Origin of the sequence: Paenibacillus sp. FSL K6-1096, from assembly GCF_037977055.1 — a bacterium.
In the GTDB taxonomy this organism is placed as follows: domain Bacteria; phylum Bacillota; class Bacilli; order Paenibacillales; family Paenibacillaceae; genus Paenibacillus_AQ.
The window spans coordinates 3171931-3229601 of the sequence record NZ_CP150274.1; the positions used below are offsets into that span (position 1 = coordinate 3171931).

General features: G+C 55.3%; 51 protein-coding genes (2 of these 51 only partly in view). 13 read left to right on the top strand and 38 right to left on the bottom strand.

The genetic code is table 11. The annotated features are described in order from the left end of the window. Window positions 1-867, top strand: the 3' end of a protein-coding gene (locus MHI24_RS14090) for an efflux RND transporter permease subunit (RefSeq protein WP_340026215.1). It extends 2343 nt beyond the left edge of the window; 867 of the gene's 3210 nt are visible here — the last part of the coding sequence; the start codon falls outside the window, past its left edge; it ends in the stop codon at window positions 865-867. A 255-nt stretch (window positions 868-1122) separates the two neighbouring features. Here MHI24_RS14090 and MHI24_RS14095 read toward each other — a convergent pair whose 3' ends face one another. After that, a complete protein-coding gene (locus MHI24_RS14095) occupies window positions 1123-2226 on the bottom strand; it encodes an IS4 family transposase (protein WP_340020563.1) in 1104 nt (367 codons plus the stop codon). 459 nt (window positions 2227-2685) lie between these two features. Between MHI24_RS14095 and MHI24_RS14100 the strand changes: the two genes are divergently transcribed. Continuing rightward, on the top strand, window positions 2686-2865 hold the full coding sequence (locus tag MHI24_RS14100) for a hypothetical protein (protein WP_340026216.1): 180 nt from the start codon (window positions 2686-2688) through the stop codon (window positions 2863-2865). 84 nt (window positions 2866-2949) lie between these two features. On the opposite strand, the gene MHI24_RS14105 is transcribed toward MHI24_RS14100, so the two are convergent. The 3 genes from MHI24_RS14105 to MHI24_RS14115 form a co-directional block, all read right to left on the bottom strand. Beyond that, a complete protein-coding gene (locus MHI24_RS14105; protein ID WP_340026217.1) occupies window positions 2950-3225 on the bottom strand; it encodes a hypothetical protein in 276 nt (91 codons plus the stop codon). Then, entirely contained in the window at window positions 3222-3494 is a 273-nt protein-coding gene (locus tag MHI24_RS14110) for a hypothetical protein (protein ID WP_340026218.1), read from the bottom strand. Before MHI24_RS14110 ends, MHI24_RS14105 begins: the two co-directional genes overlap by 4 nt. A 141-nt stretch (window positions 3495-3635) precedes the next feature. Then, window positions 3636-4331, bottom strand: coding sequence for a molecular chaperone TorD family protein (locus MHI24_RS14115; protein WP_340026219.1), 696 nt, complete (start codon window positions 4329-4331; stop codon window positions 3636-3638). A 344-nt stretch (window positions 4332-4675) separates the two neighbouring features. Here MHI24_RS14115 and moaA point away from each other — a divergent pair, with 344 nt between their 5' ends. Continuing rightward, the gene (moaA, locus tag MHI24_RS14120; protein ID WP_340026220.1) at window positions 4676-5677 is read left to right on the top strand and encodes a GTP 3',8-cyclase MoaA; all 1002 of its coding nucleotides are present in this window, start codon (window positions 4676-4678) and stop codon (window positions 5675-5677) included. Between the two features lie 66 nt (window positions 5678-5743). Here moaA and MHI24_RS14125 read toward each other — a convergent pair whose 3' ends face one another. The 6 genes from MHI24_RS14125 to MHI24_RS14150 form a co-directional block, all read right to left on the bottom strand. Continuing rightward, complete coding sequence (locus MHI24_RS14125; protein WP_340026221.1) at window positions 5744-6670, bottom strand: copper amine oxidase N-terminal domain-containing protein; 927 nt, start codon at window positions 6668-6670, stop codon at window positions 5744-5746. Window positions 6671-6839: 169 nt separating this feature from the next. Then, window positions 6840-8147 carry a helix-turn-helix transcriptional regulator gene (locus MHI24_RS14130; protein ID WP_340026222.1) on the bottom strand — a complete coding sequence of 436 codons (1308 nt, stop codon included), beginning with the start codon at window positions 8145-8147 and terminating at the stop codon, window positions 6840-6842. A gap of 66 nt (window positions 8148-8213) precedes the next feature. Next, a complete protein-coding gene (locus MHI24_RS14135) occupies window positions 8214-9536 on the bottom strand; it encodes a transcriptional regulator (RefSeq protein WP_340026223.1) in 1323 nt (440 codons plus the stop codon). Between the two features lie 64 nt (window positions 9537-9600). Then, complete coding sequence (locus MHI24_RS14140) at window positions 9601-9780, bottom strand: aspartyl-phosphate phosphatase Spo0E family protein (protein WP_340026224.1); 180 nt, start codon at window positions 9778-9780, stop codon at window positions 9601-9603. Window positions 9781-10065: 285 nt separating this feature from the next. Beyond that, window positions 10066-11457, bottom strand: a complete 1392-nt coding sequence (locus tag MHI24_RS14145) for a helix-turn-helix transcriptional regulator (RefSeq protein WP_340026225.1) — start codon at window positions 11455-11457, stop codon at window positions 10066-10068. Window positions 11458-11625: 168 nt separating this feature from the next. Continuing rightward, window positions 11626-12243 (bottom strand): LysE/ArgO family amino acid transporter, encoded by a 618-nt coding sequence (locus tag MHI24_RS14150; RefSeq protein ID WP_340026691.1) that lies wholly within the window; start codon window positions 12241-12243, stop codon window positions 11626-11628. 203 nt (window positions 12244-12446) lie between these two features. Between MHI24_RS14150 and MHI24_RS14155 the strand changes: the two genes are divergently transcribed. After that, on the top strand, window positions 12447-13991 hold the full coding sequence (locus MHI24_RS14155) for a PLP-dependent aminotransferase family protein (RefSeq protein WP_340026226.1): 1545 nt from the start codon (window positions 12447-12449) through the stop codon (window positions 13989-13991). 30 nt (window positions 13992-14021) lie between these two features. On the opposite strand, the gene MHI24_RS14160 is transcribed toward MHI24_RS14155, so the two are convergent. The 3 genes from MHI24_RS14160 to MHI24_RS14170 are packed head-to-tail and all read right to left on the bottom strand — an operon-like array spanning window position 14022 to window position 17573. Further along, on the bottom strand, window positions 14022-15101 hold the full coding sequence (locus tag MHI24_RS14160; protein ID WP_340026227.1) for a HAMP domain-containing sensor histidine kinase: 1080 nt from the start codon (window positions 15099-15101) through the stop codon (window positions 14022-14024). A gap of 5 nt (window positions 15102-15106) precedes the next feature. Continuing rightward, window positions 15107-15778: a response regulator transcription factor gene (locus tag MHI24_RS14165; protein ID WP_340026228.1), complete on the bottom strand. Its 672-nt coding sequence runs from the start codon at window positions 15776-15778 to the stop codon at window positions 15107-15109. Beyond that, window positions 15708-17573, bottom strand: coding sequence for an ABC transporter ATP-binding protein (locus MHI24_RS14170; RefSeq protein WP_340026229.1), 1866 nt, complete (start codon window positions 17571-17573; stop codon window positions 15708-15710). The genes MHI24_RS14165 and MHI24_RS14170 overlap by 71 nt, the downstream gene beginning before the upstream one ends. Before the next feature lie 254 nt (window positions 17574-17827). On the opposite strand from MHI24_RS14170, the gene MHI24_RS14175 reads away from it, so the two are divergent. Beyond that, complete coding sequence (locus MHI24_RS14175; protein ID WP_340026230.1) at window positions 17828-19054, top strand: MFS transporter; 1227 nt, start codon at window positions 17828-17830, stop codon at window positions 19052-19054. An 89-nt stretch (window positions 19055-19143) separates the two neighbouring features. Here MHI24_RS14175 and MHI24_RS14180 read toward each other — a convergent pair whose 3' ends face one another. Continuing rightward, window positions 19144-20847: a glutamine--tRNA ligase/YqeY domain fusion protein gene (locus tag MHI24_RS14180; RefSeq protein WP_340026231.1), complete on the bottom strand. Its 1704-nt coding sequence runs from the start codon at window positions 20845-20847 to the stop codon at window positions 19144-19146. Window positions 20848-21028: 181 nt separating this feature from the next. On the opposite strand from MHI24_RS14180, the gene MHI24_RS14185 reads away from it, so the two are divergent. Further along, window positions 21029-21277: a DUF2164 domain-containing protein gene (locus MHI24_RS14185; RefSeq protein ID WP_340026232.1), complete on the top strand. Its 249-nt coding sequence runs from the start codon at window positions 21029-21031 to the stop codon at window positions 21275-21277. A 44-nt stretch (window positions 21278-21321) separates the two neighbouring features. Next, on the top strand, window positions 21322-21870 hold the full coding sequence (locus MHI24_RS14190) for a GNAT family protein (RefSeq protein WP_340026233.1): 549 nt from the start codon (window positions 21322-21324) through the stop codon (window positions 21868-21870). Window positions 21871-22311: 441 nt separating this feature from the next. On the opposite strand, the gene MHI24_RS14195 is transcribed toward MHI24_RS14190, so the two are convergent. The 5 genes from MHI24_RS14195 to MHI24_RS14215 all read right to left on the bottom strand — a co-directional run bounded on the left by MHI24_RS14195 (window position 22312) and on the right by MHI24_RS14215 (window position 27741). After that, window positions 22312-22983 carry an MOSC domain-containing protein gene (locus tag MHI24_RS14195; protein ID WP_340026234.1) on the bottom strand — a complete coding sequence of 224 codons (672 nt, stop codon included), beginning with the start codon at window positions 22981-22983 and terminating at the stop codon, window positions 22312-22314. After that, on the bottom strand, window positions 22973-23497 hold the full coding sequence (locus MHI24_RS14200; protein WP_340026692.1) for a GNAT family N-acetyltransferase: 525 nt from the start codon (window positions 23495-23497) through the stop codon (window positions 22973-22975). The genes MHI24_RS14195 and MHI24_RS14200 overlap by 11 nt, the downstream gene beginning before the upstream one ends. 66 nt (window positions 23498-23563) lie before the next feature. Continuing rightward, window positions 23564-24778, bottom strand: coding sequence for an MFS transporter (locus MHI24_RS14205; protein WP_340026235.1), 1215 nt, complete (start codon window positions 24776-24778; stop codon window positions 23564-23566). Between the two features lie 433 nt (window positions 24779-25211). Further along, window positions 25212-26039: a formate/nitrite transporter family protein gene (locus MHI24_RS14210; protein ID WP_340026236.1), complete on the bottom strand. Its 828-nt coding sequence runs from the start codon at window positions 26037-26039 to the stop codon at window positions 25212-25214. A 337-nt stretch (window positions 26040-26376) separates the two neighbouring features. Further along, the gene (locus tag MHI24_RS14215; RefSeq protein WP_340026237.1) at window positions 26377-27741 is read right to left on the bottom strand and encodes an FAD-dependent oxidoreductase; all 1365 of its coding nucleotides are present in this window, start codon (window positions 27739-27741) and stop codon (window positions 26377-26379) included. Between the two features lie 495 nt (window positions 27742-28236). Between MHI24_RS14215 and MHI24_RS14220 the strand changes: the two genes are divergently transcribed. Continuing rightward, window positions 28237-29085: an Rpn family recombination-promoting nuclease/putative transposase gene (locus MHI24_RS14220; protein ID WP_340026238.1), complete on the top strand. Its 849-nt coding sequence runs from the start codon at window positions 28237-28239 to the stop codon at window positions 29083-29085. A 162-nt stretch (window positions 29086-29247) separates the two neighbouring features. Here the strand turns inward: MHI24_RS14220 and MHI24_RS14225 are convergent, their stop codons facing one another. The 10 genes from MHI24_RS14225 to MHI24_RS14270 all read right to left on the bottom strand — a co-directional run bounded on the left by MHI24_RS14225 (window position 29248) and on the right by MHI24_RS14270 (window position 39719). Further along, a complete protein-coding gene (locus MHI24_RS14225) occupies window positions 29248-30882 on the bottom strand; it encodes a formate--tetrahydrofolate ligase (RefSeq protein ID WP_340026239.1) in 1635 nt (544 codons plus the stop codon). A 227-nt stretch (window positions 30883-31109) separates the two neighbouring features. Then, window positions 31110-31595, bottom strand: coding sequence for a glutathione peroxidase (locus MHI24_RS14230; RefSeq protein ID WP_340026240.1), 486 nt, complete (start codon window positions 31593-31595; stop codon window positions 31110-31112). 216 nt (window positions 31596-31811) lie between these two features. Continuing rightward, window positions 31812-32150: a DUF3243 domain-containing protein gene (locus MHI24_RS14235; protein WP_340026241.1), complete on the bottom strand. Its 339-nt coding sequence runs from the start codon at window positions 32148-32150 to the stop codon at window positions 31812-31814. A 150-nt stretch (window positions 32151-32300) separates the two neighbouring features. Next, the gene (locus tag MHI24_RS14240; protein ID WP_340026242.1) at window positions 32301-33146 is read right to left on the bottom strand and encodes a M15 family metallopeptidase; all 846 of its coding nucleotides are present in this window, start codon (window positions 33144-33146) and stop codon (window positions 32301-32303) included. Window positions 33147-33448: 302 nt separating this feature from the next. Beyond that, window positions 33449-35140 (bottom strand): DEAD/DEAH box helicase, encoded by a 1692-nt coding sequence (locus tag MHI24_RS14245; protein WP_340026243.1) that lies wholly within the window; start codon window positions 35138-35140, stop codon window positions 33449-33451. Between the two features lie 378 nt (window positions 35141-35518). Further along, the gene (locus MHI24_RS14250; RefSeq protein WP_340026244.1) at window positions 35519-37189 is read right to left on the bottom strand and encodes an AarF/ABC1/UbiB kinase family protein; all 1671 of its coding nucleotides are present in this window, start codon (window positions 37187-37189) and stop codon (window positions 35519-35521) included. Then, window positions 37190-37537, bottom strand: a complete 348-nt coding sequence (locus tag MHI24_RS14255; protein ID WP_340026245.1) for a phasin family protein — start codon at window positions 37535-37537, stop codon at window positions 37190-37192. A gap of 105 nt (window positions 37538-37642) precedes the next feature. Further along, window positions 37643-38275 (bottom strand): ThuA domain-containing protein, encoded by a 633-nt coding sequence (locus MHI24_RS14260; protein ID WP_340026246.1) that lies wholly within the window; start codon window positions 38273-38275, stop codon window positions 37643-37645. Window positions 38276-38317: 42 nt separating this feature from the next. Further along, window positions 38318-39133, bottom strand: a complete 816-nt coding sequence (locus MHI24_RS14265) for a uroporphyrinogen-III synthase (protein WP_340026247.1) — start codon at window positions 39131-39133, stop codon at window positions 38318-38320. Window positions 39134-39317: 184 nt separating this feature from the next. Beyond that, window positions 39318-39719: a transcriptional repressor gene (locus MHI24_RS14270; protein WP_340026248.1), complete on the bottom strand. Its 402-nt coding sequence runs from the start codon at window positions 39717-39719 to the stop codon at window positions 39318-39320. 229 nt (window positions 39720-39948) lie between these two features. On the opposite strand from MHI24_RS14270, the gene MHI24_RS14275 reads away from it, so the two are divergent. From MHI24_RS14275 to MHI24_RS14285, 3 genes are all read left to right on the top strand, one after another. After that, window positions 39949-41508 (top strand): FAD-dependent oxidoreductase, encoded by a 1560-nt coding sequence (locus tag MHI24_RS14275; RefSeq protein ID WP_340026249.1) that lies wholly within the window; start codon window positions 39949-39951, stop codon window positions 41506-41508. 130 nt (window positions 41509-41638) lie between these two features. Continuing rightward, window positions 41639-42358 (top strand): 3-ketoacyl-ACP reductase, encoded by a 720-nt coding sequence (locus MHI24_RS14280; RefSeq protein WP_340026250.1) that lies wholly within the window; start codon window positions 41639-41641, stop codon window positions 42356-42358. A 49-nt stretch (window positions 42359-42407) separates the two neighbouring features. Next, the gene (locus MHI24_RS14285) at window positions 42408-42725 is read left to right on the top strand and encodes an antibiotic biosynthesis monooxygenase (protein WP_340026251.1); all 318 of its coding nucleotides are present in this window, start codon (window positions 42408-42410) and stop codon (window positions 42723-42725) included. 58 nt (window positions 42726-42783) lie between these two features. On the opposite strand, the gene MHI24_RS14290 is transcribed toward MHI24_RS14285, so the two are convergent. The 7 genes from MHI24_RS14290 to MHI24_RS14320 form a co-directional block, all read right to left on the bottom strand. Then, entirely contained in the window at window positions 42784-44997 is a 2214-nt protein-coding gene (locus MHI24_RS14290; RefSeq protein WP_340026252.1) for an MMPL family transporter, read from the bottom strand. A gap of 858 nt (window positions 44998-45855) precedes the next feature. After that, entirely contained in the window at window positions 45856-47748 is a 1893-nt protein-coding gene (locus MHI24_RS14295) for an ABC transporter ATP-binding protein (RefSeq protein WP_340026253.1), read from the bottom strand. Beyond that, window positions 47745-49481, bottom strand: a complete 1737-nt coding sequence (locus MHI24_RS14300; protein WP_340026254.1) for an ABC transporter ATP-binding protein — start codon at window positions 49479-49481, stop codon at window positions 47745-47747. The genes MHI24_RS14295 and MHI24_RS14300 overlap by 4 nt, the downstream gene beginning before the upstream one ends. Further along, a complete protein-coding gene (locus MHI24_RS14305; protein ID WP_340026255.1) occupies window positions 49474-49860 on the bottom strand; it encodes a MarR family transcriptional regulator in 387 nt (128 codons plus the stop codon). Before MHI24_RS14305 ends, MHI24_RS14300 begins: the two co-directional genes overlap by 8 nt. Before the next feature lie 497 nt (window positions 49861-50357). Further along, the gene (locus MHI24_RS14310; RefSeq protein ID WP_340026256.1) at window positions 50358-51764 is read right to left on the bottom strand and encodes a DNA-binding protein; all 1407 of its coding nucleotides are present in this window, start codon (window positions 51762-51764) and stop codon (window positions 50358-50360) included. A 146-nt stretch (window positions 51765-51910) separates the two neighbouring features. Continuing rightward, on the bottom strand, window positions 51911-52186 hold the full coding sequence (locus MHI24_RS14315; protein ID WP_340026257.1) for an aspartyl-phosphate phosphatase Spo0E family protein: 276 nt from the start codon (window positions 52184-52186) through the stop codon (window positions 51911-51913). Window positions 52187-52310: 124 nt separating this feature from the next. Beyond that, window positions 52311-53195: a LysR family transcriptional regulator gene (locus MHI24_RS14320; RefSeq protein ID WP_340026258.1), complete on the bottom strand. Its 885-nt coding sequence runs from the start codon at window positions 53193-53195 to the stop codon at window positions 52311-52313. A gap of 111 nt (window positions 53196-53306) precedes the next feature. On the opposite strand from MHI24_RS14320, the gene MHI24_RS14325 reads away from it, so the two are divergent. Further along, window positions 53307-53678 (top strand): CidA/LrgA family holin-like protein, encoded by a 372-nt coding sequence (locus MHI24_RS14325; RefSeq protein WP_340026259.1) that lies wholly within the window; start codon window positions 53307-53309, stop codon window positions 53676-53678. Beyond that, window positions 53675-54358, top strand: coding sequence for a CidB/LrgB family autolysis modulator (locus tag MHI24_RS14330; protein ID WP_340026260.1), 684 nt, complete (start codon window positions 53675-53677; stop codon window positions 54356-54358). Before MHI24_RS14325 ends, MHI24_RS14330 begins: the two co-directional genes overlap by 4 nt. A gap of 27 nt (window positions 54359-54385) precedes the next feature. Here the strand turns inward: MHI24_RS14330 and MHI24_RS14335 are convergent, their stop codons facing one another. Both MHI24_RS14335 and MHI24_RS14340 read right to left on the bottom strand, forming a co-directional pair. Next, on the bottom strand, window positions 54386-55354 hold the full coding sequence (locus MHI24_RS14335) for a Gfo/Idh/MocA family oxidoreductase (protein ID WP_340026261.1): 969 nt from the start codon (window positions 55352-55354) through the stop codon (window positions 54386-54388). Between the two features lie 62 nt (window positions 55355-55416). Next, window positions 55417-57671, bottom strand: the 3' portion of a protein-coding gene (locus MHI24_RS14340) for an ATP-dependent DNA helicase (protein ID WP_340026262.1). It continues 58 nt past the right edge of the window; the window shows 2255 of its 2313 coding nt (coding positions 59-2313); the start codon falls outside the window, past its right edge — the gene reads right to left on this strand; it ends in the stop codon at window positions 55417-55419.

A 57671-nucleotide genomic window follows, 5' to 3' on the forward strand; every position in this document is an offset into this window, starting at 1 on the left:
GCCGGAACCCGGCCTGTGCTCACCGAGGTTAAGCTGGACGGCAAGAATTACAATGTCTATATCGAGGCTGACAAGGAGTCCTACAGCAGCATTGGGGAGATGGAGGCTGCTACGCTAACCTCCCCGCTGGGTATTACCGTCCCAATCGGTGAGGTTGCGAAGATTGAGCAGGGCCAGTCGCCCGACTCGATCACCCGCGAGAACGGCAAAATGAAGGTGGAAGTGACCGCCGATATCCTCTCCAGCGACATCAGCAGTGCTTCTAGCGCGGTACAGAAGAAAATTGACGCCATGGATCTCCCGGATGGCGTGACCGTTACCTTCGGCGGCGTCACCGAGCAGATCAACGAAACATTCGGGCAGCTCGGCATTGCCATGCTGGCCGCGATCGCCATCGTATACTTCGTGCTGGTCGTTACCTTCGGCGGCGGCCTGGCTCCGTTCGCCATCCTGTTCTCCCTGCCGTTCACAGTCATCGGCGCGCTCGTTGCCCTGCTCCTGGCCGGTGAGACCCTCAACGTCTCCGCGCTAATGGGCGCGCTCATGCTGATCGGGATTGTTGTCACCAACGCGATTGTTCTCATTGACCGCGTCATTCATAAGGAACGGGAGGGCCTGTCCACCCGCCAGGCGCTTCTGGAGGCCGGGGCTACCCGCCTGCGTCCGATTCTCATGACCGCGCTCGCCACCATCGGCGCTCTGCTGCCGCTGGTTACAGGCCTGGAGAACAGCGCCGGCATCATCTCCAAGGGTCTCGGCGTAACCGTCATCGGCGGCCTCGTCAGCTCTACACTCCTGACCCTGGTTGTTGTGCCGGTAGTCTACGAGTTCCTGATGAAGTTCCGCAGTAAGAAGGTATATGAGTAAAGGGTGACGTAAGGCTAACACGTCGCAACAAGGCAGAAATAAGGCGCCCTTCCGATGATGGAAGGGCGCCTTATTTGTTGACGGGACTTAGCCATCTGCTATGACCAGAGTATCTATGAATCACCCTAGTACAGCATCAGATTTAAACATGGGAAAATTACTTTTAACTTATTGCTTGCTGAGGGTTGCCGTGCCCGATTAAGGTGCAAGGGTTAGGCTTAATTGCAGTCTGTACACGCCTGTTGATTAGCTAAATTATGGGAATGTAAGATTATTAGTCAAAAAAGTAATCCATTCTACGGGTAATCGTTGCAGCGTAAATAAGCGGTCAAAATCGGCAAACGTTAGTTTGGCGCTCCAATGAACCACTGCATTTCCTTTGTCAAAGAGGAATTTCAATAACACATAAACCAGTAAAGCGGTATACAACTGTCCGTACACAGCATTGGGTGTGGTCCCAAATAAGGTTGGAATGTTTAAATGCTGCTTAATCCAGCGAAAAAACACTTCGATCTGCCACCGCTTCTTGTAAATTTCTGCAATCCGCTCAGCGGAGTGCCAGTGCAGATTCGTAGCAAGAATCACCGGGTTGCCTTGTGGGTCTCTTAGAATTACTACGCGAAAACGGTTCTTGGAAAGCCGTTGTCCTTTTCCTAATTGGCAGGTGAAATCTTGTTCGAGAGTTCCTGTGAAGGGTTCGCTTCGTATCCGGGCAACCGGGGACTGAAAGAGCGTGTTGTCCCGAAGCCGAATGACAAAGCATTGGTGCTGCTCCAGATACTCATCGAATCGTTTGTGACTGCCATACGCCCGATCGGCTACGATAATAAACCGTTTGTCGATCAGCTCGGGACAGCTTTTAAAATCATGGGAATTCCCTGTGGTCTCGGTCACCTTAAAGAGCCGGCCTTCATCGGCCACCACCGACACGTGTAATTTGATTCCTGCGCGTTCGCCTTTCAGCGGAGCCCAAGGAAGCCGTTCTTTCCCGACGGTAATTTTGGTGGAATCGACGAGAAGTAAGGCTTTGGGAATCCCTAAATGTCTTCGGGTCGAGCGATTACACAGATCAATCATGAGGTTCAGCAATTGCTTAAAAAGCTCGAAGGGAACATCTTTCGCTTTTTTGGAAAGCGTTGAATGGTCTACGGGTCTAAGGCCGCTGGAATCCATGCGTACTTCACCATCCCGATATCCCTCCCACTGCTGGAACGAAGCCTCCGCCAAGAATAAAAAGAGGTCATAGACGGTAAACTTTCTTGCTGTATCGACATATTCAAGTTCTTGAAGAAACGGTGAGAGTTTCTCTTCAGGAATCACTAATTGCAGAATGTTCGAGATTGAAGTAGACTTTTTCATGAGGTCGCCTCGTTTCGGATGTTTGTAGGGGTACAAACACTTTACCGAATGAGCGGCCTTTTTGCTACCTTTTTTTGGCTAATCAACAGGCCTGCAGTCTGTACAACTAAATCGCCGGATGTGCCGCCGAATCTCTGTTTAACTGTATTCCGTGCAATTAAAAATGCCTCTATACCTGGATTTTGGCCCATCCGGGCAAATGTAGTTGTGCAGAATACAATTAGAAGAGCAAAGCCTTCGGTTTCACTGTTTTTAGTTGCACAGAATACACTTATCATGGAATTAAAACAGTGCAGTGGAGATGAGGATATAGAGTTAAAGGATGTGAAAACATAATAGTTTAGGTGAATATACTAAAAGCATTAAGCTTTGGTTGAATTTCAACCCTATAATTGTACAATTGTTATAAGCAATTGAGTGTGTCGCTAAGAAAGAGCACTTATGAATAGGATGGTTAAAATGGAGCGAAAAGTGAGCAAATTCGGTAATAGTCTAGGCATAAACTTGACGGACGCTTTAAAGCGAATGGGATCAACAAAAACTTCATTGGCTGTTGGAATTAGCCCAGACTTTATGATCGCTCTGACTGATGCCATTGAGGAATACGATCAAACACTTCAAGGACTCAAAGATAGATAACGCCAACTCGTTATTTAACTGTCCAAATTACAAGTACAATTCCAAAGTTCCCCTGGCCCAAATAGGATTTCTTCATGGCAAAAGCTAGCAGTCTTCATATTGACGTAAAACAAAACTGCCTGACAGAGTAGTTTCTATTGCAAAGTTTTCCCTTCGTCCGATTAACTCCCTTATTTGCTTTACAGCTTCCCTTCCAGCGGACAGGCCTGCACTTCTGGGATCTATGGGGTTTATGCTTTTGGCAATCTGGTCAGGATCAATAATAGTTCCAACATACTCCCTCATTTGAAAACTGATTGTGCTTTTCCCAGCTCCATTAGTACCAGCAAAAACCGTCATTACAGCTTCCTTATTAGTCATGAATAACAAAACTCAGTGCGATTTCCAGCTAAGTCATAACTAATCTCGAATTTTTGGCCGGTGGCATCTTCACGTATTCTTTTACCGTCTTTCATATAGTATATGGAGGCGCCTGCTTTTTTGGCCTCGGTGATTACATGTTGATTGGCCTTCTTCAATAACCTTTGCAATTCTTCTCTTTGGGGCAGCACTAGGACAGCACCTCCTCGCATACCGTCAGCGCATTGTATTGTAATCGGTTTTTCAAGCTTATCATTCGGATGATTCAAAAACTACGTCCTCAAATCCCGCACCTTATCCACAATATACAACAACCTTAGTCTCCTATCCAACATTGAAAAAAGACACCAATAAAGGTGTCTTTTAATTTTCTCTATACGGAGCCATGCTTCCTTAAAATGAATGATTCGCTATGCCATAGCAGCCGCGCCGCTCTCCAGCGAAGCCTTCCAGGCACGCAGCATCTTCAGATCCATCGGCAGGAATTCCTCCAGCATATGGCTCAGTCCCAGATATAACGGGCTGTCTGTAGCTGCGTTCAGGCGCTGGCAGAACTGCGGGGTCCACTTCAGCAGATGCTCTTCCAGGAACCGCTCCTGGATCTCCAGCAGCTCCATGGCGCTGCGGATGGAGAAGCTGTTGTACAGCATCCGTTCGTGCATCACCGCCATGAATTCCAGTTCAATCGCGATGTGGTCGTCCGCTTCGCCGCTGCACTTCTTGAAAACAATACCCGCCGATGCGTACACATCAGAGAGGACATTGCAGAACTCCTCTTCCCGGCCGAGCTGAGCCGCTTCACGGGCCAACACGGAGCTGACCGCACGCTCGTTCATCAGCCGCTTATACTCAAGCTTCTCTTTCTCGCAGATGGCCGGGAGCGTAGACGGCTCCTGACTGCACAGATAACGCTTCAGCTCACGGCCGCCCTCGGTCATCTCCGCAGCAATACTCATCTCACGGTTACGGCTCCACTGGGCGACCAGTGAGAGCGACGGCTTTCTTCCGAAGAAGTCCACCAGCAGCTGATATATTAATCCCCGACTCTCCAGCCAGCGGCTGCAAGCCTCCGGCACGACAAGCGATGGAACAGTTGATATCGTCATTTTGCAAATCCTCCCTACTTAGTTTGCCGGAAGCCGGGGAATTTGAAATTACCGCCTGCGCCTTCCGGTATCATAGCTGTGCTCTTCGCAAAAGTGAAAGTATCTAAAGTTTGAATCTTCCGCAATTAAATTATATCGAAAATGTTAAACGCTTTCGGTGAGCATTCTATGACCATTCCCAGGAATTGTCGCACTTTTGTCATAATTAGGCTGCGCCGTTCCGCTACTGTCCCCCTATGATTTAAATTGTCTGCCTGACTGCTTCTGCTCAATCTTCTACATTGACGCAAGAGAATGCTTTCTTTAAAATTTAAACTAACATCAACAGGTGAAGGAGCAACGATATGGAGCCGCTGACTGACCCTTTTGGACGCATACATGACTACATTCGTATATCGGTGACCGACCGCTGCAACCTGCGCTGTATTTATTGTATGCCTGCGGAAGGAATGGAATTCCAGCCGCAGGACGAGATTATGAGCTATGAAGAGATTGCTGCTGTGGTCGCCTCCCTTGCCCCGCTGGGCCTGCGGAAGGTGCGCCTGACCGGGGGCGAGCCGCTGGTCCGCAAGGACCTGGAGAAGCTGGTTGCCATGATCTCCGCCATCCCCGGCATTGAAGATATATCATTAACAACCAACGGACTGATGCTCCCGAATAAGGCTGCTGTCCTGAAGCAGGCCGGGCTGTCGCGGGTGAACATCAGCCTGGACTCACTACGGCCTGAACGCTTCTCCATGATTACCCGTGGCGGCGATGTGGCTAAGGTGCTAAAGGGGATTGAAGCGGCTGAGGCCGCCGGATTGTCTCCGATTAAGCTGAACGTGGTGCTGATGAAGGGCATTAACGATGACGAGATTCAGGACTTCATCGCCTTGACGCTGAACAGCCCGCTGAATGTGCGCTTCATTGAGTATATGCCGATCGGCAGTGCCAGCGACGCCTGGCGCCAGACCTATCTCCCGCTGGAGACGGTAGTTGAGGCTTGCAGGGAAGCCGGCTGGACGACCGAAGAAGCAGACCTGCCTGCCGGGAACGGTCCCTCCCAGAACCGGCGCGTCACCGGTGCGAAGGGAACCTTCGGGCTGATCCATCCGGTCAGTGAGCATTTCTGTGACAACTGCAACCGGCTGCGCCTCACCGCCGACGGCCACATCAAAGCCTGCCTGTACTGGCAGGATGAATACAATGTGCGCCCGCTGACCGGCGACCCTGCGGCGGTGCAGGCCTTATTCCGTGAGGCGCTCGGCAACAAGCCGCATAATCATGAGATGGCGCTGGCCCTGGAGCGTAAAGCGCAGAGCCACACGCCCACCGCCCGCCGGATGTCGCAGATCGGGGGATAAGCTGTTCCGCCAGCCAAATATAACAGGCCCATGAACATGTTCATGGGCCTGTTACTATTCCGGATGTTAACCTTCCTCAGGAATGTCCACGATAATATAGTTATCCTTCAGCTTGGCCCCCGGTACTTCAGCGTCTTGCAGCACAACCTCATTCCAATTCCCCTTGTTAATCAGGCCATAACCGGTGGAGGTAATATGAGGCATCCAGCGGAAGCTGGCGAATGTCGTATCTTTGAAATTGGGTAAATTCCCATTCTCTTTGGCGAAGGAGCGGTTTATGAAATATAGCTTATCCTGCGCAGCGGCGATTCCACCTATGACAGCCTGCCACTTCAGATAAGCGGTGCTATTGGTTAATTGATAGTAACGGACTACATTATTGTTAACCTCGATGAACCGGTCCTTGGCCTTTTCAGGAAAATAATATTGCAGGCTGGCTGTTTCTACAACAGGCTCGAAATTCTCCGTGAGCTGTGAGACTCTGGGAAGATTAATCGCAGCATTTCTGGCTGTGCTTAATGAAGTGCTGTTAGCATCCGCCAGCAGCTTGCTGCTTGGTTTAGATACAAATGCGGTCTGAATCTTTGGATTCCATACCACAGAACCGTCCAAGGCTTCGGCTACAAAACGCAAAGGAATCATTGTTTTTCCCTTATGAATAAAGGGAGCGTTGCTTAAAGTAACGGATGCTCCATTTTTGCGGGCAACCTTGGTACCTATGGTCAACTGCAGGCTGGTGTCGTTCCCCTTCACGGTCACTTGCTTGGCCGCATTATTCCAGGCAAACGTCAGGTCACCCAGACTGCTTAGTGAAGTTAAGCTCAGAAATACCTGATTGTTCCGGTTAAGGATATCCCCCCTCTCTAATGAGTTGTTATTCACCACAACCTGAGTCCCTGCTGGAGTCTGACCTGCCGCAGCCGCCTCATGCACCGGCATTACCCAGAGCGAAGAGAACAACAGTGTCAGAGAAAATAAGATGCTTTTTTTCATCAGTGAAACCTCCTAATTTTTTCAAACCCTATTATATAGACGCCCAAAAAGACGTAAGGTTACACTGAAGACAACACACCGGCCAAGCAATCTATCTTACAAACAGCAAAAAGACCGGAGCGTGAGCGGCTCCAGGCCTTTTAAAATTGTGCGGACATATGAACTTGCTTCAATCCGGCTTCGGCATATCCGAAATCGCAATCTCGAAATCAACCGATATCGTCCCCCGGATCACATTATCCGTGCAGTCTATTTTGGCAGACAGGTCTACGCTTTGCATGGACACCTCATCGCCCTTGTACTGGTTGCGGGATAGATAGTAGGTTGCGAGTTCGCTGCAGAACTGCCCATACTGGTCGCTCATCATTAACTTGTTGCGTTCACCAAAAATACTTGAATACTTACGGTAAGGAATATAGTCAGAGAATCTCTGCAAAATATGGTCCACGTTCCATTTGTATCGATTCGCCGCTTGGACAATCCTGAACAACGCTATAAAAATTTCATTCTCACGGGACGAAATATATTCTACGTACTCCGCAAGTACCTCCATCTGCCCGTCCATTAAGCGGTTGAGATAGATATTCGCCCGCCCCCACTCCTGGTACTGGGCAATAATTCGCTTTGCTTCCTCAGTATCTTCCCTGATCCAGCTTCCATCCATATATGCAGGTATACTCTCCAGTGCTGCCTTATAGTCTCCGCGTTCCTCCTGCACATAAGCACGAAGAAGCCGGGCATACAGAACGTAGGCGTATAAGGGTCTTTTGTAGGGCTGCCCATGATTGGACCGCCGAAGTTCATACAGATGAGAGGCAATCTTGAGCATCTTCTCCGCCAGTTCACCTAACTGCTCCCACTTATGTAAAGAGGCATAGGTATGAGCCAATTGCTTAAGCGCGTCCAGCTGATTAATTTCATCCAGCTTATCCACATAATTCTCTAGAATAGTAGCCCCAATTAAATTCTTCTGCGGATCATCCCCCAGGTTAATCAGGAACAGCCGGTATTGGCAGAGGGCCAGACGTTCGGAATGCTGATATTTCTCGCTGGCCGCCACATTCTCGTAGATTAATGCTGCCGCAGGCCAATTCTTCTGCTCGAATAACTCCTCGGCCACCTCGAACAGCAGCGGTGCATACAGCAGATTATCCAATAAAGTCTGCACCACCCGCTCCATACAGTCCAAACGTGCTAACGCCGCGCATTGCAGCAGGAACGGACGTAGCCGCCGCCAAGTCGGTGCAGAATCAAATAGACATTCATCCACATACTTACTGTAGAAATAGTCCTCCGCCAGCCCCATCCCCCGGGTAACGCGGGTCAGATGATTCATCGCCAGGGCCTGCTGTCCCTTCATCACCCGGCTGAGTGTACCTGAATGAATGCCGCAGGCCACCGCAAACTGATGAACAGACAGCTTATGCTTTGTAAGATAGGCCGCGATTTCGTCCCGAATTTTGACCATATGCTCCATAGTTTTTACCACCTTTTCAGCATCGCTGTTAAGGATTATCTATGTGTGTTATGCCGTGATGTACTCTCACCCCGACTTCGGAATATCCGAAATCGCAATCTCGAAATCAACAGATATCGTCCCTCGAATCACATTGTTCTCACTGTCTATTTTGGCGGATAAGTCTACACTCTGCATGGAAACATCATCGCCTTTGTACCGGTTACGGGACAGGTAGTAGGTCGCCAGCTCGCTGCAGAATTGGGTATAGTTTTTTTTGAGAATAAGCCGGTCATATTCACCAAAGACGCTGTAAAGGGTCCGGTAAGGAATGTAGTCGGCAAACCGCTCTATTACATGATCCACATCCCAATTGTATCGGTTGGCCATTTGAACAATTTTGAATAAGGCTGTGAAAATTTCATTCTCCCGTGTAGAAATATATTCAACATACTCGTCGAGCACATCGAACTGACCATCCATTAAGCGGTAAAGATAGGTGTTCGCGGTACCCCATTCCTGAAATTGGTCGATGGCCCGCCGTGCCTCCTCGTCATCTTCTACGATCCAACTGGCATCCATATATAAAGGAACGATCTCCAGCGCAGCCTTATAGTCTCCACACTGCTCACACACAAGGGCACGGAGAAGCTGGGCATACAGAATATAGACATAAAGAGGCTTAGTTAGTAACGCTCCCCCTCTCTTCACATGATCTGATCCTTTATGGAGCTCATATTGCATGGAGGCCAGCCGGAGCAGTTCCTCCGCCAGCTCACCGACCTTGTCCCATCTCTGAAGAGAGCTGTAGGTATTCGCCAACTCCTTCAATGCATCTAACTGATTAATTTCATCCAATTTATCGATATAGCTCTCGAACAATGTGGCTGCGATTAGATTCTTCTGGAGATCATCTCCCCGGTTAATCAGGAACAGCCTGTATTGGCAGAGAGCCAGACGTTCGGAGTGCTGATACTTCTCACTGGCTCCCACATTCTCGTAGATTAATGCTGCGGCCGGCCACATCTTCTGCTCAAATAACTCCTCAGCTACCTCGAACAGCAGCGGCGCATACAGCAGATTATCCAATAAGTTCTGTACGATACGTGCAATACAATCCAGACGCGACAGTGCAGCACATTGCAGTAAGAACGGCCGTATACGCCGCCAGGTTGGCGCCGAATCGTATAGACATTCATCCACATACTTGCTATAAAAATAATCCTCCGGCAGCCCCATCCCACTGGTAACACGGGTCAGATGATTCATCGCCAGGGCCTGCTGACCCTTCATTACCCGGCTGAGTGTGCCGGAATGGATGCCGCTGTTGATGGCAAACTGATTAATGGACAGATTATGCTGTATGAGATAGGCCGCAATTTCATCACGTATTTTGACTGTATGCTCCAAAGTCTTTACCACCTTTACACACGCTCACTATCCGGTAACTAAGTACACTTCTATGAGAATGCTGCTATGCAGGCGGCCTCTTCTTCATCCGGTAGGCGCTGTCGTACGCATTGAGCAACTCATCCAGCACTACGGATTGCCGCAGCACCTCGGGATGATTCAAACCGCCATATTGAATATGTAATTTATGAAGCATACTTCTTGCCTGCTCAATACGAATTCTGACGCTTGCTGGACTTGACATGGAAATCCCGCCTCCTTATGCAACATTATAGATTTTTATGTAAAACTATAAAATATTGGGCCGATTGCATTATCTGTTAAAGTGAATATATTGAACTAACTATGTCAGAATAAAGTTGGTCGAAAAAAGACGCCCTCTGCTTTAGCAGAAGACGCCTAAGGTGATGCTATGTAACTCCGGCCGCTTATTCAAGCGCCTGTGCCATGCCCCATTGGTTCAATCGCTTGCTGTTGTATAGGTTTACTCACTATATCTGTTATAGGCATAGTAGTAACTACAACAAAACTAATTGAGGCCAGCAACAATAGGAGTTTTCTTTTCATTTGCATCCCGTACCTCTCTTATTAAGATTTTGTACTGCAACTGCTCATCTTCCCCGGCAATATGCCTGTTCTGCTCGAATAGATCAACACATTTGAAGATCATGCTCTCATTCTTAAGTTTAGACGATGATTCCAAACCTTCTAATATATATCGAATTCCTTCACTGCGTGTATTCCGCAGATAATAGACTCCCATTTCTATAAGAAATCTGGCATGTTGATCTGCTTTAATCTGCTGACTGTACACGCCGAACTCATTGAGATGTATCCTATAGGGCATATAATCGGAGAAACGTTCTAGGATAGAATCTACATCCCAGCTGTACATGTTGGCAGATTTAACGATATAAAATAAAGCTGTGAAAATTTCTCCTTGCTGCGTTGAAATATAATTAACATAATCAGGCAGCACCTCTACTTGTCCATCCAGTAAACGATACAAATAAGTATTAGCCTTGCCCCACTCCTTAAATTGCGCTACAGTCCTCTTTACTTCCTCGTTATCCTCATGTATCCAATCTACTTCCGAATATAACGGTACAAGTTCAAGAGCCTTTTTGTAGTCCCCATATTCCTCGTAGACATTGGAGCGCATAAGATGGGCGTATAATATATAGAAGCAAAGTGGTCTTTCACGGATCTTCATTAGCTCTTTATGTTTAGAGCGGGAAAGAAGGTCATATTGAATCGTAGCCAGACGTAGCATTTCAAGAGCAAGCTCGTTTACTTTATTCCACAATTGCAATGTATAGTAGACATGCATGAGTTCCTTCAACGCATCCAGCTGATCCGCCTCATTCAACCGCGGGATGTAGCTCTCGAATAAAGTCGCTGCGCGCAAATTCGTGCTCTGATCATCGCCAAGGGCGATCTGGAACAGCCGGTACTGGCACAGGGCCAGACGTTCGGAATACTGGTACTTCTCGCTGGCGCTTACATTCTCATAGAGCAGGGCCGCCGCTGCCCGGTGTCCTTGCTCGAACAAGCCCTCCGCGACCTCAAACAGCATGGGAACATACGTCAGATTATCCAGCAGATTCTGCACCAGCAGCTCGATGCAATCTGTGCGCCCCAGCTCTGCACACCTTACGATGAACGGCCGGAGTCTCCGCCAGGTTGGCGCTGAATAAGAGAAGCATTCATCCACATACATTCTGTAAAAATAGTCCTCACTCACCCCCATCCCCGCAGTAATTAACTCCAGATGGCTCATGGCAATGGGCTGATGGCCATTAATAATCCGGCTCAGTGTCCCGGAATTAATGCCAGACCTTATGGCGAACTGATTAATAGACATCCCATGCTGGGTTAAATAATCTGCAAGCTGATCTCGAATCATGGCTGCAGGCTCCAAAGCAATACCACCTCCAACATTCCAGAAATTAGAACAATATGTTTATATCTGTATGGTAGAGGATCGGATTTCAACCGTCAATAGAGTAGCACAAATATAATATGAAGTTGTGAAGAATTAGAAACAGTTTGGCAACCCGCTTGCCGAATCCGCCAGATTAAGGCTAAATTAGCCGCAAAACTGCCCCCACAGCTGAACTCCCATATAGATGGCGATGCTCCAGATCAGCAGCGCTGAAACGGTATTCAGCCCCTGTATCACCTTGCCCGAGGTATCGGTCCTGCCGAGCAGGCGTCCGGCGGCAGCCAGTCCCAGGAACCAGAGCCAGGAGACGGCTACAGTTGCCGCTGCGAAGGCCCAGCGCACCGCCCCGTCATATTGCAGCGAGCTGGTCCCGATCACGCCCACTGTATCCAGAAGGGCATGCGGATTCAGCAGGGACACAGACAGTGCATAGAGCATCTGCCCCTTCGGGGAGAGACGGCTGGACTCGTCCTTCGCCGGAGCGGAGCGCCAGATTCTCCAGCCCATGAAGGCGAGGAACAGAATGCCCGCCCCATATATAACAGGCGTGACCCAGCGCAGCGATAGAATGACCAGCGAGACGCCGCCGACCGCCGCAGCAATGAGCAGCGTATCGCAGACCGCTGCTGTCAGAACGACAGGCAGCACACTGCGGAATCTAGTGTGCTGCGCTCCTTGATTGAATACGAATATATTCTGCACGCCCAGCGGCAGAATCAGCCCGAAGGCCAGAATAATTCCATGTACAATGGCCTGTACCATCATGTAATCCCCCTCCATATAGCCTGCGGTACTGCCGGAGATAAGCTTCACCGCTTACTCTCCCGTTACAGTATTCTGATCGTACCGCGCAGCAGCAGGGCCGTAACCATCCAAGTTATAGGCGGTATACCCAACCAAGATGAATCAGAAGGATCAACCATGGTACACTGAAGCCAAGACATTACACCGAAGGAGCTTATCCCTTGAACCAAGAATTCCCGCCCTTCCATCCTGAACAGGGACAAGGAGGTGCTTCCCCTGGCCTATCAGTGGATTGGAAGCCTGACCCGGCCTCTCCGCTGCCGCTTCATGCCCAGATCTCAGCTTACTTTCTGGCCAAAATCCGCTCCGGAGCCTGGCCGCCCGGGATGCGCCTGGCCCCTCAGCGGGAGCTGTGCCGCCGGCTCGGGGTGAACCGCAGCACCGTGGTTACCGCGCTGGGCCAGCTTACCGCTCTGGGGCTGATCGAAGGCAGGCGCGGCGGCGGGACCATCGTATCCGGCGCACGTTCCGCTCTACCGCCATCCGGCGGTGGAGCCGGAACAGAGGAGCCAACTGAGCCGGAACGCTTAGGCAACTGGAATGATTATGTGGAGGAAGGGATTCACTATCCCAATCTGCCCACCATTCAAGACATTAACCGGCTCGAATATGAGCCCGGGTTAATCCGCCTCGGCACAGGGGAACCAGCGCCTGAGCTGCTGCCCGGAGCCGCGATGAATCAGGTGCTGGCCGGACTCTCGAAGAGTGTTCTCCCCCCGCTCTCCTATGAAGAGCCGCTCGGCAGTCCGGCGCTGCGCACTGCGGTCAGCCGGATGCTGGAGAAGAGCGGCATCCTGGCCGGCCCGGACTCCATCCTGATTACCTCCGGGGCACTTCAAGGGCTGCAACTAATCGCCCTGGGGCTGCTGCCGCGCGGCTCGGCCATTCTGCTGGAGAAGCCCTCGTATCTGTATTCTATTCACGCCTTTCAGTCTGCCGGGGTGAAATTCAGCGGCCTGCCTATGGACGGGCGCGGGCTGATCCCGGAGCGGCTTGCGGCTGAAGCTGTCCGCAGCAAGGCGGCGATGCTCTACAGCATCCCTTCATTCCATAATCCTACGGGAATACTGATGGACGCAGAGCGGCGCAGGGAGCTGATGGAGGTCACAGGCAGACTGGGACTGCCGATCCTGGAGGATGGGGCCTACCAGGAATTGTGGCTGGATGCCCCGCCCCCGCCTCCGCTGAAGGCGCTGGACCGCGAGGGGCGTGTCCTGCATCTGGGGACACTATCCAAGGCGGCCAGTCCCGGCCTGCGCATCGGCTGGATTGCCGGACCCGAGCCGGTCGTCCGGCGGCTGGCCGACATCAAAATGCAGAGTGATTACGGTGCAAGCTCCCTGTCCCAATGGACGGCCGCCAGCTGGCTGACGGGCGGCTATCATGAGGAGCATCTGCAAACACTGCGCAGCAGACTCCGTGAGCGCCGTGACCTTATGCTGGAGCTGCTCCGGCAGCATTGCACCGGGCTGGCGACCTGGAACGTACCGGCGGGAGGGTTCTATATCTGGCTCTCCCTCCTGCACGCCGGGCCGCCGCGCAAGCTGTTCACCGCAGCGCTGCGCGAAGGACTGCTGCTAAATACGGGCGATCTGTATGACCGCAGTGACCGGAGGCATCTCAGACTATCCTACGCCTATGCTTCCCCGGCAGAGCTGGAACGGGCCATCCCTCTGCTTGCCGGGTTGATCAAGGCAGGAGACTAGAGGCTTCCCGTCAACAGCCGATCTGCGGATTCACCCGGCCCGCTGCGGCAGGCGGACCCGGAAAGCCGTTCCCTCCCCGGGACGGCTCGTGACCTGGATGCTGCCTTGATGAAGCTCAATAATCCGCTTCACCAGCGGGAGGCCCAGTCCGCTGCCGCCGCCGCTGCTGACGCTTCTCGATTGATCCACCTTGTAGAACCGTTCGAAGATCCGCGGCAGCTCCTCTTCCGCCATGCCGATTCCGCTGTCCTTCACCTCCACTTCAATCCACTCTCCAGCGCTGCGCAGGGTAACGGTAATCTGTCCGCCCTGCGGAGTGAACTTGATGCTGTTATGCAGCAGGTTCGTCCATACCTGGCTCAGCAGATCCCGGACCCCAATCACGGTAGTCTCTGCAAGCTCGGCCTCTACTTCAATCTCCTTGCCGAGCCACTGCGGCTCTGCAGCCAGGATCATCTCCTGCACCTGCTTATCCAGCCTGTACGGCTTCCGCTCGAACGGGAAGCTCTCCGCCTCCAGCACCGACAGCTTCAGCAGGTTATCGCTTAGGCCGGACAGACGGCGGCTCTCCGCTTCGATAATATCCAGATAATGCTTGCGGGTGGCAGGACTTAGCCCTTCTTCCTGTAAAGCCGCAGCGAAGCCGCGGATCGAGGTCAGCGGTGACTGGATCTCATGGGACACGCTGGCGATGAAATCCTGGCGCATCGTTTCCATCCGGCTCAGCTCATTGGCCATTTCATTGATCCCTTCCACAATCCCTCCGAACTGCCGGTACTTGCCGCTGTCCAGCTCAACCTTGAAATCCCCCTTGGCGATCTGCCGCATCGCTGTGAGGATCGGTACATAGAACTGCTGCTCCTTTCCGCGTGTAGCGAAGGAAATGATCCCCCCGATACAGAAGAACAGCACCACCTGCACCGCCATCACGAACAGATGATATCCATATTCAGGGAAGGTCCAGCCGAAATACCGCACCAGCAGCCGGGAGCCGAAATAACTTCCGTTCCAGGATACAAACAGCACAGTCAGCACCCCGGCAACGGGAAGTATGATTTTTATTTTCTGCAAAAAACCGCTGATCCTGCCTGTCTTACCCGTCTTGCTCATTCCGTTCATCCCTCCAGCCTGTAGCCGAGCCCCCGGACCGTGCGGATGGCGAAGCCGAACTGCTCCTGCGGGAACCGCTCGCGCAGACGGCCCACATGCACATCCAGTGTCCGTTCATTACCTTCGTAATCATAGCCCCAGATCTCTTCGATCAGCCGGTCGCGCGTCAGGGTCTGCCCCTTGTAGCTCGCCAGCTTGAATAACAGCTCGAATTCCTTGAGCGGCAGCGTAATATTCCCGTGCTCAGAAGCAATCTCATACGTCTTGCGGTTCATCCGCAGGCTCCCTACGCTCACACTCTGGGCGGCGGAGATCTGATACCGCTTCAGCAGCGCCTTGACCCTGGCAATCAGCACCGGCGGCTCGAAGGGCTTGACCAGATAGTCGTCTGTGCCCAGCTCGAAGCCTTTGACAATCTGCGAGGTCTCCCCTTTAGCCGTCAGCATCAGAACCGGAAAATCATACAGCCTCTTCAGCTCCCTGCACAGCTCCCAGCCGTCCATATTCGGCATCATCACATCGATAATCGCCAGATCGGCAGGTGTCTCCTCAAGCAGCTGCAGGGCTTCCAGCCCGTCTGAGGCACTCAGCACCTCAGTTAAGCCTTCAGCTCTCAGGAACACGCCCACCAATTCGCGGATATGCGGATCGTCGTCCACTATTAGTATTTTGGCCATAGCCTGTTGAATCCTCCCCGGCACCTCGGCTCTGAAGCTCTGGTGTATTCATCTGCAGCTGCTGCTCAGCGAATTCACGGTACAACTCATGATTACGCAGCAGTTCCTCGTGTGTACCCTTGCCGGTTATCCGGCCTTTCTCCATGAAAATAATCTGGTCCGCATTCACCACCGTCGCCAGCCTGTGAGCAATGACAATCGTGGTCCGGCCCTGCATCAGATTCCCCAGCGCCTGCTGCACCACGGCCTCGGACTGGCTGTCGAGACTGGATGTAGCCTCGTCCAGCATCAGAATCTTCGGATCGCGCAGCAGTGCCCTGGCAATGGCAATCCGCTGCCGCTGTCCGCCGGACAGCTTGACCCCGCGCTCGCCCACATCGGTATCATAGCCGTCCGGCAGCTCCTCAATGAAGCCGTCCGCATAGGCCATCGCCGCCGCACGCCGCAGCTCGTCCTGACTGACCTCACGCTCCAGGCCGTAGGCCAGATTCTCGGCAATCGTCCCGGCCAGCAGCGGACTCTCCTGAGAGACATATCCGATCCGCCCGCGCCAGGATTTCAGCGAGAACAGTGATGCTGGCTTGCCGTCCAGCCGGATCACTCCGCTTAATGGCTCGTAGAAGCGTTCCAGCAGCGAGAACAGGGTGGTTTTGCCGCCGCCGCTTGGACCGACAATCGCTGTGACCTGTCCCGGCTGCATCGTGAAGCTGATTCGGTCCAGCACCTTCTCCCCCGTCTTGTACCCGAAGCTAAGGTCTTCGACCTCAACAGGACCGTCTTCGCCGGCAGCCTCCAGAACGCCCTCATAGACCTCTTCCTTGGCTTCAAGAGTCTCAATCATCCGCTCGGACGCCCCCTTGGCCTTCTGGAGCTGGGTGAAGAATTGAGTTAATTGTGTCAGCGGCATAATAATCTGAATCAGATACAGAATAAAAGCGACCAGCTCACCGGCAGTAAGCTCCCCCGAGGAGACTTGCATCCCGCCATAGCCGATAATGACTACGAGCAGCATCATGAAGACGAAGGAAACCAGCGGGCTGATCAGCGCACTGACCTTGCCCTCGCGAAGCCCGAAGGCGAGCAGGTTCATAATCCCTTGCCGTCCGGCTTCATATTCCTTCTGTTCGGCTCCCGAGGCTTTCACCAGCCGGATCTCGGACAGTACGCCGCTGAGAACAGCGGTGAAGGAGGCCGTCTCATCCTGGGTGCCCTTGGAGATTTTGTACATCTGCCGCCCCAGCGGCACCAGAATCAGCGCTGACAGCGGCAGGACCGTGAACAGCACCAGCGTCATTTTCCAATTCAGATAGAGCAGCACCGAGATGGAGCCTACAATAGAGATAATCCCGGTAAAAAGGCTGGCTACATGCTCCGAGATCAGGGTTTTGAGAATTCCCGTATCGTTGGTCATCCGGCTGACGCTCTCGCCCGTCCGGTTCTCATTATAATAGGACACAGGCAGCACAAGGAATTTGCGCCACAACCGGTCCCGCAGCCCGGCGACCATTCTCTGCCCGGCCGCATTCAGCAGATAGATGGACACCCCGCCGGCCACGGTCTGGGCAATGAAGGCTCCGGCGATCAGGGCGATTTGCAGCTTGCTGACAGAGGCCAGCGAGAAGCCGTCGACCAGATTCTTCGTGAACATTGGAATAACGAGACCTACAAGGGTCGATATGATGCTGAGGCCAAGTGCCAGCGCCAGCATTAGATAAGATGGTTTGGTATCGCGAAGCAGCTTCAGGAACGGCTTCATGCCGGCTCCCCGCTTCTGCGAAGCTTGATCGTTGTTCATGGTTAATCTCCTTTTCCGGCGGATTATGTCGTCAGCAGTATGGGTCCGCTTCCGCCTTCCATCCTAGGATAACTGTAATTTGTAAACTGAAATTAAACAGCTGATTTATGCAGCTTTGCCCTGCACTTTTACCATTGATTTGAAATTCCCCATAATACTTGGTTTGTATCCCTTTTCAACAAATGTTACAGTGATAGCAGCGGCTGATTTCGGCGGGCCGCAGGCAAGAGTGCAAGGCATCAGGCGGGAAAGGAGTGCAAAGTTTGCGGGAGAACCTCAATAAGCAGCTGTCTTTCACCTCTCTGAAATGGTTCAACTTCTTCGTGTATGGAACAGTCGTCCTCTTCACCAGCTTCTTTCCGCTGTATCTGCAGGATGTCGGAATGAACAAGCTGGAGATCGGGTGCCTGATGTCAGTAGGCGCGCTGGTATCCATTATCGCCAACCCCTTCTGGGGCATCTGGAGTGACCGTTATCAGAATATCCGGCGGATCGTCCTCGTCATGCTGACGGGTACACTGGTCTTGTCCCAGCTTGTATTTCAGGCGAATACATATGAAATGATCTACATCTCCATCCTGTTCTTTTATTTCTTCCAGGGGCCGCTCTTCGCCCAGAGCAACACTATGATTCTCAGTTATATTGACGGAACCAGCCGCAGGTTCAGCTCGTTCCGGCTGTGGGGCTCGTTAGGCTGGGCCTTCACAGCGATTCTGGCCGGTCCTGTAATTGAATGGGCCGGCATCTCAGTGCTGTCCTATCTGTTTGCGGCCCTGCTCTGCGCTGCGATGATCGCACTGATCATGCTGCCGAAGCTCGACCATTCCATTGGTATTGCCCCCCTGCCGTTCAAGGGGATGCGCCATATCTTCCATAATCCGTTCTTCCTGTGCTTCATCCTCTTCGGCATACTGGTAGCGATTCCGAATACGATGAATAATACCTTTGTGTCACTGTACATCACGGAGCTGGGCGGAAGCAAGACCATGATTGGCCTCGCCGTATTCCTGTCCTCCATTCTGGAGATGGGGGTGCTGTTCCTGTGCAATTACATCCTCGGGCGCAGAGTCTCTGTGCTGCTGGCCTCACTTACCGTAGTCAGCGCGCTGTTCTTCCTGCGCTGGTGGCTGATGGCCGATGCCACCACGCCGCTGCAGGTGGCCATCATCCAGGTACTGCACTCCATTACCTTCGGCGGCTTCTTCTATGTCGGCACCCAGCTGACCATGCTGCTGGTCCCGCAGCCTTACCGGTCCTCGGGACAGGCGCTCTACACGCTCGCCTGGAGCGGCATTGCCGGCATTCTCGGCGGTGTGCTCGGCGGCTGGCTGTACCAGACGCTCGGCGCACAGACGATGTATCAGTCCGGAGCGATCCTCGCCCTCTTCGGCACGATCGGCTTCGGCCTGATGTGGCTCTTCATCATCCGCGGCAAATACCAGTCCGCAGATGATGCTGAAGATGAGCTGCCGGAGGATTAACTGGCGGTGTACACAACACAACAGGCTTGGTCTCCCGTCGGGAGGCCAAGCCTGTTTGTATGGCTGTTGCTGAATTAGTTTAAGCTGAGTTAGCCCTTTTTGGGCTGGAAGGAGCTTTTGAGCGATACGATCAGATTGAAAACCAGATGCTCCGGTGTCGAGTACTTGCTGTCTACGTTGAAGTACCCGTGGCGGAAGAACTGGAACTTGTCCTGCGGCGCACTGTTCTTCAGGCCCGGCTCCACGAAGCCCTGGAGAATCTCAATTGACTTCGGATTCAGCTGGTCCAGGAAGGTCTGCTCCGGCTTGTCGGCGGCGCCATCCAGCCCTTCAACCTCGGCATCGGTCTCCGCCTCCTCGGCAGAAATCAGCGGCTCATAGAGGCGGAATTCCGCCGGAACGGCTTGACTGGCATCTACCCAGTGCAGCGTTCCCTTAACCTTACGGCCGGTGAACCCGCTGCCGCTTCTCGTCTCCGGATCATAGGTGCAGTGCAGCTCGACAACCTCGCCGTTCTCATCCTTAATGAACTCGTTGCATTTGATGAAATAAGCATTCTTCAGGCGGACCTCATTGCCCGGGAACAGGCGGAAGTACTTGTTCGGCGGAACCTCCATGAAGTCATCGCGCTCAATATAGATCTCACGGGAGAACGGAATCATGCGGTTGCCCATCTCCGGATTCTCCACGTTGTTCTCAATCTCGAAATACTCGGTTTCGCCTTCGGGATAATTGGTGATAACTACCTTCAGCGGCCGCAGGACGGACATCGTCCGGGGCACGGTCAGCTTCAAGTCTTCACGGATGAAATGCTCCAGCATTTGCAGGTCGACCAGACCCTGGCTTTTGGAAATACCGGTCTCATGAACGAAGCTGCGGATCGCTTCCGGCGTATACCCGCGGCGGCGCAGCCCCGAGATGGTCGGCATCCGGGGATCATCCCAGCCGTCCACATGACCTTCATCCACCAGCAGCTTCAGCTTGCGCTTGCTGGTCACGGTCTGAGCCAGATTAAGGCGGCCGAATTCATATTGATGCGGCTCTGCCGGCATGTCGCATTCAGCCACTACCCAGTCATAGAACGGACGCTGATCCTCGAACTCCAGCGAACAGAGGGAGTGGGTCACATGCTCGATCGCATCCTCCAGCGGATGCGCGAAGGTGTACATCGGGTAGATGCACCAGGCATCGCCCGTATTGTGATGATGGGAGTGGGAGATCCGGTAAATGACCGGGTCCCGCAGGTTGATGTTCGGTGAAGCCATGTCGATCTTGGCGCGCAGCACCTTCTCGCCATCCTTGAACTCGCCCGCCCGCATCCGGCGGAACAGGTCCAGATTCTCTTCGATGCTGCGATCGCGGTAAGGGCTGTTCTTGCCCGGCTCGGTCAGCGTTCCCCGGAATTCACGGATCTGGTCTGCTGTAAGATCATCAACATAGGCTTTGCCCTTCTGGATCAGCAGCTCCGCCCGCTCATACATCTCCCCGAAGTAATCGGAAGCGAACCGCAGCTCCTCCCACTCATAACCGAGCCACTTTACATCCTCCTGAATGGAGTTCACATACTCGGTGTCCTCTTTCAGCGGATTCGTGTCGTCGAATCTCAGATGGGTTCTGCCGCCGAATTCATCGGCCAGCGTGAAGTTAATCCAGATCGCCTTGGCATGTCCGATATGTAAATACCCGTTCGGCTCCGGCGGGAAGCGGGTGACGACTTCCTTCACCTTGCCCGAGCGGAGATCTTCGGTAATTACGTTCTTAATGAAATTGGAGGGTGTACCCTGATTCTCCACAATGATCAACCTTTCATTCTGTAATATAACTACTTCCTTGTTATGAACATGTTTCCTATTAATATACCCGTTAAGCAGGGAATGTTCAATAAAAGTTAAGCGCTCCTGTATCCTTTGACTTCCCTCCCGGCGATAGAGTAGCATGAGGATTATAAGCATAATTGTAAAGAGGAGGCTACATATGAAACCGGTTAAACTGCCCAAGGAGCAGCGGGAAATGATTATAGACAACATCCGCGCCCACTTCGAGGCTGAACGCGGGGAAACCATCGGGCATCTGGCCGCAGACAATCTGCTGGAATTCTTCCTGCAGGAGCTGGGTCCGGTGCTCTACAACAGTGCGCTTAGCGACTGCCGCACACTGGTCGGCCAGCGTATGCAGGCGATGGAGGAAGACATCTACGCACTGGAGTGGAGGAAGCGCAGCTAGGCAGTAACTTCTATTATACACCGTATAGCATAGGGGGCGGCCGCATGTTTAATTATGTCATTGATGAGGAACTTAAGCTGAAGCTGCTGTTGCCGGAGCATTCCCGCCAGATGTACGCCCTGGTGGAGCGCTCACGCCACCGGCTCAGGCAGTGGCTGCCTTGGGTGGACAACGTAACGGAGCAGTCGCATCTCTCCACATTCATCAAGAATTCCGTGAAGCAGGGCAGCGACAACGGCGGATTCACCGCCGGGCTGTGGGTCCGCGATGAATTCGCCGGGATCATCGGTTATCATGAGATTGACTGGCATAACCGCTCGGTCGGCATCGGCTACTGGCTCGGCGAGGGCTATGAGGGTCAAGGCTATATGACCAGCGCCTGCCGGGTCTTTGTGGACTACGCCCTGCTGGAGCTTGAGCTGAACCGCATCGAGATCCGCTGCGCCACCGGGAACAAAGCCAGCCGGGCAATCCCTGAGCGGCTCGGCTTCATCTTCGAGGGCGTCATCCGCCAGGCCGAGAAGCTTCCGGGCGGTTATGTCAACCACGCAGTGTACGGCCTGCTGCGCAGCGAATGGAAGCTGATGGGGTGAGCAGCAGGGGGCTGGTCATAGGGCACGGGTGTGAGAGCGCAAGGCTTGGGGGGCGGGTTAGGCGGAAACGAGGTGCACTAGTGCACCTCGTTTCCGCTACTGGCCCACTTTCGGCGGATTCAGGTGCACTAATGCTCTTCGTTTCCGCCACCGGTCCACTTTCGGCGAATTCAGGTGCACTAATGCTCTTCATTTCCGCTATCGGCCCACTTTCGGCGGATTCAGGTGCACTAGTGCTCTTCATTTCCGCCACAGGTCCACTTTCGGTGGATTCAGGTGCACTAATGCTCTTCGTTTCCGCCACCGGTCCGCTTTCGGTGGATTCAGGTGCACTAGTGCACCTTATTTCCGCCGTAACTCAAACACCCCCGGGAGCTGCATCCGCTCCCGGGGGTGAGATTCTACACCAGCCATCCTAGCTCTCCGCGTTCTCGAACCGTCCTAGCTCTCCGGCCGCTCCGCTGCTTCCAGCCAGCGCCGGAACCGCTCACGGATGCCGCCTGCAAGGCTCTCCAGCCGGGCCAGCTCCGCCAGCCCGCTCTGATCCTTGCGGCCGTGCTCCATGAAATAGAGCACCTGCTTCACCGGGAAGCGGCCCGTGCCGCTCTCCCGCTTCACAATCCGGTCTCCGGCCGCAATCTGCCCCTCCCGCAGCACGCGGAAGTAGAAGCCGCTATAGCCGGTAGACAGCACCCGCGCCGGCATGTCCGCCGGACCGTGCTTCTGCGAGAGCTTGAAGCACGGGAAGCGCGGCTGGCTCACCTGCAGCAGGGCGGTGCCGATCTCGTACACATCCCCGATGCAGACCTCGGTCTCCAGCAGCCCGCGCGCTGTGATATTCTCGCCAAAGGCGGAATAGTCCAGCTTCCGGCCAAGCTGCTCCTCCCAGTAAGCATAATGCTTCAACGGATAGACGCAGACCGCCTTGTCCGGTCCGCCATGATTCACCAGATCCGCCTGCCCGTCACCGTCGAATCCTTCCGCACGAATCACCAGCGGACCGGCAACCGGCAACTTATAGATGCCGGTGGATAGCGGCTGGTTACGGTACTCCACCGTCTTCGGCTTGCCTACATTCAGCGAGACGACCTCCATTTTCATTTCAGTCTCCATCCCCTTCTCCTCCCGTCAGCCTGCAGCTCATGAATATCTCATCCACATAGCGCCCGCCCAGATAGAATTCCTCCCGCAGCCTGCCCTCTTCCTCGAATCCGCATTTGCGGTAGAACAGGATTGCCGGTGTGTTGCAGGACAGCACCCGCAGGCGCAGCTTGCGGATGCCATGGCTGGCGGCATGGCGTTTGATCTCTGCGATCAGGCGGCTGCCGACACCCTGGCGCTGAAAATGCGGATGGACCGCGATATTCACCTCGCAGACATGGCGGTTGCTCTCCAGCTCCGTGGGACAGCCGAAGCCGACAACTCCGCACAGCTCGCCGTCCTGCAAGGCTATAAGCTGGGAGCCGGGCGGCGCATGAAGCAGATAATCCTCCCGCGAGCGCCACATCAGCGGACCCGGCGCGGTCTCCTCTGTCCAGATCATATGATCAAGCATAATCAGCTCCCGGGCATCCTTCAGTTCCGATGGGCGGATGACCAGGGCAGATTTCCTGTCTAATTGTTGCATCATTGTACCCCCTTGCCTTGCTGTGTACATAGCAGATAATAGAAGGATTGGTTATAGCATGCGAATCTATGCCGTTCTGCGCGCAAGCTGCCGCTCGGCGGAACGGTTCATATAAGCGTGAAGCAGGAAGAAGCCCACCGCCAGCACCGCCATGCCGCAAGCCAGCCAGCCTGTTGGAGCAAGGCCGCCCCGGTCGAATTGCCGGCCCATCAGATAGGGTCCGATGACCCGACCGGCCGCGCCGATTCCGCCGCTCAGCCCCAGATAGAAAGGTGCATTGTGCCGGGCATGCTCCGAGATGAAGGAAGGCATCGCCGGAGAGATCAGCATCTCGCCCAGGGTAGCCAGGACCATCGCCAGCAGCATCCCCGGATAGCTTGGCAGGAACAGAAGGACAGCGTACCCGGCCAGATAGAACACCGCGCTTGCAGTCATCTGGGAAGCGGAGGTAGCGGCGAACCAGCGCTTGATGAGGCTGACCAGCGGCTGGGCCACGAAGATCAGCACACCGTTCAGTGTCCAGAGGAAGCCGTAGAGCTGCTTCGACCAGCCTTCCGAGATAATAAACGGTGATACGCCCGTATTCCAGATCGAGTTGCCGATCAGGAGAAACATTGAACCAAGCGCCATATAGAGATAGATTCGGGTATTGCCCATGAGCCGCCAGCCGGACATCCCGCCTTGCGGTTGTCTTCTGGTGCCATGATCCTGTGCAGGCGCTGAGCCCACCTTGCGCAGGTAGACGAAGAAAAAGCCCGCGAATACCGCCGAGGTCACCCCGTTCAGCACAAAGCTCAGCATATAATTGCCCAGGAAGCCGCTCAGCGATGTCCCCAGAGCTACCCCTATATTATTCGCCACATAGATAATATTGAACAGCTCTGCACGCTGCTCCGCGAACCGGAAGCCAATGAAAGCCTGAATCGCCGGAAGCGACAGGGAGTTGAACAGCCCCACCAGCCCCATTACAACGATGAACAGGCTCCAGTTGCCGCTTGCCCACGGCAGAGCGAACAGCATCAGGGCATTCATCGCCAGCGCACCGACAATCAGGCGGTTGACGCCAACCTTGTGGTACAGAGAGCCGCCGAGCAGCTGCCCGGCAATTCCGCCAAGGGACTGCACCAGCAGAACGAATCCCGCATCGGTCATGCTGCGTCCCAGTTCATCGAATACATACATCGTCACCAGCGGCCACATCAGCGCACTGCCGGTTGCGTTAATTAAGCTTGCAATCAGGAAGACCTTAACTTCCTTCGGATAGGCTTGCAGAAATCTCATCGCTTGTCTGTCATCCCCTGTAATGTCACTGTCATCAATCCATCCAGTATCATCCCAAAACAGGGCGGAGATCAAGCATACGCATTAACGCTTTATCGCGTGTAACGATTGAAACCTTCTGCTGAAAAACACCCGCCAAGCCTTTCCTGACAAGCGTTATTTCTATTCTATAACCCGGCCTTCTGCACGTAAAGAAAATTACTGGAACCAGGCTGATTCGGCAGCCGGAGGCCAGGGTAATAATGCATATGAAACACTCCCTAATTGGTTCACCGTGAATCCCGATTTCGTTCCCCCGAGTCGGAGTACACGGTGAATTTTGTTTGTATATGCAAAAACACTCCCCGCCTCTCTCCCCTTAACAATAGAAGGAAGCTGAGAAACAGGAAGTGCCTGAAGCCACACCGGACAGCGCCCGGCCGGATCTATTATGTTAAGCGTGCTTCTTCAGCCCGGCAGCAGGAACGCCTTGAGCAGAAGCTGCGGGAGCCTGTTCCTTGCGCAGGTAGGCCATCCAGTACGCGGCACCGACGAAGATTGCACCGCCCGTCAGATTGCCGAGCCAGACCGGAACGAAGTTGCCGAAATACTGGCCCCAGGTGAAATGCCCTTCGAAGATCGCAGCAGGGATAAGGAACATGTTGGCTACAACGTGCTGGAAGCCGATGGCTACGAAGGCCATGGTCGGGAACCAGATGCCGAGGATTTTGCCGCTGAAGTTATCTGCCCCATACGAGAGCCATACAGCCAGGGCAACGAGCCAGTTACAGCCGATCCCCGAGATGAAGGCCTGCAGGAAGGAAGCATCGATCTTGTGCTCTGCCATACTTACCAGCTTCTCCAGATATGCGCCGTCTGAGGTCAGACCAACGATGTGCCCGAAGAAGTAAGCCACGAACAGCGCACCTGCCAGGTTGCTGAGCGTGATCAGTACCAGGTTCTTCATTACTTCCCAGAACGAGATCTTCTTCGCCATAAATGCCAGCGGCACCGCCATCATATTGCCTGTCAGCAGCTCACCTCCGGCCAGCAGCACCAGGATCAGTCCCACCGGGAACACCGCTGCTCCGATGAAGTTGGCAATGGACCCCCATTCAGCGGGCGCACTGGCAATGACGCGAATATCCAGCAAAAATCCGAGCGCAATAAACGCTCCTCCCAGGAAACCGAGAATGAGTACAGTGCTGAGCGGATTATGCGCCTTCTTAATTCCGTTCTCCACCGTCACTTCAGCGATTGCCTGCGGTTTGTTATAAGCCATGATTCCTATCCCCTTCTAATTACTTAAAATTTGTTCCTTTATGCCATTGTAACGTGATCACAATCACATTAACGTGATAAAAATCACTATCCAAAAAACCAAGTGAAAGTTTTCACTGACATGTCAAATTTACCACAAAAGCCGGCTTCATGCACTGATTTATGCAGAAAAATGGTGTTAAGAGAGCATTTAGGAGAGTGAAACCCCTTTTTTTGATAATGGAGCAGTGCACAAAATAACCCCACAAAGTGGGGCTTTAGCTTGGATGATGACTCAGGTACTTTGCGGGGACTCCCAAAAAAAAGAGCCCTTAGCGGGCTCCGGGGTGACAGTATAGTTAAGCGTGGACTGGCTCCTTGACGGGAGCTGGCTTCGGCAGTGCCTGGAGACCTGCGGTGTTCAGGAAGTTCCAAGGCTTGTTGTAGTGCGGCTGGAAGAAGAAGTCGATGAAGGCCAGCTGGTCTACGGTCATCTTATTCTGGATGCAGACCGATACTGTGTTGATCGACTGGGTCAGGTCCATCTTGGACATAATCTGTGCGCCGAGAATGCGGCGGGTGGTGCGTTCGTAGACCACTTTGACCTGAACCTGCTCGAAGGTTGGCATGAATTCCGGACGGTAGTTGTCCACCAGCATTACACTTTCTGTATCCATACCCTCTGCCTTAGCGGCTTCTTCCGTCAGGCCGGTTCCGGCAATATTGTCCTCATAGATCTTGATGCCAGATGTTCCTTGCGTACCCATGTACGGGATGGTGTGCTCAACCAGATTGCGAGCGACGAGTGTTCCCATGCGGACAGCATTCGTGGCAAGCGGGATATAAGCGTGTTTACCCGTCGGGTTGTAATGGATCGCACAGCTGTCACCGGCAGCGTACACATCCGGCAGGCTGGTCTGCATATAATCGTTGACCATGATCGCGCCGTTCGGCAGCATATCAACTTGACCCTTCAGCAGCTCCGTATTCGGGCGGAAGCCGATGCAGAGAATGACCAGATCCGTCTCATGCTCACCTTTGCTGGTAATGACCTTGGTTACTCTGCCGTTCTCACCGGCGAAGGAGGCCACCTTCTCGCCCAGCGCAAGCTTGATCCCGTGATCCTTAAGCGACTGCTCAATCGGTGCTGTGAATTCTTCATCCAGGTACTTGCTCAGAATCCGCTCTTCCCCGTCGATCAGCGTAACCTCCTTGCCGTTCATCTGAAAAGCCTCCACCAGCTCCACCCCGATATAACCAGCGCCAACCACTGTAATTCTCTTCACCTTCTGCGCTTCCTCAATAATGGTGTTAGAGTGATGATAGTTCTTCGAGAGCAGGATGCCCTCCAGGTCAATCCCCTCCAGCTTAGGCACAACCGGCCATGAGCCTGTGGTCATGATCAGCTTGTCATACGTATCTTCGAGCTCTTCACCAGTGACCAGATTGCGGGCCTTCAGCGTCCGGCGGGCAGTGTCCACGTTAATTACTTCATGGCGCATCTTCGTCTGCACACCCAGCGCAGCCAGCTGTTCCGGCGAAGAATAGAATAATCCATGCGGGTCCTTGACGACTCCCCCGACATACAGGGCAATACCGCAGGACAGGAACGAAATATTATCGTTACGCTCGTAGACCGTAATCTCGGCATCCGGGTATAACTGGGCGGTGTTCACAATAGCGGCCGTTCCGGCGTGGGTACATCCAATGACTGCAACTTTCATGATTTCTTCCTCCTCCAGGTGTAAAGCTTATTTGTCTGTGCTTATGACTGTGTGTATAAGAACTTGTATTTGTGATTGTTTTCACTTTATACATTGATTATATTGTGATATTTATCACATTACAAGCACTTTTGTGATTTTCCTCACATTGTTCACAATTTCAAATTTTAATCATTTATAAAGCTCACCGGAAGGACTAGGCAAAATGGATAACACCGCGTAATTTTCACCGTTGCTTTAGTTTCCCCTGGAGGTGGGGCATTATGTCTGCCAGGAGCAGGAAGGGGCTGGAGAGAACATGTCCCTGCTGACCTGCGCGGCTGCCCCTAGTCACTGCCCGGTTAAACAATAAATTCTGTTGTGAAAATACGCTTAATGGAATTCAAGATTGTTTTAGTTTTGAGGGAATCTTCATGTGCAGCAGCAGGGCGTCAATATGCAACAGAACTGGTAATCATGGTATAATATTGACTATAAGGATTGGAGTTGATTCGGATGCGCGATCTGCTTGACCCCAAGAATGATTTTGTCTTCAAACGCATATTTGGCAGTGAAGAAAACAAGGATATCCTGCTGGCTTTTCTTAACAGAACTTTCATGGAGGCTGGAGAGCCACCTTTGACTGAGATCGTTCTCATGAATCCATATACAGATAAAGACTCTCCACGTGATAAACAATCGATCTTCGATATTCAGGCCAAAACAGCCGAGGGAAAGCTTATTAATGTGGAAATGCAGTTATTTAATAAGTACGATAATGAAAAGCGCACACTGTACTATTGGAGCAAGCAGTATGCCGGGCAGCTTGAAGAAGGACACTCCTACAAGAAGCTTAGAAAATGTGTCACCATCAATATACTTAATTTCTCTATTCTGCCTAACGACCGTTACCATAACATTTTTCATCTGCGGGAAGATCACAGCGGCATCACACTGATTGACGACATTGAAATCCACATCATGGAGCTCTCCAAGCTGAACTTGCAGCACATTCCGAATGAGGGCGGGTTACTCAACTGGCTGCTATTCCTGAAAAGTGAAGATACAACAAACTGGGAGGTGTTAAGGGTGAATGAACCAGCTTTGAGTAAAGCGATGACCGCACTGGAATATTTAAGCCAGAATGCAGAAGCACGACGCATGTATGAAATGAGACAAAAAGCTCTGCATGACGAAGCCTCCATGTTGGAAGGGGCCCGTGCAGAAGGCGAGTCCATTGGCTTGGCCAAAGGAATGTTAGTAATTGCCCAGAATATGATGAATAAAGGTATGGATTTTCCTACCATTGCCGAACTAACAGGACTTTCTATGGAGCAGTTGGACAAACTGAAACAAAAGCATTAATGCTTAAGAGCTGCGTGAGATTCGATCTCCGCAGCTTTTTATGTGGATTGGACAGTAAAAGCCAATTGTATTCGGTATTTAGCATACAAAAAAGCCTCACCCCCGCAGCAAACCTGCGGTAAAGTGAGGCCAAATTAGTGTCAAGCACAACGAAAAAGCAGCTTACTCCAGTCCCGAAATCACGCCGTCCTCATCCACCAGCAGCCCTTCGGCCGCCGGCTTGGCGGGAAGGCCCGGCATGGTCACCATGTTCCCCGTGATGACCACGGCGAAGCCGGCGCCAAGAGACAGAGTGATGTCCCGCACGCCCATGGTGAAGCCTTCCGGCGCACCGAGCAGGCGCGGCTGATCCGAGAAGGAATACGGGGTTTTGGCCATACAGACCTGAAGGTGGTGCAGGTCCAGCCGCTCAATGGCCGCAAGACTGCGCTTCGCTGCGGGAGAGAAGGCCACGCCGGCACCGCGGTAGATCTCGGTAACGATGCGGTTGATTTTGGACGGAATATCCAGGTGATCTTCATATAGCGGTGCAAAATGCACAGCTTCCTCCTGCGCCAGCAGCGTCTTGAGCGCCTGAGCCAGCTCCTGCCCGCCCGCGCTTCCTTCGGCCCATACCTTGGAGACCGCAGCAGGAACGTCCAGCCGCCGGCAAGCCTCCAGCACATCCTCCACCTCAGCAGGCGCATCGCCTTCAAAATGGTTGAGTGCCACCAGCACGGGCACACCGAATTTGCGCAGATTCTCAATGTGACGCTCCATATTGGACAATCCCAAGAGCAGTGCGGCACGGTTGCCTTCATACAGCTCTTCCTTACGGACGCCGCCGTTATATTTCAGGGATTTCACCGTCACCACCAGCACAGCGGCGGAAGGCGTCAGCCCGGCCTGGCGGCACTTGATGTCCATGAATTTCTCGGCTCCCAGGTCCGCACCGAAGCCCGCCTCCGTCACCACTACCTCGCCCAGCTTCAGCGCGTAGCGGGTCCCGATCACACTGCTGCACCCGTGGGCAATATTCGCAAACGGTCCGCCGTGCACAATCACCGGTGTGCCTTCCAGCGTCTGCACCAGATTCGGCTTGACTGCCTCTTTAAGCAGCGCAGTCATCGCCTCTACCGCCCCAATCTGCTTCGCTGTGACCGGCTGCCCCTGCTGGTCATAACCGACCAGAATCCGGCTAAGCCGCTGCTTCAGATCAGCAAGATCGCTGCACAGGCACAGCACCGCCATAATCTCGGAGGCCGTCGTAATCTGGAAGCCGCTCTCCCGGACCGTTCCATTGCCGTCCCCAAGTCCGGTCACGATATTCCGCAGGCTGCGGTCGTTCATATCCATAACCCTTTTCCACACGATCCGCTGCGGATCAAGCCCCAGGCTGTTACCCTGGAACAGATGATTGTCAATCATCGCCGAGAGCAGATTATGGGCTGCGGTCACCGCATGAATATCGCCTGTGAAGTGCAGATTAATCTCATCGGCCGGAACGATCTGCGCCTTGCCTCCCCCGGTCGCACCGCCCTTCATGCCAAGGCAGGGGCCCAGTGACGGCTCCCGCAATGCAGCTACGGTCCGGACCCCGGCCGCATTCATCGCCTGGGCGAGTCCGATGGTGGTCAGGGTTTTGCCCTCACCTGCCGGAGTCGGATTCACCGCCGTAACGAGCACCAGCCTCCCGTCCGGCTTATCCTTCAGCTCGGCCCACAGCGACGGGGACAGCTTGCTTTTATATTTACCGTACAACTCCAGATGCTCTTCCTTAATCCCGGCTGCCGCCGCTACCTCTGTAATTAACCTCATGCCTTTATGTAACCCTCCTGCCGTTAGTATCCTGCAACCTTCAGTTCTGTATGCGCGCTCCCTATCCAAGGAATGCAAGAAGCATTCTCTTCAAAGGATACATTGTCTCTGAAAAGATTCAAGGATAATTTTCATACCGGCCGAACAGCAGCGCCGACAAGAATTATGATTGATAAAAGCCCTGCAAAGCGCAGGGCCTAAGTCTTCCTTGTACCATTCAACCGGTTTCAGCTAGGTGCCAGCGCCTTCTCGATAAGCCCCTTCATGCTCTCTGGCGATTGCTTCGGTTCGACCCGGGCAATCACTTGACCGCTGCGGTCCACCAGGAACTTCGTGAAGTTCCATTGGATATCGCTGCTCTCCCCGTCACCCGGCTGCTGGCCTTTCAGATACCGGAACAGCAGGCTGGCCTCAGGCCCGTTGACATCCACCTTAGCGAACACCGGGAACGTCACTCCGTAATTCAGCTTGCAAAAAGCCTCCGCCTCCTCGCTGGTTCCCGGCTCCTGGCCGCCAAACTGGTTACACGGGAAGCCGAGGACCACCAGTCCCTGATCCGCATACTGCTCATGCAGCTTTTGCAGCTCTCCGTATTGTGGAGTGAGTCCGCACTGGCTGGCCGTGTTCGCAATCAGCAGCACCTTGCCCTCATAGTCTTTCAAGGACACCTCTGTGCCCGAAGGCGTAACAGCGGCAAAACTGTAGATCGACATCCTGCTTCCATCCTTTCGGCTGTAGATTTTCTCCTTCATTGTATCCTATCCGCAGCCAAGAACCAAAACCATGCACCTCTACACAGCAAGTGGCTGAAGTTAAGAGCGTTCATCGGGAACTCAGCGCTGTCACAAGATTTCTGCCAATGCCAAAAAGCGGCTCCGCAACAAGTGCAGAACCGCCTGCCGTATATCCCTCGTATTCAACCGCCGCTGTTATTGCTGCACCATCTTCACCAGCATATGTGCCAGCTTATGGCGCTCGTCCTTGTTGCCCGCTCTCCAGAGCTCCAGCAGCAGCTTCTCCTCGCTGTTCCGGGGCTCTTCGTAGGCGGCCAGATAATCGGCGATTTTGCCGGCGGCCAGTGCCAGCTGTTCCTCGCTCAGACCAATCCGCTGCGCCAATTGAATGCGCTTACCCAAGTAAGCCTTGAACTCCTCAAAATCATTCAAAATCCGTTCCTTCTGCCCCGGCTCAATCCGGTCCAGCGCCTCAGTTACCCGGTCCATGGTCACATTGCCGTCCTTGCTTACCACATGATTGTGTTCAGCCATTCCGCACGCCTCCATTCCATAGTATAAGGTTTCCCACTACTTAACCAGAGGCCTGGGGGTTGAACCATGGGACCAGCTTCGGGTTACGGCGAAGAAAAGAAGCGGCCCCGCAGGATTCTGCTGGACCGCCTAATTATACCGTCTGATCGCTTACTTGCTCACCGGAACCGCATCATAGTATTCCTCCAGCGTAATGCCCCGCTCCGCAATCGATGCGGCGATCTCCTTGCCTACATACCGGACATGCCAAGGCTCATAGATATAGCCGGTTATGGCCTCTTTGCCCTCCGGGAACCGGATAATATATCCGTATTCTGTGGCATGGTCCGCTAACCACAGCGCTTCCTTCGTACCGGCAAAGCAGCTCTCGGCGGCACACTTGCCGTCACTGCCGGAGAGGTCGATGGCCAGGCCGGTCTGATGCTCGCTGTGTCCGGGCACTGCACTGTAGGTGCGGGCCTTCTCTTCGCCGTCTCTTTTGACATAGTTGTTGAACAGTCTCCGCTGTGTCGCTTCCGAACGGTAGCCCGATACGCCGGCAAGATGAACCCCGTCCTGCTTCGCGGCAGCGACCATCTCCTCCAGTGCGGCGGCCGCCTCCCGGCGGAGCATCCGCTTCTCAATCTTCTCCGAGAAGATAAAAGGCACATCCGGGTAGACCAGATCAGCCGGCTTATATTCCTCCGGCAGACTGTACTGCTTATTGACCATGACCGTGATGCTGTCAGGATCGGCGACTACCATCTCTGCATCCGGGTTCCCTGGAGAGGGAGTATTTTCGGGTGAGGAATCATTGCCCGCGTTCTGTCCGCCCGGCTCTGCGCTTGGCAGCGGAGATGCATCAGGTCCAGAATCCGGCCCCGCTCCCAGGTCCGTACCTGTGCCTGCATTGGTTCCGTTCTCCGGGGAAGCGGATGGGGCGGTATACTTCCCGATTCCCCAGCCGACAGCGATAACGATGATGAGTAGAATAACAATTTTGGCGGTTTTGGACATACTTGATTAATCCTCCTATAGGTAGTGCACACAGCTTCGCTTCTGTACCTCTATCTTCTTGTATCGGTTGTTCCGGTATCTATTAGACAGGCCTAACGGTGAAAATGTTTCAATTGGATGATAATGGTGATGGGCGGCGGCATTGTGATCGGTTTTTCGATTACAATTGAGGACATTGAAGCTGCTGGCGGAAATATGAGATAACTCCTCATTTCCTCCCTAATAAATAATACCATAGAACAGCTGGCTGTCCGGCCAACTGCCCTATGGTAACAAAATTCCGAACCGGCTGTAAACCGCCTTTATCTGGAGGAGCCGCGTCCGCCGCGTGAACCGCCGCCGCCGCGCTTGCCGCGCGCGGAGCTTCCGCTGCTATTGCGCCCGCCGGTGCTGAAGCCGCCTTTGCCGCCCTTCGAGCCGCCGCGTGAGCCGCCGGCAGAAGCATCATGGCTGCGTGCCACATGCGCCCGGAATTTCGGGCTGGCCTGCGCACCGCCCGGGTTGTATCCCGCACCGGAGCCGGCCCCCTTGGAGGCGCCGTAGCTGAAGCCACCGGCGTCCGCGCCTCTGGACACGTTGCTGCTGTAGCCGCTGCGCTTGTTGCCCTCCGCAGGCGCGCCCCAGCCGCCTGCCTCCTTGCCGCCGCGTCCTCCGGCGGCATTGCCCCGCGCAGCCGCGCCAGAGCCGCTGCGCTTGTTGCCCTCCGCAGGCGCGCCCCAGCCGCCTGCTTCCTTGCCGCCGCGTCCGCGCCCGCCCGGACGCCCTGCGGCCTCCGCGCGCGGCGCACCGCCGCTGCGGCTCTGACCGCGGCCGCCGCGCCCGGCGCGCGCCGCTTCAGGCGCAGCGTTCTGCCGTCCGCCGCGCGGCGAGCCGCCGCCCTGCACTGAGATGAATTCGCCTGTGCCGAATTCATCCTTCTCATACCGGCGGCGGTCCAGCCGCTGGGAGATGCCGCGCTCGATGGCTTCGAGCCCGGCACGGTCGCGCGGCGAAGCAAACGTCACCGCGAGGCCCTTGCCTCCGGCGCGGCCCGTGCGGCCGATCCGGTGAATGTAGCTGTCCGGGTCCAGCGGCAGATCATAGTTGAAGACATGGGTGATCCCCTCCACGTCCAGACCGCGGGCCGCCACATCGGTAGCGACCAGCAGCTGCAGCTTCGCGTCGCGGAACCGCTTCATGACCGCCTCGCGCTTGGCCTGCGACAGGTCGCCGTGCAGCTCATCGCAATCATAGCCGGCCGCCTGCAGCGCTTCATTCAGCTTCGAGGCCCGGCGCTTGGTCCGGCAGAAGATGATGGCCAGATACGGGCGGTCCCGCTCGATCAGCGAGATCAGCGCTGCCTCTTTGTTGCGGTCCGAGCATTCCACCACCTGCTGGCGGATGTTATCCAGCGGAATCGGCGAGCCGCTTCTGATAATGATATCCAGCGGCTCCTTCATGTAGTTGGCAGCCAGCCGCTTGATCGGGTCCGGCATGGTCGCGGAGAACAGCATCGTCTGGCGGCGGTACGGCACCGACGTAATGATCGCCTCCACATCCTCCAGGAAGCCCATATGCAGCATCTGGTCGGCTTCATCCAGCACCAGCATCTTCACGCCGCCAAGGTCGAGCGTCTCACGGCGCAGGTGATCCAGCAGCCTTCCCGGCGTACCTATGATCAGATGCCGTCCGCCTTCCAGCTTGCGGAGCTGCTTCTCCACATCCTGGCCGCCGTAGACCGCCAGAATCTTCACTCCGGTATGGCGCGCCAGCTTGCGCGCTTCCTCCGTAATCTGCAGCGCCAGCTCACGCGTCGGCGCAAGGATCAGCGCCTGCGGATAAGCCGCCTCCACCCGGATCTTGTCCAAGATCGGCAGCAGAAAAGCCAGCGTCTTCCCCGTCCCCGTCTTCGCCCGGGCAATGACATCCAGCCCCTGCACCACAGGCGGAATCGCCTCCTCCTGCACCGGCGTCGGCTTGACGATGCCCTGCCCTTTGAGCAGATCGTTCAGCATTTCAGATACTCCTAATTCCTTGAAACTAGGCAATTGCTCCACCTCACTATTATTCCTGAATTTACATGCGTGTCTAACTTATATTCAATCCTAGAGCGGAGTAATGTACGAAAATGTCAGCTCCCAGCTGCACACGCAAGGTCCCTCTGCAAACAAAAGCGGAAGCGCCCCGTCGCCGGAGCCCTTCCGTCCATAGGCCCGCAAAGGCTGCGGTCGAAGTTCGGTTTCTGGGCAGCAGCGATCCACCGGACATTCAGACGGCACTCCATTTGCGTTCCATTACATTTGAATTGTGGCAAGTTATCCTTACCCATTGTACTTGATTGCGCGCCCTTTGTGTGCATGAGCGGAGAATATTTACGTTCCCCCTCTGAACAGCTAGAATCTCCCTGACTTCAAAATAGAGAACAGCAGCCACAGAATCATCAGCAGGGCGATGACCGAGCCGATCTCCACAATCGGGAAGTCCCAGAGCAGCGAGGGCTCGCCGCGCAGGGAGGAGGCGATAATCAGCCCGGCCATAATGATGCTGAAGGCCAGCAGCACGATACTGAAGGAGAGCCGGTTGCCGATCCGGCTGAATTTGTGCTCCAGCCCCTGCAGCTCGGGCACTCCGATCTCCACCTTCAGCTTGCCCTTACTGATCAGGGCCGAGAGCTGACGCGCCTGGGCGGGCAGCTCGACCAGGCTCTCGGCAAGGTCAGCTACCCCGCCCAGCAGCTTGCGCTGCAGGCGGCTGCCGCTGAAGCGCTGCTTCAGCAGCTGCCTGCCGAAGGGCTCAGCCATCTGCATAATGCTGAAGGCCGGGTCCAGGCTGGCAACCATGCCCTCCAGGGTCAGCATCGTCTTGCCCAGCATCGCCAGGTCCGGCGGAATGACCAGTTGGTGCTTGCGGGCAATGCCGAACAGATCATTCAGCGCCTTGCCGATGCTGACCTGCTTGAACGGGATATCATAATACTGCTCCCGCAGCCGGTCCATATCGTCATGCATGGCCGCGCGGTCGGCGTCCTCCGGGATGACGCCCAGACGCAGAATCGCCCGTACCATAGAATCGGTATTCTTGCGCATGAGCGCGATGACCAGCGCAGACAAGCCATCCTTCATATCCTCGCTGAGCCGCCCGACCATCCCGAAGTCAATCAGGGCCAGCTTTCCGTCCTCCAGCACCATTACATTCCCGGGATGCGGGTCGGCATGGAAGAAGCCGTGAATGAAGATCTGGTTCAGCATCATCTGCACAAACTGCTCAGCGATCGTCTTGAGCTTGAAGCCTGCCCCAAGCAGCTCCTCCCTGCGGTTCAGGGTGATCCCTTCCATATATTCCATCGTCAGCACCCTCGTGGAGCTGAAGTCCCAAAAGATCGTTGGGATGTATACATTATCTTGGGCCGACAGCTGTCCGGCTATACGTTCGGCATTGCGGCCTTCCTGGGAATAATCCAGCTCGGCCAGCAGGGCCCGGGAGAATTCCTCAATCATCCGGGCGAGGCCGTATTGCTTGGCCCAGTCCAGCCTGCGCTCGGCCAGCAGGCTCAGGTCCTTCAGAATCTCAAGGTCCCTGGTCATGGTCCGCATGACGCCGGGGCGTTGGATTTTGACGGCAACACTCTGCCCGCCATGCAGCACCGCCCGGTGAACCTGCCCGATGGAAGCAGCAGCAAGCGGGCTGTTCTCAAAATATTCGAAGACCGCATCAATCCGCTGGTCCAGTTCTTGTTCAATAATGTTGCGCGCTGTCTCCGCCGAGAAGGGCGGCACATTGTCCTGAAGCTTGACCAGCTCCTGGATGATCGAATCGGGCAGCAGGTCGGAGCGCGTGCTGGCCAGCTGGCCCAGCTTGACGAAGGTCGGCCCCAGCTCCTCCAGCACCCGGCGAATCCTTTCACCGAGCGTCACGCTCTCATGAACCTCCTGGGTAATAATCCGGCGCGGGAGCGACAAGAGATGATACAGTCCCAGTTCCTCCACCATATAGCCGAAGCCATGACGCATAAGCGCCATGGCTATTGCCCGGTAACGTCCGGCATGTCTGATACGGACCGCCATTTATTCCGCTGGCGTGTCCGGCGCAGGGTTCTCCCGGGGCGATGCCCCCTCCAGCTCGGCCACACGGCTCTCCAGCAAGGCAATGCGCGATTCCAATGCGGCGATGTCGGCCTGAACCGGCACCTTAAGCTCCTTCAGCACCCGCTGGACCTGCTCATGCACAGCAGATTTGAACGCTCCCCGTTCTTCATCCCCGCGCTCAATAAGCCGGTCTACCAGCGCCTTGGATTCGGAAGGCGCCAGCTCTCCCCGCTTGACCAGCTCGTCTACAACCTTCTCCACTTTCTCCTTACTGACAATGGTGAGGCCCACTCCTAAAGAAATGGCTTTCTTGAATAAATCACTCATGACAATTCCCTCCCAAAGATTGCAGTTATGGATAAAGTATACCCCTTAGCCCGCCATTTCACAAAATAACCCTGCAAAGCGGGGCTTGCAAACCTAATCTCACGATTATCTCGGAATCCGCGCGGCCCAGGTGGCCGCCTGCAGCAGCAGCCGGCGGACAGCCGGATGATGGAAGGTCGGCTCATGATGCCCCGGCATCAGGAAGACTACCCGCCCCTGGCCGTAGCTGTGGCACCAGGCCGCAGGCACCCGCTCGCCGTCTGCCTCGTACTCGAGCAGAATGGTCTTCTCGGTGAACGGATCGAACTCGAACCGGTACGGCTCTTCGTCAAGCTGGAAATCCTCAATACCCTCGGTGATAACATGCTCATGCACCTTGAAATCCAGCGTAGTATACGGCGGATGGCCGGTGAATCTTCCGCCGAATAACTGGGCCAGCTCATAACGCTTTGCCAGCGATATCCCCGTATGCAGGACAATCAGGCCTCCGCCTCCGCTGACATAACTGAGCAGACCCGCGGTCTGCTGCGGAGATACCGATTCATTCCATAACTCATTATAAGCAATACAGAGATCATATCCGGCCAGATGCTCGCCCAGCAGCAGCTTGCGGTTCTCCGAGCACTGTACCGTCAGCAGCTCATTCAGAATCCCGCTGACCTGCTTGTCCACTCCCTGCAGCGGGTGGAAACGGGGGTGTGTGTAATCTCCTAATAATAGGCACTTTCTCTTATCCATAGGGCTCCTCCTCAAATCTTATCTTTATAGTGATGCCATTCTTCACCGCCGGTTCGCCGCAAGATACTGCCCCAGGCTGACCAGCATACTGCCCATCCGCTCACGCTCCGGCATGATAATCCGTTGCACGCCCTCTTCCTTCAGCGCCTCCGAGGTCACCCTGCCGACAGACACAGCCAGCACCTTGTCCTCCAGAGCCTGAACAAGGGCTTCAAGCCGTCCCTGTTCCCGGGCATGCTGCGCCAGGAAGCGGAACTGCGGCGCGCTGGTGAACGCTACCGCATCCACCTGTCCTGTGGTAATCTCATTAAGCAGCTGCTCCAGCGCCCCCGGCTCAGGCTCGGTATACCGGTAGGGCTGCACACAGCCAACGGTAGCCCCCGCCTGCTCCAGCCACCCGGTGAGCTGCGGCGCGGTCTCCCCGTGCAGCTGCAGCATGACCCGCTTGCCCCGGAGATTCCACCCCTGTAAGCCCCGGATCAGGCCGGCATTGCTGCCGTCATCATCGCGCACCGCCGGCTCAAGCCCCCGCTTCTTCAGCGCGTTCACGGTCTTGTAGCCGCGCGCTGCAACCGGTGAGGCGGAGAGAACCTCCAGGAAGCGCTCCGCCATTCCCAGCTTCCCGGCCGTTTCGAACAGGGCTTCAAGCCCCATGCCGGTAGTCAGCACAGCCAGATCCGGCGGCTGCTCCACCCATGCCTTCAGCCCGTCATGCAAGGCGGCGTCATCCACGAAGGATGTTCCCTGAGCCGGACGGTGCAGGGCGGTCCCGCCCATATTCTCAACCAGCTTCGCCATTTCCTCCGCTTTGCGCGGACCGGCCAGGGCAACAGTCAGCCCCTTCAATTGCTCTGCCATCAACGATTCTCCCCTCATCACCCCGTATTGTTGCTTATCAGTATACTTGTAAAAGCAGGTAAAAGAAAAGACCGTTCCGGATTTTTCCCCTGAATCTGTTGCTTTGCAGAAGCCCGCCTGTGCACAACAAAAGACCGTCCGGATACGAACGGCCTCTCTTCAGGTAATGACCGGAACGCGGCCTCTAATTCTTACGCTGGCTCTTGCTCCGGCAAGCCGGGCACACACCGCCGAATACAACATGTGTATGGGTGATGGAGTAGCCGGTATCGGCTGCAACCGAGTCCATCCACTCCTGCGGCACCTGGCTCATCACCTCATCCACTGCGCCGCACACCTCGCAGATAATATGCTGATGGTCGTCCAGACGGGCATCGTAACGGCTCGCCGCCTCCCCCAGCTTCAGCTCGCGGATCATCTGCTTATCCGACAGATAACGCAGGGAATTATAGACGGTTCCATAGGCCAGGTTATGTCCCTGCTCAACGAGCCGGTTCATCACCTCCGCTGCGGTCGGATGGTCATGGGAATTACGAACGATATCATAAACGGCTTGGCGTTGAGCGGTTAAGTTCAGGGTCTTCATTGTAATCATCCTCTGACTTGTTTTTAGATCAAGTATAAATTCTGCTGCTGCCATCGTCAATCTGTTCCATTATTGTCAGCCTCTGCGGCCGCCCGGACGCTGCTTGATCATTCCCGGATATCTGGTACTTCCTGCCTCTTTTCATGCACCTGCTGCCGGGGGCGGGGGCGTTTCTTTTTACAAGAGAGTGGTAATAAATGAGATGGATACCGACTAGGAGGGATAACCTATGGGTTCACAGGAATATCATTCGCAAGGCCTGCCGCAATTTCCGGAATCCTTCTGGAGAGGCAGCACGGAGCTTCCGTCTTTTCCGAAGCTGGCTGAGAATCATGTCACCGACGTTGCGATTGTAGGGGCAGGCATTACCGGTATCACCACCGCGTATCTGCTGTCCAAGGCCGGATATAAGGTAACTCTGCTGGAGGCTGGCGGGATTCTCAATGGAACTACAGGGTTCACCAGCGCCAAAATCTCCGCCCAGCACGGAATGATCTACGATGATCTGCTGAAGCATTTCGGAGAAGAGCAGGCCCGGATGTATTATCAGTCGAACCATGAGGCCATGGAATGGATGATTGCCACTGCGGAGGAGCTCGGCCTGGACTGCGGGATGAAGCAGGAAGCCGCCTATCTGTACGCGGATAAGGAAGACGCGAAGAAGCTGAAGGAGCTGGAGGCCGAATTCGCGGCGTACCAGAAGCTGGGCATCCCCGGCGAATGGCTGGATGCGGTGCCGCTGCCGCTGGGCGCAGGCGGGGCGATCCGGCTGTCCGGGCAAGCCCGATTCCACCCGCTGCACTATCTGAAGGGGCTGCTGCAGGCAGTGCTGGACCGGGGAGGCCAGATCTATGAGCATACGACGATTGGCGAGCAGGTCGATACGGACGGGCAGCTCACGCTGCATACCGAGGGGGATCAATACGAGATCCGCTGCCGCCATGCGGTGTCTGCTTCCCATTTTCCCTTCTATGACGGCGGTTCCCTCTACTTCTCCCGGCTGCACGCTGAGCGTTCCTACTGCCTGGCCTTCGAGCCGGAGACCGATTATGAAGGCGGCATGTACCTGAGCGCCAGCGAGCCGACCCGTTCGCTCCGTGCGGTGGAGTGGGGGGACAAAAAGCTGGTGATCGCCGGCGGGGAGAACCACAAGACCGGGCAGGGCATCTGCACCTTCGGGCATTATGAGAAGCTGGAGCAGTTCGCGGGCGGGCTGCTGGGCATCCGCAGCATTCCTTTCCGCTGGTCCACCCAGGATCTGATCACGCTCGACAACGTTCCTTACATCGGCAAACGGGCGGAGGATGAGGAAATCTATATCGCCACCGGCTTCGCCAAATGGGGCATGACGAACGGAACGCTGGCCGCCCGCCTGATTGCCGACGGGATTATGGGCAACAGCAACCCCTATACCGGGCTGTATGATCCCACACGCTTCAAGGCGGTGCCGGCCATCAAGAACTTCCTTGTGCAGAACCTCTCTGTCGCCAAAGAGCTGGTCAGCGGCAAGGTGGAGATTGTCCACAAAAAGACGCGGGAGCTTGCGCCGGATGAAGGTGCAGTTGTCGTACATGACGGCAAACGCGTGGGCGCCTACCGCGATCCTGAAGGCAAGCTGCATCTCGTAGACAGAACCTGCACCCATATGGGCTGCGAATGCGAATGGAATGACGGAGAGCGCTCCTGGGACTGCCCGTGCCACGGCTCCCGCTTCTCCTATGAAGGCAAGGTGCTCGAAGGACCGGCCACGGTGCCGCTTAAGACTATTGAGGCGCAGGATGTGAACTAGGGCATGGCTTGTGCCGGGCTGGCCGGACTGCCCGGCGTGATTGTCCCGGGCTGCTCAGGTATAATAGCCTTAGCCTTATGTCTATCTTGCAGGTTGAAACTATTCTATTGAAGGAGCGTGACGGCAGGTTATGGATTTGAGAGGAACCAGTGTGGTCATCACAGGTGCAGGCAAGGGAATCGGCAAGGCGCTCGCCATGGCGCTGGCTAAGGAAGGTGCGAATTTGGGCCTGATCGCCAGGACTTCAGCCGACCTGGAAGCGCTGAAGCAGGCGCTGACCGAGGTGTACGATGTCAAGGTCAGCATTGCAGTCGCTGATATTTCCGTCCGGGAGGAGGCTGAACGAGCGGTGGCCGCTCTGCAGAATGATCTCGGCCCCTTCGATGCGCTGATCAATAACGCGGGCGTCGCCCGGTTCGGAACGTTTCTGGAGATGGACCCCGCCGACTGGGAACAGCATATGCAGGTTAATCTGTTCGGGGCATATTATGTGACCCGGGCGGCGCTTCCGGCGATGATTGAGCGCTCAAGCGGCAATATTATCAACATCGCCTCCACCGCAGGTGAACGCGGCTTCGCTACAGGCTCGGCCTACTGCGCCTCCAAGTTCGCGCTGATGGGCATGACCGAAGCCCTGGCCATGGAGGTCCGCAAGCACAATATCCGCGTCGTGGCACTAACCCCAAGCACGGTAAACACCGGGCTCGCTGTTGACGCAGGCCTGAAGATCGGGGACGAGGACCGGATGATGCAGCCGGAGGATGTGGCCGAGCTGACGCTTGCTGCCCTGAAGCTGCCCGACCGCGTTTTCCTGAAGACAGCCGGCATCTGGACCACCAATCCGCAATAATTACGCTGCAGCGCGCAAACGATGCAGTGTCCCAAGAGGAGGACTTACTATGCTGGTAGTGACGAATACGATTAGAATTAAGGAAGGACACGGGGATACGCTGGCCTCGCGCTTTGGCGCTGACAACGGGGTGCAGACCATGCCCGGCTTCATCCGCATGGAGGTCTGGCAGGGCGCGCCGAAGGATGGCATTGAGGAACTGAAAATCTGCACCGTCTGGGAGAGCGAGGAAGCGCTGAACGGCTGGACCTCAAGCCCGGCCTTCCGCGAATCCCACCGCGGCGCCGGACGCAATGAAGCCATTGTCGGCGCTTCGCTCGACAAGTATGAGCTGAAGCTAACCCGGACCCCGGACGGGCAGGCTTAAGTCTATACAGGAATGCCCCGTAGGCCAAGAAGGCTGCGGGGCATCTTTGTGTTTAGGTTTAATGATCTGAGGCCCGGGCTTCGCTGACCTCCTGATGCTTGCCCGGCCAGAAGGCTGCGCGGCCGAAGAGGACGGTAATCGCAGGCACCAGGAACGGGCGGACAACGAAGGTATCCAAGAGCACCCCGATTGCGGTGATTATGCCGAACTGCACCAGCACCTGAATCGGCAGGCTTGCCAGCACGGCGAAGGTACCCGCCAGGATGAGTCCGGCAGAGGTGATAACCGATCCGGTTTCATTCACCCCTTCGGCAATCGCGCGCTTCAGCGGCATGTGCTTACGCTTTTTCCAGATGTTCGAGATCATGAAGATGTTGTAATCCTCCCCGAGCGCGACCAGGAAGACGAACGAATAGAGCGGAATCGCTCCTTGAATCGCATCTGCACCGAGCACATAGTGAATGATGATCCAGCCGAGGCCCAGGGCTGAGAAGAACGACAGAATGACCGTACCTACCAGATAAATGGTCGCTACCACAGATCTGAGGTACGCCAGCAGCAGCAAGGTAATCAGCCCGATCACCACCGGTATAATCAGGTCGGTATCGCGTTCCCCCAGCTCCTTCGTATCGTATTGGGTCGCCGTCTGCCCGCTGATCCACACCTTGTCCTCCGGATTCTGGATGCCCGACTCTGCCAATGCCTGCTCCACCGTTGTCCGGAGTGCCGGAATGTGGCTCATCGCCTCCATGGAATACGGATTGTCCTTGAATTCAATATCATACCCGGCAATCTTCGCGTTGACTGCACCCGGCTGCGGGTCTGAGACTACATCCACATAAGACAGGCTACCCAGTACGGACTTCAGATCTTCTCCGCCGGACAGTCCCTCCGTGTCCACCATCAGCTTGACGGGTGCCAGCTCACCGGGCGAGAACTGCTCGCCGATCAGAGCAAAGCCCTCCCGCGACTCCATCGTCTTGGGGAAGGAGGACAGGATGTCATAGGTGAACCTGATGCCGCTGGAGAAGGAAGCCAGCACCCCGAGCAGCACCACGGTTACGCCAACAATTACCCACGGACGGGAAACGACAAGGTGTCCGATCCCTCTGCGTTTGCGCGTCTTCGGCTGCGGCACCGGCTTGCCCTTAGCCCGGGCGCGTTCCGCTTCCATCTCCGGGGTACGCGGTACGAACGGGAAGAACGAGGCCCGCCCGAAGATTGCCAGCAATGCCGGTACCAGCGTAAGGCTGGCAATTCCCATAATGAGAATGGAGACGCTGAACGGTACAGCGAAGCGGTGATAAGCGCCGTATTTCGCCAGCAGCAGGGCGAAGAGGGCCAATACCACGGTGAAGCCGCTCATCGCAATAGCCCCGGACGAATGGGAGATGGCGCTCAGCAGCGCGCGCCCCTTGCTCTCCTCCACCTTCAGCATCTGGCGGAAGCGTGCAATCATGAACAGGCAATAATCTGTTCCTGCCCCGAAGAGCAACACCGTCATGATCGATACGGCCTGTGAATCCACGGTAATCCAGCCCTCTCTGGCCATCAGGCCAAGGACCGGGCTGGTTACGCCGTAGGCGAAGCCCACCGCGACCAGCGGAATCAGGGCCAGGATCGGCGAGCGGTAGATCAGCAGCAGGAAGACCAGCACCAGAATTACCGTGGCAATCAGCAGCGACACATCGGCATTCTTGAACAGCCCGGTCGCATCGACCGAGATGCCGACAGGGCCGGATATCCGCAGGCTCAGGTCGCTGCTGTCCGGCGCTGCGGCCGAAGGATCGGCTCCAGTCTCTGTGCGGACCAGCTGCTTCAGGCTGCTTAGAGACTCGCCGAGCTGCTCGCTGTCTGCACTCTTGTCGAACAGCACCGGCGTCACCAGCGTGCTTCTGTCCTTCGACAAGGAGGCCTGCAGCGCCTGCGGCGGCAGCTTCCCGAGCGGCGGAACGAAGTTCTGATGCGCCAGCGGCTTCTGCTCCAGCTTGCTGTATAGGGCTGTTATATGTACAAGATCCTCTTCCGTGATGCCGCCCCCGCGATGCCATACTAATAGTGCCGGAACCCCGCTCCCGGAAGGAAACTCCTTCTCGGCAACTATCGAGCCCTGGACCGATGGGGCATTGTCCGGCAGATTGGAAGCATTATTGGCCACCTGTGAGTTGACCGAAGGCCATAGCATAGTCAGCACACCTACCACTGCAATCCACACCAGCAGCGTAATCCATTTCGTCTTGCTCCCTGCTACCCACTTTCCGTAGCCTGACATCCTATTTCATCCTTCCTTCCATCCGCCGGCCTCCAAAATGAGCCGCGGGTCATTTTTATACCCTTATCATATATACCCCGAAATTTTTAAGCAAATCTTTTTTTGAGAACGTAGGCGCGAGGCTGATTGAAGACAGCTATGGATCGTGACTGAGAGCTAGATATGGACACTGTCAGGAGCCAGTTGGAGCACAGATTGGAGCTTGATTGGAGCTTGATTGGAGCTGTTGGGACCCTGCCCTCAATTTTGATTTCGGCATTGATTTATGCCCAAACCTGGAACCTCGATTTCGCCCACCGACCTCGACCCTGCGGACGGAAATCATGCAAAGATTGCAACTTTGGCATACAGATAACGTGATGTTCGAGCAGAATGCTGCACAGAATGCAGGAATTTTAGTGGGTAGCCGATAAATGGCGCAGGATTACTGCCTTTTGTACAACATTTTTGGATTTAGGCCAACAGGAAGCAGGGGAAGTTGCATTCTGTGCAGGAATAATTGGCGGGTGACCGAGTTAGGGCTGAGATTGGTTAGTTAAGGGAAAGCACAGGTGGGTGGTGGTACATCCCGCGCACTCGCCGCCCCGCTGGCACATTGTATTCGATTTTCCACATACATCCATCCCTCTCGTCGCCCCGCAGACACATTGTATTCGGTTTTCCACATACATTCAGTCCGCACGGCCCCTTTGACCGATTGTATTCGGTTTTTCGCACACATCCCGCTCCTGCACCCGCAAACAAGTTACCTCCACAACAAAAAAGCGCCCATGCAGAGAATCACGAAGACTCTCCGCATGAGCGCGGGGTAAGCTTGACTGTTATGTTCAACTGTTCTGATATGGTTACCGATTCGGATCAGCCTGCGTCCGGCAGGTCATCCCCGGAGAACTGGCTGTTGTAGAGGTCGGCATAGAAGCCGCCTGCTTCCAGCAGCTCCAGATGGGTGCCCTTCTCAATCACGCTGCCCTGGTTCATGACCAGGATCAGATCCGCATCACGGATGGTGGACAGGCGGTGGGCGATGACAAAGCTGGTTCTGCCGTGCATCAGGGTGTTCATCGCCTTCTGAATCTGCACCTCAGTCCGCGTATCGACGCTGCTGGTTGCTTCATCCAGAATCAGAATGGACGGATCGGCCAGAATCGCCCGGGCAATGGTCAGCAGCTGCTTTTGTCCCTGGGAGATGTTGGACGCTTCCTCATTCAGGATAGTGTCATAGCCATGCGGCAGCGTGCGGATGAAGTGATCAGCATGTGCAGCCTTGGCCGCCCGCACCACATCAGCTTCCGTAGCCCCTTCACGCCCGTAGGCGATATTGTCGCGGATCGTGCCGTTGAACAGCCAGGTATCCTGAAGCACCATCCCGAATTTGCTGCGCAGCTCGCTGCGCTTCATGTCAGTAATATTCACGCCGTCAATGACAATCTCCCCGCCGCTGATTTCGTAGAAGCGCATCAGGAGGTTGATGAGGGTTGTTTTGCCGGCTCCGGTTGGCCCTACAATCGCAATAGTCTGCCCCGGGCTGACCTCGATGTTCATATCCTCGATCAGGAGCTCGCCTTCTTTATAGCCAAACTGCACATGACGGAACTCCACAGCGCCCTCTTCGGCATCCGCAGGAGCCTTCGCCAGCGAAGTTACCGCTTCCGGAACCTCCTCTTCCTCATCCAGCAGCTCAAATACACGTTCTGCCGAAGCGATCGTAGACTGAATAATGTTAGCGATATTGGCAGTCTGCGTGATCGGCATGGTGAATTGGCGCGAATATTGGATGAAGGCCTGGATGTCGCCGACGTCTATTACTTTTTTAGTTACAAAGATCCCGCCGACCACACACACCAGCACATAGCCCAGGTTCCCGATGAACATCATCAGCGGCATAATAATCCCGGAGATGAACTGGGCTCTCCACCCGGAGTTGTACAGGTCGTCATTGATGGTGTCGAAGTCCTTCAGGGAATGCTTCTCGCGTCCGAAGGCCTTGATAATCCGGTGCCCGGTGTACATCTCCTCAACATGGCCGTTCAGCTGGCCCAGCGATTTCTGCTGCCCGATGAAGTAGGTCTGTGAGCGCTTGGTAATCATCATAATGACCACGAAGCTCAGCGGCAGGGTAACAATCGTAATCAGGGTCAGCCACGGGCTGATCGTCAGCATCATCACAATGACACCGATGATCGTTACGATTGAGGTAATCAATTGGGTCAAGCTCTGCTGCAGGGTCGTACTGATATTGTCCACATCATTGGTCGCCCGGCTGAGAATCTCCCCATGGGTCCGGGAGTCGAAATATTTCAGCGGCAGCCGCTCCAGCTTGCTGTTGATCTGCTCGCGCATATCATATACAACCTTCTGGGCTACTCCGGCCATGACGTATTGCTGGATATAACTAAATAATGCGCTGAACAGATACAGGCCTGCAAGGAGAATCAGAATATCATTCACATAGCCAAAATCAATCGCCGCCCCGGGCACACCCATCATTTTGCCATATGCGCCTTCAAATAGCTTCGTCGTGGCCTTCCCCATAACCTTGGGGCTGAAGATACTGAACACCGTACTGGCAATCGCCATGACGAGGACCAGGATCAGCTGGACCTGACGCGGACGCAGGTACCGGATCAGGCGGCGCAGGGTTCCCTTGAAGTCCTTCGCCTTCTCGGCAGGCATACTCATCCCGGGGCCTCCGCCGCCGAATCCGCCGTGTCTGCGGGGCGGCTGCTTCATCTGTTTGTTCTGCTCACTCATGCTATTTCCTCCTCTGACAGCTGCGAGGATACGATCTCGCGGTACACCTCATTGTGATCCAGCAGCTCCCGGTGTGTGCCCATACCCACCACTTGGCCTTCATCCAGCACTATGATCCGGTCGGCATCCATAACGGTACTTACACGCTGTGCGACAATCAGGACAGTCGACTCGGTGGTCTCCTCCTTAAGAGCTGCACGCAGCTTCGCGTCGGTCTTGAAGTCCAGGGCCGAGAAGCTGTCATCGAACAGGTACACCTCCGGCTTGCGGACGAGTGCACGGGCAATCGACAGACGCTGCTTCTGGCCGCCGGAGACATTGCCGCCGCCCTGGGAGATCGGCGACTCGAAGCCCTCCTTCATCGCGGAGACGAAATCATACGCCTGGGCCACCTTGGCAGCGTGAATGATTTCTTCCTCTGTGGCGTCCTCTTTGCCGTACCGGATATTCTCGTTGATGGTGCCTGTGAACAGCACTGCTTTTTGCGGGACATAACCGATCTTGCTCCGCAGTTCCTCCTGCGTCATCTGGCGCACATCTACACCATTAACCCGGACGGCGCCTTCGATAGCATCGTAGAATCTCGGGATCATATTCAGGAGCGTTGACTTGCCTGACCCGGTTCCGCCGATAATCGCCGTAATCTCACCAGGGCGTGCACTGAAGGTGATGCCTGACAGCGCTGCCTGCTCCGCACCCGGATACGAGAAGGATACATTATCGAATTCCACATAGCCGTGCATTCCGTTGCCGCCTTGTGCCGAGGCAGGGGCTGCCGGGTCTTCGATCTCAGGCTCCATATCAAGCACTTCATTGATACGCAGCGCGGAGGCGGAAGCTCTTGGAATCAGGACGAACATCATCGAGACCATAATCAGGGAGAACATGATCTGCATCGCATATTGAATGAATGCCATCAGGGAGCCTACCTGCAGATTACCGTCGCCGATGCGGATTCCGCCGTAATACAGAATGGCAATCATCGAGAAATTCATAATGATCATCATCATCGGCATCAGTCCGGCCATCACCTTATTGACCTTGATCGCAGTGTCGGTCAGATCGCGGTTGGCCTCGCTGAACCGTCTGTTCTCATGCTCGATGCGGTTAAACGAACGGATAACGCGGATACCTGTCAGATGCTCACGCAGCACAAGGTTCAATTTATCCAGCTTGATCTGGATCGCCTTGAACAGTGGTAGACCCTTCGAACCGATCAGCACAATGGCCCCGATCAAGAGCGGAAGAACGACCACGAAGATCAGCGACAGCTTCGCATCCTCCGACACCGCCATAATAATACCGCCGATCATCATCATCGGCGCCCCCACCATCATGCGGAGCATCATCGTCAGTACGGTCTGAACCTGGGTAATATCGTTGGTGGTGCGCGTAATTAATGAAGCAGTGCCCACCTTGTCAAATTCATGAAGAGTAAAGTTCTCTACATGGTTGAACATCCTTGAGCGGGTGTTCTTGCCGAAGCCGGCCGCCACTCTGGCTGACAGATAGCTGGCAGCAATAGAGCAGGCTACACCGCCGGCCGCTACCAGCAGCATGAAGCCGCCGATTCTCCAGATGTAAGACTGGTCGCCTTGCACGATCCCCTTGTCGATGATGTCACTCATCAGGGTCGGCAGATACAGATCGCCCATGGACTGCAGGAAAACAAGGATCAGCACGCCCGCGATGGCCAGGCGGAAGGGCTTCAGTTGTTTAAGTAATTTAATCATGCTTCTCATCTCCGTTCATTTGTAGCCGGTCCAGATTGGGCGGGGGATTATCCTCCATGAAGGTATAGACCTTCAGCAGCAGTTCAGCGAGCTGGTCTGACTCCTCCTCGCCTAAATACTCCACCAACCTGTTCAGAGTGGCATTCATATGGTCTCTGCCTTTGCGGGTAATAATTTTGCCCTCTTTGGTTAACCTGATACGGACCACCCTCCGGTCGGAGGGGTCAGGCTGCCGTTCGACCAGCTCTTTCGCTTCCAGACTGTTGATCAGTTGGGTGACCGTAGGCGGGGTAAGCCCCAGATACCGGCTGATCTCGGATACCTTAAGCCCCTGCTCCGCAGATGGAGCCGACCGGGCAATACAGACCAGGAGAGTCATCTCACTGGGCTTATGCCCCTCCACCGAATGGTGATGCCAAGGCCCCTTGCGCAGCTTCCTGAGCGCATAGAAAAGCTTGTGCCCGACTGTATTTTCCCCTTTGTCATTTATCCCAATGCACTCACCTCTTATTGTTAGGTCGTCAAATAATTAAACACTGTATTAATTAGGCTACCTAATTATATTTTCCGCCCGGCACTTTGTCAATTCATGAATGCGCCATCAATTTTTACAGAATGAAGAACACACCCCGTCCACTGCGCATTGTGATCGTTTTTTCGCACATACCCTAGGCTCTCAATTTCCCATATAAACACAAACACCCCCGCAGCCGTAACGGCCGGGGAGTGCTCTGTAGTAAGTATAAGTGCTTGCAGCGGGCAACTGGACAAGGCGCACGGTGCCAGGTCTAAGCTTAGAATTCCACTCCGTGTTCAAGGGTGGTTAATCCCTTTCCTGTAGACTTCTGAATGGCTCCTGTCCCGGCAAAAACCAGGCTAAACAATACCAAAACGCTGGCCGTCATCAACAGTGATTTCTTCATGCTGTCTCACCTCCCTCATCAGTTCACGATACGCGCTCTGCTGTGCGGCAGAAGCATACTCTCTATTCAACTCAAACAGGGTTACACAATCAATGAAGTCCTTGCCGCTGTTCAGCCGGATGGTCAGGCTCAGGCAATGGATGATATAGTCGATACCTCTGGCGCACTGGTTGCGGGAAATATAATAGATGGCAATCTGGTAATAGAGACGGTACACCCGGTCCACATTAATCGTGTCCTGGAATTGTTCAAACCGCAGCATCTCCCGGGAAAAGCGCGCCATCACCGCATCGGCAGAGAAGCCGAACCGGTTCGCCGACTCCATAATGATCACCATGCCGGACAGAATCTCGCCGGGATTCTCCGACAGAAAAGCCAGATAGGAGGGCAGCACGGAGGTGTTGCCCATCAACAGCTCCAGGGTGAAGCCGTTAGCGACAGCGAACAGCTTGAAGCTCTCCACGCTGCTGCGCCCTTCGTCATCCATCAGCTCGAACCAGCTCAGGTCGGCATAGCCGGCGGTATAGCGCTTGGCCTGCTCGTATTCCCCCTGCTTGGTCAGCGCCGAGGCCTTCAGCAGATACCCGTGCCCGTAATAGACCACCAGCGGGCGCTCCGCCCGGAAAGGCTCTGACCGCCTCCCCTTGCTGCGCCGCAGCTCCTCACGGTAGATGCCGCTGGCCAGCGCCCGCAGCTCATCGGCGAACTGCTCCACATCCTTCCAGCGGTGCAGGGCAAAGCATACCTTGGCCAGCTTGAGCAAGCCGTCCAGCTGCATCTCTTCCGGCAGCAGCCCGCGGTATGGCTCGAAGCTGATTACGGCCCGCAGCGCCTGCTCCTTGTCCATATCGGGGGTGGACTGCAGGGACATGAAGATGCGGTACTTGCTGATCGCCATCCGCTCGGAGGAGCCGTCCGGCTCATTCTCTACGATTAATTGATAGAATATAGCAGCTTCCTGCACCTTGCCGCTGGCGAACAATCTCTCGGCCACCCTATAGATGATATCAAGCGGGCGCGGATACTCCATAAGGCGTCTCAGGACCTCTTCAATGCATTGTACCTTGCCGATCTCGGCACATTTGACCAGGAACGGCTCGATGCGCCGGCGGGATACCCGTTCGTCAGTGAAGCATTCCTCCACATACAGCGGATACAGCCATCCCTCCGGGAATCCGAAGGCGCGGGTCATCGCATCCAGCTGTCCCAGGGAGATCGGCTTCGCCGGATTCCCGTGGAGAATGGCACTGAGGCTTCCGCGGTTCAGGCCGGAAATCTTGGCGAAGGAGGCAAGATTATGGCCCGAGCGCGACAGATGCTTCTCGATTTCCGATCGTATAGTTGTCAGCTTCGGCTCCACCCGTTACCTCCTTAATCCATCATCCAGGTTATACTTCTATTAATTCCCATTATAGGACATGGCTATGGAAAGCACAACAAATTGGCCCTACATTATGCAGGGCCTCCGGTTCCAAACCGCTATTGGAATATAAATATTAAGTTAGACTACTGCTGCAAAGCTGCCTTATTCCTGATCCGCTTGCTCTTTCCATAGGACACGGCTCCGGCCTTGCGGCTGCGCAGGCTCTCCATCATCAGATTCTGGGCCATCACAATATATCCGTCCAGCCGCTGGCTAAGCTCCAGCACCACATGGTCGCTAAGACTGCGTTCCTGGGCAACCTCCAACAGCTCGCTTCGTAAGTTCTCTATAGTAAGGAACAGCTCATCTTCTCTGTAATCCTGGACTTTGGCCTCAGGAGAATGGGGGTAAAGGTTCACGGTTACTCACCTTCTCTCTATCAACTTCTACCCTATCATAAAGCATGATGCCAAAAAACAAAATTTGCAAAAAAAGAAAAAAATGTCGGCAGAAGCATGAATCCTTTCTTTTATTTATATCCTTTTATACACCCAGCACCTTCATCGCAAAAGCTATCCACTCCCTCGCAGCAAACGACAGGTAGCGGTCTCTGCGCCAGATCATGCCGAGCTGCCAGGGAATGACCGGCTCTGTCAGGGGAATGACCGCGATCCGTGAGCGGTCGACCTCGCGGCAGATGGTCTCCGGCAGCAGCGCGATGCCCATGCCGGCCGCAACCATCCGGCTGATAAGATCCCACTGCGAGCTCTCATAGACCACCTTGGGCTGAAAGCCCGCCTTCACACATTCCGAGATGATGCGGTCATGCAGGGCGAAGTCCTCGCGGAACAGGACGAATTCCTCTTCCGCCAGCTCCTTCAGCTTAACCTGCTCCGCCCCGTCCAGACGGTGGCCTGCGGGAACCAGCAGCTCCAGCTTCTCCTCCACGAAGGTGAAGCAGTGGAACCTGGCCGCATCCACCGGCAGCACAATCGCCCCGATGTCGAGCAGACCGGCCTCTACATCATCCTCGACTTTTTTGGCCCCGTCTTCATGCAGCCGGATCGTCACATCAGGATACTTGCGGTGGAATTCCCCGATGACCGCAGGAAAGAAGCTTGCCCCCACCATCGGCGGCAGGCCGATACGGATATGCCCCCGCTTCAGATTCCGCAGACTGTCCAGCTCGGTGGAGAGGCTGGCGAACGATTCAACAATATTCTGCGCTTTGACGAGCAGCAGCTCTCCGGCATCCGTCAGGCGGATGCTTTTGCCCTCGCGGTAGAACAGGTCTGCGCCAAGCTCCAGCTCCAGATTGCGGATCATCTTGCTGATCGTAGGCTGGGTGATATACAGCGATTCTGCAGCCCGGGAGAAGCTGTTCAGCCTGGCGGCCTGCACGAAATACTCCAGTTGTCTGATCTCCATAAGATTGCCCTCCATATATAGACATAAGGAATGTCAGATATTCAATCTATTCATTTTACCTATGAAAGAAACAGATGTAAACTTTCAGTAAGATGAAAGGAGGGATTCCTGATGAGAAAGATTGCTCTAAGCCTGCTGCAGGTTGCCGGACTTACCGTCTTCTCCCTGCTGATTAACCTGTTGACCTCAACCCTGCATATTCCGCTGCCCGGCAGCATCATTGGGATGATTGTATTATTCATTCTGCTGGAGTCCGGCGTGGTCCGCCTGAACTGGGTGGAGGCAGGCGCTTCCTGGCTGCTGGCCGAGCTGCTGCTGTTCTTCATTCCCTCTGCAATCGGCGTGATGAAATATTCAACCTTACTTGAAGCCGACGGCCTGCAGGTGCTGGCTGTGGTACTCATAGGAACCTTTGCCGTCATGGCAAGCTCAGGCCTGCTGACAGGCGCTATCTATAAAGTGAAGGAGCGTAAAAGCTCATGACAACCGGACTCTTATTCCTGGGACTTACGATCGCTGTATATCTTCTGACCAAGCGTGTCTATGCGGCCACCGGCAAAATGTATATGTCCCCGCTGATTATTACTCCCCTGCTGATCATCGGCTTCCTGCTGATGACCGGAAGCTCGTATGAATCATATAATTCGGGAGGCAAATGGCTGTCGGATCTGCTTCAGCCGGCGACCATCGCCTTCGCCATTCCTCTGCACAAGAATTTCAAGGTGCTCAAAAAGCACGCCGCCGAGATTGCGGCTGGCGTGCTGTCAGGTACGGTTACGGCGGTGCTGTCCTCCATGCTGCTGGCCAAGTGGCTGCACTTAAGCGGTGATCTGGCGACCAGTCTGGTCCCGCGCTCCGTGACGACACCAATCGCCATGAGCATCTCGCAGAGCATCGGCGGCGTACCCAGCATTACCGCTGTCTTCGTCATCCTGACCGGTGTACTGGGAACGATGATGGGCCCGTCCGTGCTGCGCCTTTTCCGGATTGAGAACGAGGTCGCGCGCGGGGTATCGCTGGGAACCGCAGCACACGGCACAGGCACCTCCAAGGCCTTCGAGCTTAGCTCGCTGACCGGCACCATCTCCAGCATCTCGATGATTCTGACGGCGCTGTTCTCGATCGGGCTGGCACCCGCGCTGCTCGCCGTGTTCATTCAGTAAGAGAGCTTCTGTCTGGACCCTTGAGTCCTAGAGCTTCACTGGCGCCCCGCTCTTCGCTGATTCATAGGCGGCGCAGGTAACCTTCAGCGTCTTGTACCCGTCCTCATAATCGCTGAGAATCCGGGAGCGGTCCCCGGTACGCACCGCGTGCAGGAAGGCCTCGCTCTCTGCGGCGTAAGGGTTGCCGGTGTTCTTATATTCCTTGCTGTCCCCGCTGCGCATCTCCAGCAGGCGGTCCGGGCTCCAGTCCAGCAGTCCGTTATCATTATAGAAGCTGATGCCGGTCTTCCCTACCTCGCCGGGCAGCACACAGGTGTTGGAGATGCTGGCAATCACACCGCTGGCAAGCTTCAGCGATACCGTACCCACATCCGATACGGTCACTCCTTCATGCTTCTCATGCATGATCCGGTTGCCGAACATACCGTACACCTCCGTCACTTCCCCGGCCAGGTAACGCAGCAGGTCCACGATATGTGTTGTCTGCTCCGTGAACTGTCCGCCGGACTGCTCCTGATTGCGCCACCAGGCTACGCCGGGCATTCCGCCCATCCATTCCCCGGTAATCATCCCCACCTTGTCTCCGGAGAGCAGCTGCTTCAGCCGCTGAATATTCTCCTGATAACGGAAGTGATAGCCTACTGAGGTCAGCAGGTTATGCTCCTTGACGTCCTCCAGCAGACTGGCCGGAATCATTGTGCTTGAGCCAAGCGGCTTCTCCACGAAAAAGGGAATATCCCGGCGGATCAGCGACCGCTCAATGGCCCCGTGCGACTGTGGCGGCACACAGATGTAGACGGCATCCAGCTTGTGGCTGTCCAGCATTTCGGTAATCTCCCCATAGCCCTCAGCTCCGTAAGGACGGGCCATCTCTTCACCCTTCGCCTTGCTGCTCCCGCAGACCGCCTTCAGCGATACATCCTCCATGCCTGCCAGCAGGTCCGCGTGTACCTTAGAGAACCAGCCGGTTCCCACGATTCCGATGTTAAGCGTCATATTACTGCCTCCTGTGTCCTGTGTAGTCTTGATGAAAGCCTTATCAGTTGATTATACCCGTATCAGCCCAGGACCGAATAGTCCCGCCACTCCTCAGGGAGCAGCTGCCGGTAACCGTTCTGCAGAAATCGGTCATCGGCGAGCACAATTACACCGTTATCGCTCTCGCTGCGGATCAGCCGCCCTCCGGCCTGCCGGACCTTGCACATTCCCGGGTAGACGTAGGCGTAATCGAAGCCGTTCCTGCCCTGCGCCTGGAAGTAGCTCCGCAGCAGATTGCGCTCCAGCCCCACCTGCGGCAGGCCGACACCTACGACCATCACTCCGTTCAGCCGGTCCCCCGGAAGATCCACCCCTTCGGAGAAAATACCGCCCAGCACGGCAAAGCCCAGCAGTGTCTCCGGGTTATCCGGCGAGAATGCCGCCAGGAACTGCTCCCGCTCCGCTTCGCTCATCCCGCTGCCCTGCAGCAGCGTGCGGACCTGCGGGTAGCTCTCTGTAAACACTTCATAGACGTTCTTCAGATACAGATAGGACGGGAAGAAGACCAGGTAATTGCCCTTCTTCGCGGCCATGCCCATCAGCGCATCGCTGAGCGGCTGCAGGGAGGCCTCCCGGTCATGATACCGGGTGGACACGGGGAGAACGGACACCTGCCACTGCTCCTTGTGAAAAGGCGACGGCAGGCTCAGGCTGTAGTCGTCCTCCCCGGCCCCGATCATATCCCTGTAATAATGGAGCGGCGAGAGGGTGGCCGAGAACAGAATCTGGCTGCGGAAGCTCTTCGCCATCTGCTGCAGCAGATGCGAGGGATCGAGATTGAACAGCTTCAGGAATACATCGCCGCCGCTTACCTCGGCATAGGTGATATAACGTTCATCATAGGTTCGGAAGGTACGCAGCATTGCCTGGACAGCATAAAAGGTATCAAGCAGGCTGTCCGTCCCCTCCCCGTCCGCCTGCGGGAGGAGCGGAGCTGAAGCATGCAGCAGCTCTTGCTCGCTTTCTGCCGCGAACTGCTCCAGCAGCTCCGGCAGCTCCGCCGGATAGTCCTTCCACTCCCCTGCCTTGCGGTCGCCGCAGCTCTTGCGCAGTGTAATGAAGAAGGCATTCACCGCTTTGGCGGCGGCGCTGAGCTGCGGATTCACCGTCTTGTACTGCCGCTGCAGCGCCAGGAACGGCGCCTTCGTCAGCGCGGCGGAATACATCTCCCGCCCCCGGTCCACCAGATTATGCGCTTCATCCACCAGCAGCACGGTATGCTTCTTCCGTTCCTCGGACATCCGCTTCAGGCTGATCCGCGGATCATAGATGTAATTGTAATCACAGATCACTACATCGCAGGCATAGGCTGCATCGAGTGAGAATTCAAAGGGGCATACCTCATGCCTCCGGGCATAGCCGGCAATGGTCTCGCGGGTCATCAGCGTCTCATGCTCCAGCATATCGAGCAGCGCGCCATTGATCCGGTCATAGTAGCCCTCGGCATACGGGCAGGACTCCAGGCTGCATAGCCCCTCCTCCCGGAAGCAGGCCTTCTCCTTAGCGGTCAGGGCAATGACATGCAGATGCAGCCCCCGGCTGTTCAGCACCGCAACCGCCTCCTGCGCGGCGATCCGGGTAACCGTCTTGGCCGTCAGATAGAAGATACCGGCCGCCTTGCCTTCACCCAGCGCCTTGACCGCCGGGAACAGCGTCGACATCGTCTTGCCGATGCCGGTCGGCGCCTGGGCGAAGAGATTGGCCCCCTCGGCTATTGCGGTGTATACAGCGGCAGCGAAGTGCCGCTGGCCTGTCCGGTAGGCCGGGAACGGAAACGCCAAGCCGGGAATGCTCTCCCCTCTCTTCGTGCTATGCCGGACCATCATCTCGGCATACGGCACATACCGGTCTACCGTCTCTTCCGCAAAGGCCTCCAGCGCTTCGCGGCTCATCTCCCGGTAGAGGCTGTGCTGCGCGCCGCCTCCCCGCTGCACATAGGTGAGCTTCACCTTAATGGAGGGAAGCTCCAGATCGGCAGCAAGCATATAAGCATACATATAAGCCTGCGCCCAGTGCACCTCCTTCCCTTCCAGGGCAGCGTCCGGCGTTCCGGCTATCGATTTAATCTCCTCCACCGTCAGGCTGCCGTCCTCTGCGGCCAGCAGGCCGTCGCAGCGCCCGTCGATCAGGAACAGCAGAGACCCGCGCCGCAGCTCGGTCTTCAGATAGACCTCCTTGCGGTCGCCCTCCTTATATTGCTTCTGGATCAGCTGATGGCTGCGCGTCCCCTCCGCCATCGCCGCTGCGCTGCCGAAGCCCGGCTCCAGACTGCCGC

What these genes read in the sequence shown, in the direction of transcription:
- MHI24_RS14190 (WP_340026233.1), top strand. Translation starts at nt 21,322, where the DNA reads ATGTTTAATTATGTCATTGATGAGGAACTTAAGCTGAAGCTGCTGTTG.
- MHI24_RS14230 (WP_340026240.1), bottom strand. Translation starts at nt 31,595, where the DNA reads ATGTCGATCTACAGTTTTGCCGCTGTTACGCCTTCGGGCACAGAGGTG.
- MHI24_RS14285 (WP_340026251.1), top strand. Translation starts at nt 42,408, where the DNA reads ATGCTGGTAGTGACGAATACGATTAGAATTAAGGAAGGACACGGGGAT.
- MHI24_RS14295 (WP_340026253.1), bottom strand. Translation starts at nt 47,748, where the DNA reads ATGAGTGAGCAGAACAAACAGATGAAGCAGCCGCCCCGCAGACACGGC.
- MHI24_RS14305 (WP_340026255.1), bottom strand. Translation starts at nt 49,860, where the DNA reads ATGACTCTCCTGGTCTGTATTGCCCGGTCGGCTCCATCTGCGGAGCAG.
- MHI24_RS14095 (WP_340020563.1), bottom strand. Translation starts at nt 2,226, where the DNA reads ATGAAAAAGTCTACTTCAATCTCGAACATTCTGCAATTAGTGATTCCT.
- MHI24_RS14215 (WP_340026237.1), bottom strand. Translation starts at nt 27,741, where the DNA reads ATGAAAGTTGCAGTCATTGGATGTACCCACGCCGGAACGGCCGCTATT.
- MHI24_RS14260 (WP_340026246.1), bottom strand. Translation starts at nt 38,275, where the DNA reads ATGGATAAGAGAAAGTGCCTATTATTAGGAGATTACACACACCCCCGT.
- MHI24_RS14115 (WP_340026219.1), bottom strand. Translation starts at nt 4,331, where the DNA reads ATGACGATATCAACTGTTCCATCGCTTGTCGTGCCGGAGGCTTGCAGC.
- MHI24_RS14160 (WP_340026227.1), bottom strand. Translation starts at nt 15,101, where the DNA reads ATGAGCAAGACGGGTAAGACAGGCAGGATCAGCGGTTTTTTGCAGAAA.
- MHI24_RS14265 (WP_340026247.1), bottom strand. Translation starts at nt 39,133, where the DNA reads ATGGCAGAGCAATTGAAGGGGCTGACTGTTGCCCTGGCCGGTCCGCGC.
- MHI24_RS14125 (WP_340026221.1), bottom strand. Translation starts at nt 6,670, where the DNA reads ATGAAAAAAAGCATCTTATTTTCTCTGACACTGTTGTTCTCTTCGCTC.
- MHI24_RS14140 (WP_340026224.1), bottom strand. Translation starts at nt 9,780, where the DNA reads ATGTCAAGTCCAGCAAGCGTCAGAATTCGTATTGAGCAGGCAAGAAGT.
- MHI24_RS14275 (WP_340026249.1), top strand. Translation starts at nt 39,949, where the DNA reads ATGGGTTCACAGGAATATCATTCGCAAGGCCTGCCGCAATTTCCGGAA.
- MHI24_RS14245 (WP_340026243.1), bottom strand. Translation starts at nt 35,140, where the DNA reads ATGCTGAACGATCTGCTCAAAGGGCAGGGCATCGTCAAGCCGACGCCG.
- MHI24_RS14200 (WP_340026692.1), bottom strand. Translation starts at nt 23,497, where the DNA reads ATGCAACAATTAGACAGGAAATCTGCCCTGGTCATCCGCCCATCGGAA.
- MHI24_RS14195 (WP_340026234.1), bottom strand. Translation starts at nt 22,983, where the DNA reads ATGGAGACTGAAATGAAAATGGAGGTCGTCTCGCTGAATGTAGGCAAG.
- MHI24_RS14330 (WP_340026260.1), top strand. Translation starts at nt 53,675, where the DNA reads ATGACAACCGGACTCTTATTCCTGGGACTTACGATCGCTGTATATCTT.
- MHI24_RS14255 (WP_340026245.1), bottom strand. Translation starts at nt 37,537, where the DNA reads ATGAGTGATTTATTCAAGAAAGCCATTTCTTTAGGAGTGGGCCTCACC.
- MHI24_RS14205 (WP_340026235.1), bottom strand. Translation starts at nt 24,778, where the DNA reads ATGAGATTTCTGCAAGCCTATCCGAAGGAAGTTAAGGTCTTCCTGATT.
- MHI24_RS14220 (WP_340026238.1), top strand. Translation starts at nt 28,237, where the DNA reads ATGCGCGATCTGCTTGACCCCAAGAATGATTTTGTCTTCAAACGCATA.
- MHI24_RS14165 (WP_340026228.1), bottom strand. Translation starts at nt 15,778, where the DNA reads ATGGCCAAAATACTAATAGTGGACGACGATCCGCATATCCGCGAATTG.
- MHI24_RS14130 (WP_340026222.1), bottom strand. Translation starts at nt 8,147, where the DNA reads ATGGAGCATATGGTCAAAATTCGGGACGAAATCGCGGCCTATCTTACA.
- MHI24_RS14170 (WP_340026229.1), bottom strand. Translation starts at nt 17,573, where the DNA reads ATGAACAACGATCAAGCTTCGCAGAAGCGGGGAGCCGGCATGAAGCCG.
- MHI24_RS14185 (WP_340026232.1), top strand. Translation starts at nt 21,029, where the DNA reads ATGAAACCGGTTAAACTGCCCAAGGAGCAGCGGGAAATGATTATAGAC.
- MHI24_RS14300 (WP_340026254.1), bottom strand. Translation starts at nt 49,481, where the DNA reads ATGATTAAATTACTTAAACAACTGAAGCCCTTCCGCCTGGCCATCGCG.
- MHI24_RS14100 (WP_340026216.1), top strand. Translation starts at nt 2,686, where the DNA reads ATGGAGCGAAAAGTGAGCAAATTCGGTAATAGTCTAGGCATAAACTTG.
- MHI24_RS14210 (WP_340026236.1), bottom strand. Translation starts at nt 26,039, where the DNA reads ATGGCTTATAACAAACCGCAGGCAATCGCTGAAGTGACGGTGGAGAAC.
- MHI24_RS14240 (WP_340026242.1), bottom strand. Translation starts at nt 33,146, where the DNA reads ATGTCCAAAACCGCCAAAATTGTTATTCTACTCATCATCGTTATCGCT.
- MHI24_RS14290 (WP_340026252.1), bottom strand. Translation starts at nt 44,997, where the DNA reads ATGTCAGGCTACGGAAAGTGGGTAGCAGGGAGCAAGACGAAATGGATT.
- MHI24_RS14280 (WP_340026250.1), top strand. Translation starts at nt 41,639, where the DNA reads ATGGATTTGAGAGGAACCAGTGTGGTCATCACAGGTGCAGGCAAGGGA.
- MHI24_RS14250 (WP_340026244.1), bottom strand. Translation starts at nt 37,189, where the DNA reads ATGGCGGTCCGTATCAGACATGCCGGACGTTACCGGGCAATAGCCATG.
- moaA (WP_340026220.1), top strand. Translation starts at nt 4,676, where the DNA reads ATGGAGCCGCTGACTGACCCTTTTGGACGCATACATGACTACATTCGT.
- MHI24_RS14335 (WP_340026261.1), bottom strand. Translation starts at nt 55,354, where the DNA reads ATGACGCTTAACATCGGAATCGTGGGAACCGGCTGGTTCTCTAAGGTA.
- MHI24_RS14325 (WP_340026259.1), top strand. Translation starts at nt 53,307, where the DNA reads ATGAGAAAGATTGCTCTAAGCCTGCTGCAGGTTGCCGGACTTACCGTC.
- MHI24_RS14105 (WP_340026217.1), bottom strand. Translation starts at nt 3,225, where the DNA reads ATGACTAATAAGGAAGCTGTAATGACGGTTTTTGCTGGTACTAATGGA.
- MHI24_RS14320 (WP_340026258.1), bottom strand. Translation starts at nt 53,195, where the DNA reads ATGGAGATCAGACAACTGGAGTATTTCGTGCAGGCCGCCAGGCTGAAC.
- MHI24_RS14235 (WP_340026241.1), bottom strand. Translation starts at nt 32,150, where the DNA reads ATGGCTGAACACAATCATGTGGTAAGCAAGGACGGCAATGTGACCATG.
- MHI24_RS14150 (WP_340026691.1), bottom strand. Translation starts at nt 12,243, where the DNA reads ATGGTACAGGCCATTGTACATGGAATTATTCTGGCCTTCGGGCTGATT.
- MHI24_RS14270 (WP_340026248.1), bottom strand. Translation starts at nt 39,719, where the DNA reads ATGAAGACCCTGAACTTAACCGCTCAACGCCAAGCCGTTTATGATATC.
- MHI24_RS14225 (WP_340026239.1), bottom strand. Translation starts at nt 30,882, where the DNA reads ATGAGGTTAATTACAGAGGTAGCGGCGGCAGCCGGGATTAAGGAAGAG.